The 57,671-nt window shown below is 53.7% G+C and carries 47 protein-coding genes (1 of these 47 running past the window's edge); 41 read left to right on the top strand and 6 right to left on the bottom strand.

Annotation, left to right across the window (positions count from 1 at the left end):
• Nucleotides 1-2,975 carry the 3' portion of an NEL-type E3 ubiquitin ligase domain-containing protein gene (locus tag CJF39_RS05715; protein ID WP_094992556.1) on the top strand. The gene continues 1,825 nt to the left of window position 1, outside the view, so 2,975 of the gene's 4,800 nt are visible here — the last part of the coding sequence; its start codon lies off the left edge, out of view; it ends in the stop codon at nt 2,973-2,975.
• Nucleotides 2,976-2,985: 10 nt separating this feature from the next.
• On the opposite strand, the gene mnmC is transcribed toward CJF39_RS05715, so the two are convergent.
• Complete coding sequence (gene mnmC, locus CJF39_RS05710; RefSeq protein ID WP_094992555.1) at nt 2,986-4,965, bottom strand: bifunctional tRNA (5-methylaminomethyl-2-thiouridine)(34)-methyltransferase MnmD/FAD-dependent 5-carboxymethylaminomethyl-2-thiouridine(34) oxidoreductase MnmC; 1,980 nt, start codon at nt 4,963-4,965, stop codon at nt 2,986-2,988.
• Nucleotides 4,966-5,106: 141 nt separating this feature from the next.
• On the opposite strand from mnmC, the gene pap reads away from it, so the two are divergent.
• Entirely contained in the window at nt 5,107-6,621 is a 1,515-nt protein-coding gene (gene pap / locus CJF39_RS05705) for a polyphosphate:AMP phosphotransferase (RefSeq protein WP_094992554.1), read from the top strand.
• Between the two features lie 69 nt (nt 6,622-6,690).
• Here pap and CJF39_RS05700 read toward each other — a convergent pair whose 3' ends face one another.
• Nucleotides 6,691-8,082, bottom strand: a complete 1,392-nt coding sequence (locus tag CJF39_RS05700) for a class II fumarate hydratase (RefSeq protein WP_094992553.1) — start codon at nt 8,080-8,082, stop codon at nt 6,691-6,693.
• Nucleotides 8,083-8,278: 196 nt separating this feature from the next.
• Here CJF39_RS05700 and CJF39_RS05695 point away from each other — a divergent pair, with 196 nt between their 5' ends.
• From CJF39_RS05695 to CJF39_RS05665, 7 genes are all read left to right on the top strand, one after another.
• Nucleotides 8,279-8,794: a DUF2059 domain-containing protein gene (locus CJF39_RS05695; protein ID WP_047277713.1), complete on the top strand. Its 516-nt coding sequence runs from the start codon at nt 8,279-8,281 to the stop codon at nt 8,792-8,794.
• A gap of 11 nt (nt 8,795-8,805) precedes the next feature.
• Entirely contained in the window at nt 8,806-9,111 is a 306-nt protein-coding gene (locus tag CJF39_RS05690; protein ID WP_094992552.1) for a BolA family protein, read from the top strand.
• 102 nt (nt 9,112-9,213) lie between these two features.
• Nucleotides 9,214-10,152 (top strand): rhodanese-related sulfurtransferase, encoded by a 939-nt coding sequence (locus CJF39_RS05685; protein ID WP_094992551.1) that lies wholly within the window; start codon nt 9,214-9,216, stop codon nt 10,150-10,152.
• Between the two features lie 3 nt (nt 10,153-10,155).
• A complete protein-coding gene (locus tag CJF39_RS05680) occupies nt 10,156-10,791 on the top strand; it encodes a DsbA family protein (protein WP_094992550.1) in 636 nt (211 codons plus the stop codon).
• On the top strand, nt 10,721-12,601 hold the full coding sequence (locus tag CJF39_RS05675; RefSeq protein ID WP_249275323.1) for an ABC transporter ATP-binding protein: 1,881 nt from the start codon (nt 10,721-10,723) through the stop codon (nt 12,599-12,601). The genes CJF39_RS05680 and CJF39_RS05675 overlap by 71 nt, the downstream gene beginning before the upstream one ends.
• Nucleotides 12,602-12,803: 202 nt before the next feature.
• Nucleotides 12,804-15,260 carry an EAL domain-containing protein gene (locus CJF39_RS05670; protein WP_094992549.1) on the top strand — a complete coding sequence of 819 codons (2,457 nt, stop codon included), beginning with the start codon at nt 12,804-12,806 and terminating at the stop codon, nt 15,258-15,260.
• Nucleotides 15,261-15,305: 45 nt separating this feature from the next.
• Entirely contained in the window at nt 15,306-16,094 is a 789-nt protein-coding gene (locus tag CJF39_RS05665) for a TenA family transcriptional regulator (protein WP_094992548.1), read from the top strand.
• A 77-nt stretch (nt 16,095-16,171) separates the two neighbouring features.
• On the opposite strand, the gene CJF39_RS05660 is transcribed toward CJF39_RS05665, so the two are convergent.
• The 4 genes from CJF39_RS05660 to CJF39_RS05645 form a co-directional block, all read right to left on the bottom strand.
• Entirely contained in the window at nt 16,172-16,912 is a 741-nt protein-coding gene (locus tag CJF39_RS05660) for a YciK family oxidoreductase (RefSeq protein WP_094992547.1), read from the bottom strand.
• Between the two features lie 45 nt (nt 16,913-16,957).
• Nucleotides 16,958-17,629: an N-acetylmuramic acid 6-phosphate phosphatase MupP gene (gene mupP / locus CJF39_RS05655; protein WP_094992546.1), complete on the bottom strand. Its 672-nt coding sequence runs from the start codon at nt 17,627-17,629 to the stop codon at nt 16,958-16,960.
• Between the two features lie 3 nt (nt 17,630-17,632).
• A complete protein-coding gene (gene ubiG, locus CJF39_RS05650; RefSeq protein ID WP_094992545.1) occupies nt 17,633-18,331 on the bottom strand; it encodes a bifunctional 2-polyprenyl-6-hydroxyphenol methylase/3-demethylubiquinol 3-O-methyltransferase UbiG in 699 nt (232 codons plus the stop codon).
• Nucleotides 18,332-18,394: 63 nt separating this feature from the next.
• The gene (locus CJF39_RS05645; RefSeq protein WP_094992544.1) at nt 18,395-19,726 is read right to left on the bottom strand and encodes a TRZ/ATZ family hydrolase; all 1,332 of its coding nucleotides are present in this window, start codon (nt 19,724-19,726) and stop codon (nt 18,395-18,397) included.
• A 108-nt stretch (nt 19,727-19,834) separates the two neighbouring features.
• On the opposite strand from CJF39_RS05645, the gene mtnA reads away from it, so the two are divergent.
• The 32 genes from mtnA to CJF39_RS05485 all read left to right on the top strand — a co-directional run bounded on the left by mtnA (nt 19,835) and on the right by CJF39_RS05485 (nt 57,548).
• On the top strand, nt 19,835-20,911 hold the full coding sequence (gene mtnA, locus CJF39_RS05640; RefSeq protein WP_094992631.1) for an S-methyl-5-thioribose-1-phosphate isomerase: 1,077 nt from the start codon (nt 19,835-19,837) through the stop codon (nt 20,909-20,911).
• Between the two features lie 273 nt (nt 20,912-21,184).
• On the top strand, nt 21,185-23,848 hold the full coding sequence (gyrA, locus tag CJF39_RS05635; RefSeq protein WP_094992543.1) for a DNA gyrase subunit A: 2,664 nt from the start codon (nt 21,185-21,187) through the stop codon (nt 23,846-23,848).
• A 149-nt stretch (nt 23,849-23,997) separates the two neighbouring features.
• Nucleotides 23,998-25,083, top strand: coding sequence for a 3-phosphoserine/phosphohydroxythreonine transaminase (serC, locus tag CJF39_RS05630; RefSeq protein ID WP_094992630.1), 1,086 nt, complete (start codon nt 23,998-24,000; stop codon nt 25,081-25,083).
• Nucleotides 25,083-26,177, top strand: coding sequence for a prephenate dehydratase (gene pheA, locus CJF39_RS05625; protein WP_047275333.1), 1,095 nt, complete (start codon nt 25,083-25,085; stop codon nt 26,175-26,177). The genes serC and pheA overlap by 1 nt, the downstream gene beginning before the upstream one ends.
• A gap of 11 nt (nt 26,178-26,188) precedes the next feature.
• On the top strand, nt 26,189-27,301 hold the full coding sequence (gene hisC, locus CJF39_RS05620; protein ID WP_094992542.1) for a histidinol-phosphate transaminase: 1,113 nt from the start codon (nt 26,189-26,191) through the stop codon (nt 27,299-27,301).
• A gap of 4 nt (nt 27,302-27,305) precedes the next feature.
• Nucleotides 27,306-29,540, top strand: a complete 2,235-nt coding sequence (locus CJF39_RS05615; protein WP_094992629.1) for a bifunctional prephenate dehydrogenase/3-phosphoshikimate 1-carboxyvinyltransferase — start codon at nt 27,306-27,308, stop codon at nt 29,538-29,540.
• Nucleotides 29,537-30,223 carry a (d)CMP kinase gene (gene cmk / locus CJF39_RS05610; protein ID WP_094992541.1) on the top strand — a complete coding sequence of 229 codons (687 nt, stop codon included), beginning with the start codon at nt 29,537-29,539 and terminating at the stop codon, nt 30,221-30,223. Before CJF39_RS05615 ends, cmk begins: the two co-directional genes overlap by 4 nt.
• 126 nt (nt 30,224-30,349) lie before the next feature.
• Nucleotides 30,350-32,044, top strand: a complete 1,695-nt coding sequence (rpsA, locus tag CJF39_RS05605) for a 30S ribosomal protein S1 (protein WP_016780248.1) — start codon at nt 30,350-30,352, stop codon at nt 32,042-32,044.
• Between the two features lie 341 nt (nt 32,045-32,385).
• Nucleotides 32,386-32,694: an integration host factor subunit beta gene (gene ihfB / locus CJF39_RS05600; protein ID WP_094992540.1), complete on the top strand. Its 309-nt coding sequence runs from the start codon at nt 32,386-32,388 to the stop codon at nt 32,692-32,694.
• A gap of 11 nt (nt 32,695-32,705) precedes the next feature.
• Nucleotides 32,706-32,954 (top strand): lipopolysaccharide assembly protein LapA domain-containing protein, encoded by a 249-nt coding sequence (locus tag CJF39_RS05595; RefSeq protein ID WP_094992539.1) that lies wholly within the window; start codon nt 32,706-32,708, stop codon nt 32,952-32,954.
• 308 nt (nt 32,955-33,262) lie between these two features.
• The gene (locus CJF39_RS05590; RefSeq protein ID WP_249275322.1) at nt 33,263-34,633 is read left to right on the top strand and encodes a Wzz/FepE/Etk N-terminal domain-containing protein; all 1,371 of its coding nucleotides are present in this window, start codon (nt 33,263-33,265) and stop codon (nt 34,631-34,633) included.
• An 80-nt stretch (nt 34,634-34,713) separates the two neighbouring features.
• On the top strand, nt 34,714-36,165 hold the full coding sequence (locus CJF39_RS05585) for an MBL fold metallo-hydrolase RNA specificity domain-containing protein (protein ID WP_094992538.1): 1,452 nt from the start codon (nt 34,714-34,716) through the stop codon (nt 36,163-36,165).
• Between the two features lie 88 nt (nt 36,166-36,253).
• Nucleotides 36,254-36,769 carry a transcription/translation regulatory transformer protein RfaH gene (rfaH, locus tag CJF39_RS05580; protein WP_094992537.1) on the top strand — a complete coding sequence of 172 codons (516 nt, stop codon included), beginning with the start codon at nt 36,254-36,256 and terminating at the stop codon, nt 36,767-36,769.
• Between the two features lie 166 nt (nt 36,770-36,935).
• A complete protein-coding gene (gene rfbA, locus CJF39_RS05575; RefSeq protein WP_094992536.1) occupies nt 36,936-37,829 on the top strand; it encodes a glucose-1-phosphate thymidylyltransferase RfbA in 894 nt (297 codons plus the stop codon).
• Nucleotides 37,826-38,392, top strand: a complete 567-nt coding sequence (gene rfbC, locus CJF39_RS05570; protein WP_094992535.1) for a dTDP-4-dehydrorhamnose 3,5-epimerase — start codon at nt 37,826-37,828, stop codon at nt 38,390-38,392. The genes rfbA and rfbC overlap by 4 nt, the downstream gene beginning before the upstream one ends.
• 47 nt (nt 38,393-38,439) lie before the next feature.
• The gene (gene tviB / locus CJF39_RS05565) at nt 38,440-39,717 is read left to right on the top strand and encodes a Vi polysaccharide biosynthesis UDP-N-acetylglucosamine C-6 dehydrogenase TviB (protein ID WP_094992534.1); all 1,278 of its coding nucleotides are present in this window, start codon (nt 38,440-38,442) and stop codon (nt 39,715-39,717) included.
• Between the two features lie 50 nt (nt 39,718-39,767).
• Nucleotides 39,768-40,805 carry an NAD-dependent epimerase/dehydratase family protein gene (locus CJF39_RS05560; RefSeq protein ID WP_094992533.1) on the top strand — a complete coding sequence of 346 codons (1,038 nt, stop codon included), beginning with the start codon at nt 39,768-39,770 and terminating at the stop codon, nt 40,803-40,805.
• Between the two features lie 87 nt (nt 40,806-40,892).
• Complete coding sequence (locus CJF39_RS05555) at nt 40,893-42,173, top strand: flippase (RefSeq protein ID WP_094992532.1); 1,281 nt, start codon at nt 40,893-40,895, stop codon at nt 42,171-42,173.
• Between the two features lie 14 nt (nt 42,174-42,187).
• Entirely contained in the window at nt 42,188-43,372 is a 1,185-nt protein-coding gene (locus tag CJF39_RS05550) for an O-antigen ligase family protein (RefSeq protein ID WP_141232164.1), read from the top strand.
• On the top strand, nt 43,373-44,308 hold the full coding sequence (locus CJF39_RS05545) for a glycosyltransferase family 2 protein (protein WP_094992530.1): 936 nt from the start codon (nt 43,373-43,375) through the stop codon (nt 44,306-44,308).
• 90 nt (nt 44,309-44,398) lie between these two features.
• Nucleotides 44,399-45,421 (top strand): glycosyltransferase family 4 protein, encoded by a 1,023-nt coding sequence (locus CJF39_RS05540; protein WP_249275321.1) that lies wholly within the window; start codon nt 44,399-44,401, stop codon nt 45,419-45,421.
• A 77-nt stretch (nt 45,422-45,498) separates the two neighbouring features.
• Nucleotides 45,499-47,454 (top strand): asparagine synthase (glutamine-hydrolyzing), encoded by a 1,956-nt coding sequence (gene asnB / locus CJF39_RS05535; RefSeq protein WP_094992528.1) that lies wholly within the window; start codon nt 45,499-45,501, stop codon nt 47,452-47,454.
• 4 nt (nt 47,455-47,458) lie between these two features.
• Nucleotides 47,459-48,598: a glycosyltransferase family 4 protein gene (locus tag CJF39_RS05530; RefSeq protein ID WP_094992527.1), complete on the top strand. Its 1,140-nt coding sequence runs from the start codon at nt 47,459-47,461 to the stop codon at nt 48,596-48,598.
• Between the two features lie 39 nt (nt 48,599-48,637).
• Entirely contained in the window at nt 48,638-49,264 is a 627-nt protein-coding gene (locus tag CJF39_RS05525; protein ID WP_094992526.1) for a sugar transferase, read from the top strand.
• A gap of 2 nt (nt 49,265-49,266) precedes the next feature.
• Complete coding sequence (locus tag CJF39_RS05520; RefSeq protein ID WP_094992525.1) at nt 49,267-49,473, top strand: phosphopantetheine-binding protein; 207 nt, start codon at nt 49,267-49,269, stop codon at nt 49,471-49,473.
• 163 nt (nt 49,474-49,636) lie between these two features.
• Nucleotides 49,637-50,668, top strand: a complete 1,032-nt coding sequence (locus CJF39_RS05515; protein WP_094992524.1) for an aromatic ring-hydroxylating oxygenase subunit alpha — start codon at nt 49,637-49,639, stop codon at nt 50,666-50,668.
• A 48-nt stretch (nt 50,669-50,716) separates the two neighbouring features.
• Nucleotides 50,717-51,799, top strand: a complete 1,083-nt coding sequence (locus CJF39_RS05510) for a ketoacyl-ACP synthase III (RefSeq protein WP_094992523.1) — start codon at nt 50,717-50,719, stop codon at nt 51,797-51,799.
• Entirely contained in the window at nt 51,799-52,557 is a 759-nt protein-coding gene (locus tag CJF39_RS05505) for an SDR family NAD(P)-dependent oxidoreductase (protein WP_094992522.1), read from the top strand. Before CJF39_RS05510 ends, CJF39_RS05505 begins: the two co-directional genes overlap by 1 nt.
• Complete coding sequence (locus CJF39_RS05500) at nt 52,554-53,219, top strand: acetyltransferase (RefSeq protein WP_094992521.1); 666 nt, start codon at nt 52,554-52,556, stop codon at nt 53,217-53,219. The genes CJF39_RS05505 and CJF39_RS05500 overlap by 4 nt, the downstream gene beginning before the upstream one ends.
• A gap of 5 nt (nt 53,220-53,224) precedes the next feature.
• Complete coding sequence (locus CJF39_RS05495; RefSeq protein ID WP_094992520.1) at nt 53,225-54,241, top strand: ketoacyl-ACP synthase III; 1,017 nt, start codon at nt 53,225-53,227, stop codon at nt 54,239-54,241.
• Between the two features lie 46 nt (nt 54,242-54,287).
• Nucleotides 54,288-55,466 (top strand): DegT/DnrJ/EryC1/StrS family aminotransferase, encoded by a 1,179-nt coding sequence (locus tag CJF39_RS05490; protein ID WP_094992519.1) that lies wholly within the window; start codon nt 54,288-54,290, stop codon nt 55,464-55,466.
• Nucleotides 55,467-55,550: 84 nt separating this feature from the next.
• The gene (locus CJF39_RS05485) at nt 55,551-57,548 is read left to right on the top strand and encodes a polysaccharide biosynthesis protein (protein ID WP_094992627.1); all 1,998 of its coding nucleotides are present in this window, start codon (nt 55,551-55,553) and stop codon (nt 57,546-57,548) included.
• The last annotated feature ends 123 nt before the right edge of the window (nt 57,549-57,671 follow it).

The following is a 57,671-nucleotide window of genomic DNA, read 5'->3' as shown; positions in this document are numbered from 1 at the left end:
CGCTGGCGCGAGTGATGGCATTGACGGGCACCGAGCCAGACGTCATGCGCAGGGTTCATCTGGAGAATCTGATGCCACCCCCGCTATTGAGTGTGAGCCTGAAACGCTTTGAGATAGACCGTCAAATCAGCGATTTCATTGAACACATGCAGACGGGTGACTACACCCATGCTAAATGGGCTGACCTGCAATTGAGCCTGCTGCCGGATTTGCCGGGGTGGCCTGCAGGTAAGGGGCTGACGCTGATCAACGGGGCCGGGGGCCGCGACCTTGAGTATGGTGTTGCGCAGGGCGCGAACCGGATCAGTATCACCCACCCAATCCTTGAGCAAGGCAAGGTGCTTGAAGCGGTTCTGACGGCGTTGTCCGTAGAGCAAATGCAGGGACTACTGGGTCGCGAAATCCCCGTGTCACCGTTGCCCGTTGCATCCTTGGCCAACGCGTTGAGCGGGTATGCCCGTGATCATCGCGGGGCGCTGTTCGAGCGTCTGTACGGGCGCTTCAATGTGTCGGACTCCCCCCGGGTCAAGACCATTGAGGCGGTGTTCCCCGGTCTGCCGCAACCCGTTGCGCAGTCGTTGGTGGCGTCGGCCACCGATGTGCAACGCGCCAACTTGAGCGCGGGTAAGGTGCCATTACCCTTGGCGGAACATGCGCGTGCGTACTTATACGATGGACGCTTGAACCGCGCCTTTGAAGGCTTTTACCTGACCTCGCACACGCCTGCGGCAGCGGATACCGAGCGACTGATCAGGCACTTTCTCGATCAATTGCCCCATTGGCCGGCCAGCGTTTCATGTGAGCTGCGGGACGGCTCGACCTTTGGCGCATCCTTGCAACGCTGGGGCCGCGACCCCCACCCGGCGCGATTAATTGTCAAAACTGGGCAGGGTTATCAGCGCTACGTGCTTGAACGCGGACGTTATGCGCTGCAACCCGGTGAAGATGCCCTGTTGTCGAGCGCCGTTTTTAAACTGTTGAGTAAGGCCGAGCGTGAAACGTTGGGGTTTTCGACGGCTAATGAAGAGGCTCGCTTTAACGCTGCCTTGGGTTCCATGGCGGCCAGTCAGCGTGAAGCGTGCGCACAGGCCTTGGGCATGCAATCGATCAAGCCGCGCTTTAAAGCGCCTACGCGCATGGCCAATGGCCAATTGGGGTATCCGTTGTGCGGGCTGGATCAAGGACGCTACTCCCGTGCTTTACGCCGTCGAGTGCGCGACCTGTATCCCGAGTTCTACGATGATTACGTGCAGGCGTATCTGGACTCAATCACGGAGAGTCAACAAGACCCGCTGCTGTATGTGCGCGCCCGCAAACGTCAACGAAACCTGTTGCGTGAAACCCTTCAGGAATGGATTAACGTTGCCCCTTCAGAAATGTCCGGCGCACCCGCGCTGCATGACTACCCGGAAAGCCGATACCAGGCGGCGGGACTGATAGAGCGCAGTTGGCGTAAAGATCCGGCACACATGCCCTGGGTCAGTCAAAGTCAGACCTACGAGTTGAACCTCAATGGCTTGCGTGTAGGCAATCTGCCTCGGCTCGCGGCGCAGATCGACTTCAGTCATGTCACCGACTTGAACCTGAACCACATGGATTGCCGTGACACCGCGGCTTCGTTTCTGGAGCATTTCACCGGCTTGACGTCGTTGCAGATGGACCACAACCGAATGGTTTACCTGCCGCCGCAATTGGCCAGGATGCCCCGACTGCGTCATTTGTCATTGGCGCACAACCTGCTGTACCTCTCGTCAGCGGATGCGGCGGTTATGAGGTCAATGCACCGGCTTGAAACGTTGGATTTGAATGACAACTTGCTCGGGCCGTTGCTGGATTTTAGCGGACTTCCCTACCTGCGCCGTGTGTACTTGCGTCGCACCTGGATTCAACAATGGCCTGAGGGGCTGATTTCGCGACCGCTGCTAGAAGCGGCCGATCTGCGGGAAAACCAGTTGGTCGACATCCCCGAGCTGGTGTACCAGACGTCGCCCACCCTCACGCGCAATATCTCCCTGTCGGGTAATCCTCTATCACCCGCCGCCCGTCTGCGTCTGGCGCGCTTTGTGTCTCAGGGCGGTAGCAGCCTGGGGATCAACACCGAGGATTTGATGAGCGAAGCGGCCGCCTTTGAGTTCTGGACCTCGGGGATTACCAATCATGAACGTGTGCAGCGTGAACGGTTGTGGGCCGAGCTGAAGGCCGAACCGGCGTCTGAAGACTTCTTCACGGTGATCAGCCGCTTGACCACCACCGCTGACGCCCAGACTGTGCGTCAGGATTTAAGCCGTCGAGTGTGGGAAATGATTGAAGCGGCGAGCGAAAGCTCCACGCTGCGCCGAGATTTGCTGAGCATCGCCGCAGCCCCGCGCAGTTGCACAGACAGTGTCGCCATGACCTTCAGTGCATTAGAGATAACCTTGCACCTGGCCAGGCTTGAAGCGCAGGGCCCGGCACAGGAGTCCGAGCTGCTGAGCTTTGCCACGGGTCTGTTCAGGTTGGATCAGGTGGGTAAAGTGGCCAGCGAAGTGTGCGAAGCCCGTGTGGCAGCAGGTGGGCCGGCACCTGATGACGTCGAAGTGCATTTGGCTTACAGAACCGGTCTGGCTCAGGTGCTGGGTTTGCCGGATCAACCGCGCAGCATGACGTTCAAGGAGATTGCCGGGGTGACCCAAGCCGATCTGGAGGATGCCCGTGCGCGGGTTGAGGTAGCCGAAAAAACCGCTGCGCTGGCCAACTTTATCAGCCGAACAGAGTTCTGGCGGGCGCAGCTGATCCGCAACCATCAGGCGGAGTTTTCGCACCTGACCGCGCCTTATTTTGAACAGTTGAGCGAATTGCTGCGCAAATCCCCTGAGATGAACAGTGAGCGTTATTTACGGCTTGTCAGCGAGGTACGCGCTGCCATGGAAGCGGCAGTGGATGCCTGGAGTTTGAGTAAAACCCTGGCAGTGCTGCCTGCAGCACTGCCAGGTTGAGGGTGAGCGCTTATAGCCTGCGCACCAATGCGCGTACCGCAAAGCGATTGGGGTGACAGGCGTGGGCCACGGCCCTTGGCATGGGCAACGGTTCATTATTGATCCATGCAGCCAACAACTCGCCCGACAGCGGGGCGGTAATCAGGCCGCGCGAACCATGGCCGCTGTTCACATACAGGCCATCCAGCCAAGGGCACGGGATGTCGGGCACCTGCCGGGCGTCCTTGCCCAGCACGGCATAGGCTTGGGCGAACGCTTCAGGTTCGGCCAGCGGGCCGACGATGGGCAGGTAATCGGGGCTGGTGCAACGGAAGGCCGCCCAACCCTGTAACGTCGCAGGGTCCAGGTTGCCCTTGCCGAGGCGTTGTACCAAGTCCGGCGAAATTTCTTCCAGCAAATCCAGATTGCCCTGATGGCCTTCAGGCGTGGTGGTTAAATCGTCGTTGTGAAAATCGAAGCTGGCACCCACCGTGTGCTCGCCAAGTCGGCCGGGGGCCACATACCCCTCGGCACAGACGACTGTTTTCAGTGCCGCACTGTCAGCCGTTTCGACCAACTGAGTGATCTGCCCGCGAATGCGTTTGAGCGGCAAGCCGCTGCTGGCCGGGAAGCGTTTGACCTCGGCGGCACCTGCCAATACCACCACCGACGCACTGGCCAGAACGCGGTCGTCCTGCAGCGCTTGCCACTGGCCATCCACGTTGTTGAGTTGCAACACGTCATGGTGGATCAAGACCTTCACGTTGGGGTGCAAGGTCTGAAACTGGCATAACGCAGGCGGGTGCACCCAGCCACCTTCGGGATAGAACAGACCGCCATGGGCTAACGCAACACCGGCCTTTGCTTGCGCCTGCGCCTGATCCAGCCAATGGACTAAAGCAGGAGAAAAGGCGTCGGCCAGTTGCGCCTGACGGTCTGCTTCCTTGGCATTAAAGCCCAGTTGCAGTACGCCACAGTCATCCCAGTCGCGGCCGCGCTGCAACTGCTCAAGCACGCGACGGGTGTAACCGAAACCACACACGATCATCTGCGACAGTGCGGTGCCGTGGGCGGAAAGCTTGAGGTACAACACGCCCTGTGGGTTGCCCGATGCTTCTTTGGCGAGCCGTTCGTGACGCTCCAGTACAGTCACCTTCCAACCGCGCCTGGCCAGGCTATTGGCACTGGCGCAGCCTGACAGTCCACCACCGATCACCAGTGCAGTGCGGGGCCCCTGGGGCTTAGGCGGGCGTGCGAACCAGGGTTTTTCGCCCGCGACTGGCACGGCTGTTTGTGGCGCGCCCAGGAACACGCCCCGCAGAATCTCCCACTTGTGCCCGATGCCGGGCGTGCGGCGCATCTTGAAGCCGGCCTCGTTCAAGGCGCGGCGCACCCAGCCGGTGCTGGTGAACGTGCTGATGGTGGCGTCGGGTGCGGCCAGGCGTGCCAACTGCGCAAACAGTTCGGGCGTCCACATGTCCGGGTTTTTCGCCGGGGCAAAGCCGTCCAGAAACCAGGCGTCGACCTGTGCATCCAGCTGCGGCAGCTGTTCCAGCACGTCACCGATCAACAAGGTCAGGGTGACCCGGCCATTGGCCAGGCTGAGGGTTTGAAACCCCGGATGAATGGCGAAATAGCTGGCCAGCAACTGTTCGCTGTAAGTCGCCAGTTCAGGCCATAGCCCAAGGGCGCGTTGCAAGTCCTCGCGGGTCAACGGGTATTTTTCGACACTGATGAAATGCAGGCGAGCGTCGGGCGGCGCGGTTTCGTCAAACAGCTGCCATGCGCACAGAAAATTAAGCCCGGTGCCGAAGCCGGTTTCACCAATCACAAATGGCGCGTTGGCGGGCAGGGCGGCAAAACGCTCTCTGAGGGCATTCTGTTCGATAAAGACATAACGGGTTTCCTCCAGACCCGATTTGTCCGAAAAGTACACGTCGTCAAACAGTCGCGAATGGGGGCGACCCTGGTCATCCCAGTCGAGCTGGGCATTGGGCATTTCAATTGTCATAGGGGGCTCGGCATCGGCAAGGCGGTCATTCTAGCGGATTGGCAGAAGCGGGAATTATCCCTGACAGGTGTGTGAGCATTCTTTCCTACGCATGACAGATCATTCCGCTAGTCTTGTGGGCATCTTGCCAGGGAGCTTTCCATGTTCGAATCCGCTGAAATCGGCCACTTCATCGACAAAGAAACGTACGACAACGAAGTGCCTGCGCTGCGCGAAGCCTTGCTTGAGGCCCAGTACGAACTGCACCAGCAGAAACGCTCTGCGGTGATTGTGTTGATCAATGGCATCGAAGGCGCTGGCAAGGGCGAAACGGTCAAGTTGCTTAATGAATGGATGGACCCGCGCCTGATCGAAGTGCGCACCTTCGATACCCAGACCGATGAAGAGCTGGCGCACCCTCCGGCGTGGCGTTACTGGCGTCAACTGCCGGCCAAAGGGCGGATGGGGGTGTTCTTTGGCAACTGGTACAGCCAGATGCTGCAAGGGCGGGTGCATGGCCATTTCAAGGATGCGGTGCTTGATCAGGCGATCAACGGTGCCGAGCGCCTGGAAAAACTGCTGTGCAATGAAGGCGCAGTGATTTTGAAGTTCTGGTTTCACCTGTCCAAAAAGCAAATGAAAGCTCGGCTCAAAGCCTTGAAAGACGACCCGCTGCACAGTTGGCGCATCAGCCCGCTGGACTGGCAACAGTCTGAAACTTACGACAAAGTGGTGCATTTCGGTGAGCGCATGATCCGTCGCACCAGTCGCGACTATGCGCCGTGGAACATCGTGGAAGGGGTGGATCCGTACTACCGCAGCCTGACTGTGGGCAAGATCCTGCTGGAAGGTTTGCAGGCGGCCATCAACACGCCCAAAGCCCGGGTGCGCTCGATCAGCGTGCCGCCATTGCCGGCGCATATTGATGGCAAGAGCCTGCTCGATTGTCTGGACATGACCCACCGTCTGGACAAGGACGACTATCAAGAACAGTTGATTACCGAGCAAGCGCGCCTGTCCGGTCTGATGCGTGACAAGCGTATGCGTCGTCACGCGCTGGTCGCGGTATTTGAAGGCAACGATGCGGCGGGCAAGGGCGGCTCGATTCGTCGCGTGGCGGCGGCGCTTGACCCTCGTCAATACAGCATCGTGCCAATTGCGGCCCCTTCGGAAGATGAGCGTGCTCAGCCTTACCTGTGGCGCTTTTGGCGGCAGATCCCGGCACGGGGCAAGTTCACCATCTTTGACCGCTCCTGGTACGGACGCGTATTGGTGGAGCGCATTGAAGGCTTTTGCCCGCCGCAGGACTGGTTGCGTGCATATGGCGAGATCAACGACTTCGAAGAGCAGCTCAGCAATGCGGGCGTCATCGTGGTCAAGTTTTGGCTGGCGATTGACAAAGACACCCAGCTGGAACGTTTTCAGGAGCGCGAAACGATCCCGTTCAAACGTTTCAAAATTACCGAAGAAGACTGGCGCAACCGCGAAAAGTGGGACGAGTACCGCACCGCCGTGTGCGACATGGTGGACCGCACCAGCACCGAGATTTCGCCTTGGACCCTGGTGGAAGCCAACGACAAGCGCTGGGCGCGGGTCAAGGTGCTACGCACAATCAATGACGCGCTGGAAGCCGCGTTCGAGAAGCGTGACAAGCACGATAAAAAGCGCAAGAAGTAAGGGCGGCAGAGGCGGCGCCTGACCTCGCAGCCACGCGCTGCGCAGCTGTGAGGGCAGGTGGGGCGGATGTCAGTGTTTGCCTGTTCCCAGCATGTTCTCGGGCCGTACCCACTGGTCGAACTCTTCGTCCGTCAAATAACCCAGCGCCAGTGCGGCCTCGCGCAGGGTCAGGCCCTCGGCATAGGCTTTTTTGGCAATTTCTGCCGATTTGTCATAACCGATATGCGGGTTGAGCGCGGTCACCAGCATCAGGCCGCGTTCCAAGTGTTCGGCCATTTTTGCCGCATCGACTTCCAGCCCTGCGACGCAATGCTTCTGGAAGTTGCTGCAGCCGTCTGCCAGCAATTGGATCGACTGCAGCAGGTTGTGGATGATGACCGGTTTGTACACGTTGAGTTGCAAATGACCCTGGCTGGCAGCAAAGCCGATCGTCACATCATTGCCCATGACCTGGCAGGCCAGCATTGACAGCGCCTCGCACTGGGTCGGGTTGACCTTGCCCGGCATGATTGAGCTGCCCGGCTCATTGGCCGGAAGTTTTATTTCGGCCAAGCCCGCGCGTGGCCCCGAACCCAGCAGGCGGAAGTCGTTGGCCAATTTCATCAACATGACGGCGAGGGTTTTGAGAGCCCCCGACAGGTTGGTTAATGGCTCATGACCCGACAGTGCAGCGAATTTGTTGGGGGCCGTGACGAACGGCAAGCCGGACAGCGCCGCCAATTCCGCAGCAATGGCCTCGGCAAAACCGTGGGGCGCGTTCAAACCCGTCCCGACAGCGGTGCCTCCCTGGGCCAATTCATAGACAGCGGGCATTGCCGCGTAGATGCCGCGTTCGGCGTAATCCAATTGCGCTATAAACGCAGACACTTCCTGACCAAAGGTGATCGGCGTGGCATCCATCATGTGGGTGCGTCCGGTTTTCACCTGTTTCATGTGGCGCGCCGACAGTTCTGCCAGGCCGCCGGTCAGTTCGCTGATCGCGGGCAGTAAGTGTTCATGCACGGCTTTGGCCACGGCGATATGCATGGCCGTGGGAAAGCAGTCGTTGGAGCTTTGGGAGCGGTTGACGTGGTCATTGGGGTGCACGGGCGACTTGCCGCCCCGGCCCTTGCCGGCCAGCTCGTTGGCGCGCCCAGCCAGCACTTCGTTGGCGTTCATGTTGCTTTGGGTGCCGCTGCCGGTCTGCCAAACGGCCAGCGGGAACTGGTCATCGTGTTCTCCGGCCAGCACTTCATCGGCGGCCTGTTCGATCAGGCGTGCAATGTCAGCAGGCAAGTCGCCATTGCGGTCATTGACCCGGGCCGCAGCTTTTTTGATCAGTACCAGTGCATGCAACACCGGCAGCGGCATTTTCTCGTTGCCGATGGCAAAGTTGATCAGCGAACGTTGGGTCTGCGCGCCCCAATAGGCCTCTTCCGGCACATTCACTTCACCCAGGCTGTCGGTTTCGATACGGCTCATCAGGCTGCTTCCTCTCAGAATGTGATCACTGAGCTTAGGCGTGTATCGGGGAAAGGGGTTCAATCTTTGGTTCTATCGACTTTTGTCGACAGGATGAACCTCCCCCTCTCAGCGCCGGGGTTGAGTGACACACTTTGTTAGGCGCAGAATGGGCGTCCTTGGGGTTCGACCTCGCTTGCTAGATAAAGGAAACTCGATGACCCGTCTTCGCGCCATCTGTACAGCAGTTGCTCTGGTATGCGCCAGCGGCCAGGTTTTTGCCGATGCTGCCAGCCACGCTGCCAGTGCTGAAACCTTCCTGAAGCTGGCCCATGCCGACAAGCTGGGTACCCCGGTATACATGCAAGTGCAGCAAATGTTCGCTCAGCGTTTTGAGCAGACCAAAGCACCTGCCTCCAAGAAAGCCCTGCTGGAAACCTACCAGGCCAAGGCCAACACCGCGCTGGACCAGGCCATTGGCTGGGACAAGCTGAAGCCGGACATGGTCAAGCTGTACACCACCAACTTCAGCGAACCCGAGCTCAAGGAACTGGTTGCGTTCTACCAGTCGCCACTGGGTAAAAAAGTGCTGGAAAAAATGCCTCAGCTGACGCAGCAATCGGCGCAAATGACCCAGGCCAAACTGGAGAGCGCCGTACCGGTGGTCAACAAGCTGCTGGCGGACATGACCGCTGAGCTGGAGCCAAAAGCGGCCCCGGCCAAAAAGAAGTAAGCGGAGCCTGAATGAACATGCAACAACGTATTGAATCGGCGCTGAGTGCGTTGCAGCCCGTGCACCTGAGCGTGCTGGATGAAAGCCACATGCACAGCCGCGGTTTGCAGACGCACTTCAAGGCCGTGGTGGTCAGCGAGCAGTTTGCCGGGCTCAACAGCGTCAAGCGTCACCAAAAGGTATACGCCACCCTGGGTGACTTGATGGGCGAGTTCCATGCGTTGGCCTTGCACACGTACACGCCTGAAGAATGGGCGAAAATCGGCACAGCCCCGGCATCGCCGACCTGTGCCGGCGGTGATCGCCCGTTGGCTTAATCTGCTGGCTTTTTGCTAGAATCCGCAGCGCGCCGCTTAGCCGGCGCGTTTTTTTTGGATCCGGTTCACCCCTTACGAGGGTAGCCACCTGGAGAGCGTCCCATGACTGCGCCAATCGTTGTCGCTGCACTGTATAAATTCGTCACCCTTGAAGACTACGTTGAACTGCGTGAGCCCTTGCTCAACGCCATGGTCGAAAACGGTATCAAAGGCACCCTGTTGATCGCTGAAGAAGGCATCAACGGCACGGTTTCCGGCAGCCGTGAAGGCATCGACGGGCTGATGGCCTGGCTCAAGAATGACCCGCGGATGGTCGATATCGACCACAAAGAATCCTATTGCGACGACCAGCCGTTCTACCGGACCAAGGTCAAGCTGAAGAAAGAAATCGTCACCCTCGGCGTTGAAGGCGTAGACCCGAACAAGAAAGTCGGTACCTACGTCGACCCCGAGAACTGGAACGCGCTGATTAGCGATCCAGAGGTGTTGCTGATCGACACGCGCAATGACTACGAAGTGTCTATCGGTACATTTGAAGGCGCTATCGACCCTAAAACCACCAGCTTCCGTGAGTTCCCGGACTACATCAAAGCCAACTTCGACCCGGCCAGGCACAAGAAAATCGCCATGTTCTGTACGGGCGGCATTCGTTGCGAAAAAGCCTCGAGCTACATGCTCAGTCAGGGCTTTGACGAGGTCTATCACCTCAAGGGCGGGATCCTGAAGTACCTCGAAGAGGTCCCTCAGGAAGAAACCAAATGGCAGGGCGACTGCTTCGTGTTCGACAACCGTGTCACCGTGCGCCACGACCTGACCGAAGGCGAATACGATCAGTGCCACGCCTGCCGCACGCCGATCAGCGCGGCAGACCGTGAGTCCGAGCATTATCAGCCGGGTATCAGTTGCCCGCATTGCTGGGACAAGCTGAGCGAGAAAACCCGTCGCAGCGCCATCGACCGCCAAAAGCAGATCGAACTGGCCAAGGCCCGTAACCTGCCACACCCGATTGGCCACAACTACCGTAAACCTGCCGAGGCCTGAGCCATGTCAGCGCGCCTGCTTTATGTGATGGACCCCATGTGTTCGTGGTGCTGGGGGTTTGCGCCCACCGCCCGGGCCTTGGTCGAGCAGGCGCAGGCGGCCGGTGTTGAGCTGCATCTGGTGGTTGGCGGGTTGCGTACAGGCAGCGGCTCTGCGCTCGAACCCGGCACCCGTCGCTACATTCTGGAGCATTGGCAGGCGGTCACTGAGGCCACCGGGCAGCCGTTCACCTTTGACGGGGCCTTGCCCGAGGGTTTTGTGTACGACACCGAGCCTGCCTGCCGGGCTATCGTCGCGGCGCGCAGCCTGGCCCCCGATTGTGCGTGGACCCTGCTGGGTTTGATCCAGCAGGCGTTCTACGTGCAGGGCCGAGATGTGACCCAGGCCAGCGTGCTGGTGGAGCTGGCCGAAACAGCGGGTGTGCCACGCATCGAATTTGCGGCGGCTTTCGACAGTGTGCAACAACATGCCGCAACGGCGGCTGATTTTACCTGGGTGCAGGATTTGGGCATCGCCGGGTTCCCGACGCTGTTGGCTGAACGCAATGGCCAGTTGGCCTTGCTAACCAATGGCTATCAAGCACTCGAGCCTTTGTCCGATCTGCTCGGACGCTGGCTGGATCGTGCCGCGCGTGCCTGACGCCAAGGAATCCCCTCTGACAACTTCCCAACCGGATCGCCTGACCTGGGCCGAAATCCGTCGACTGGCCCTGCGTCATAAAAAAGCGCTGTGGATCGCCAATGGCGTCGCAGTACTGGCCACCCTGTGCAGTGTGCCGATTCCCTTGTTGCTGCCCTTGCTGGTGGACGAGGTGTTGCTGGGCAATGGCGATGCCGCGCTCAAAGTGATGAATCAGTTTTTGCCGACCACATTGCAGTCTTCAGTGGGGTATATCGGACTGATGCTGCTGGTGACATTGATGCTGCGTTGTGGCGCATTGTTGTTCAACGTGCTCCAGGCGCGGCTGTTTTCGCGGTTGGCCAAGGACATCGTGTTTCGCATCCGCCTGCGATTGATCGAGCGCCTCAAGCGCATCTCGCTGGCGGAATACGAGAGCCTGGGCAGCGGGACCGTGACCACGCACCTGGTGACCGACCTGGACACCCTGGACAAGTTCGTGGGCGAGACCTTGAGCCGGTTTCTGGTGGCGATGCTCACGCTGGTGGGCACGTCGGCGATTTTGTTGTGGATGCACTGGCAGTTGGCGCTGTTGATCTTGCTGTTCAATCCGTTAGTGATCTACGCCACGGTGCAGTTGGGTAAACGGGTCAAACACCTTAAAAAGCTTGAAAACGACAGCACGGCGCGGTTTACCCAGGCGCTGACTGAAACGCTGGATTCGATCCAGGAAGTGCGTGCCGGCAATCGTCAGGGCTATTTCCTCGGGCGCCTTGGGCACCGTGCCAAGGAAGTACGCGATTTCGCCGTGGCCTCGCAATGGAAAAGCGACGCGTCCAACCGTGCCAGTGGGTTGTTGTTCCAGTTCGGGATCGATATTTTCCGTGCCGCTGCGATGTTAACGGTGTTGTTTTCGGATTTGTCGATCGGCCAGATGCTGGCGGTCTTCAGCTACCTGTGGTTCATGATCGGCCCCGTTGAGCAACTGCTGAACTTGCAATATGCGTTTTATGCGGCGGGCGGGGCAGTGACACGTATCAACCAACTGCTGGCCCGCGCTGACGAGCCGCAGTATCCCGGCGGTGCCGACCCCTTCACGGGGCGACAGACCGTCGGGGTGCAGGTACGTGATCTGTGTTTCAGCTATGGCGAAGAGCGGGTGCTGGATCACCTCAACCTGACCATCGCACCGGGCGAAAAGGTGGCCATCGTCGGTGCCAGCGGTGGCGGCAAAAGTACCCTTGTTCAGTTGCTGCTGGGGCTTTACACGCCTCAGTCCGGCAGCATCTTCTTTGCCGGCGACAGCCAGCCGGCCATCGGTCTCGATACCATTCGTGAGCATGTGGCCGTGGTCTTGCAACACCCGGCGCTGTTCAACGATACGGTGCGCGCCAACCTGACCATGGGCCGCGAGCGCACCGACGAGGCTTGCTGGCGGGCGCTGGAAATCGCCCAACTCGACGGCACCATTGCTACCTTGCCCCAAGGACTGGACAGTATTGTCGGGCGCTCCGGTGTGCGCTTGTCCGGCGGTCAGCGGCAACGTTTGGCCATTGCGCGCATGGTGTTGGCCGATCCCAAAGTGGTGATCCTTGATGAGGCGACCAGTGCGCTGGACGCTGCCACGGAATACAACCTGCATCACGCTTTGGGAAAATTCTTGAGCGGACGCACGACTTTGATCATTGCCCACCGCCTATCTGCGGTAAAACAGGCGGATCGGGTATTGGTGTTTGATGGCGGTCGCATTGCCGAGCAGGGCGATCACCAACAGCTCATGGCTGAAGGCGGCCTCTACGCCAAGTTATACGGGCACTTGCAGCAAAGTTGACCCGGTGGCGACGTTGCGTTTTCCCTGTTGAGTGCTTGAATCCCCAACATCAATCTCTTTTATGTGCCTGATTGCCTGCCCGTCGCGTTTAGAGAGGGTCAGCACGTCTGGTTGTTTTGGTTGTCAGAAATTGGCCTAGTCTCAAGTACCTGTGAGGCATTTTCTCTGGTTTTCATCCAGCAGTCTGAATGAAAGGGAACTCATGAAGCGTAAACGTGAACTTGGTACACCGCGGTTGCTGGGCATTGTCTGGCCGTTTATTGCGGTGGTTTTATTCCAGGCGTTATTAGGCTGCGTAAGCCTTTATATGCTTTCGGCAGTTCGGGGCTATGTAGCGGGCGAAAGCCTGTGGTCCAAGGGTCAAAAAGATGCCATTTACTACCTCAACCTGTACGCGGACAGCCGCGACCAGGCCATTTTTGATAAGTACCAGCAAGCCATCAGGGTGCCGCAAGGAGGCCACAATCTGCGCCTGGCGCTGGATCAGTCCCCCCCCGATCTGAATGCCGCCCGCGAAGGCATCTTGCAGGGAGGCAACAGCCCGGATGATGTGACGAGCATCATTTGGTTCTATCGCAATTTTCGACATTTCAGTTACCTGGATACCGCTATCCAAAAGTGGACGGTGGGTGACGATTACCTGATCCAGCTCGATAACCTGGCGCAGGAAATGCACCAAAAAATCAGTGCTAACCAGGCCAGCGATGCGGACGTGCAGCGCTGGAAGCGGCGGATTTTCGAGATCAACGAAGGCGTGACCCCGGCCGCCAAAGCCTTCAGTGACGCGCTGGGTGAAGGTTCGCGCTTTATTCAACAGCTGCTGATTGTCGTTAACCTGGCCACGGCCCTGATGCTGATTATGCTGGCCCTGTTGCGCACCCATAAAATCCTGGCGCAGCGCCGGGCCTTTGCCGAGGCGTTGCAGGTGGAGAAAGAGCGCGCGCTGGTGACGTTGGAGTCGATTGGCGACGGGGTGATTACCACTGATGTGAACGGTGCCATCGATTACATGAACCCGGCTGCCGAACAGCTCACCCACTGGAACTCCAGGCAGGCGCAGGGCGTGCCCTTGGCGGCGTTGTTCAGGTTGTTGGATGAAAATGCGCCTGATGATGGTTTTAAGCTGATCGACCATATTTTGAGTGGGCAGTTGGGCAATAGCAGCGATCACTCCAAGCTGATCCAGCGCATGGATGGCACCACCGTCGCCGTGACGCTGGTTGGCGCGCCTATTTTCAGTGCAGGCAAAGTCAGCGGCGCCGTGCTGGTGCTGCATGATATGACCCAGGAGCGGCAATACATCGCTAATCTGTCCTGGCAGGCCACCCACGATGCATTGACCGGATTGGCCAATCGCCGCGAATTTGAGTACCGACTGGATCTGGTGCTGCAAAACCTGGGGCGTCAACACGGGCGGCATGCGTTGATGTTTCTCGACCTTGATCAGTTCAAATTGGTCAATGACACCTGTGGCCATGCAGCGGGTGATGAGTTACTGCGCCATATCTGCGCGCTGCTGCAATCAGGCTTGCGCGAGGGCGATACGCTGGCCCGTCTGGGGGGCGATGAGTTTGGCATTCTGCTGGAGAATTGCCCGCCGGACATGGCGGAAAAAATTGCCGAGGGCTTGCGTCAGACCGTACAAAGTTTGCATTTTGCGTGGAAGGGTCGCCCCTTTCTCAACACCATCAGCATCGGTCTGGTGCACATCCATCAAGCCCCTGTGACGCTGGAAGGTTCGCTGCGCGCAGCGGACATGGCCTGTTACATGGCCAAGGAAAAAGGCCGCAATCGGGTGCAGGTCTACCACGCCGACGACTCCGAACTGTCCTTGCGTTTTGGCGAAATGGCATGGGTGCAACGCCTGCACGTGGCATTGGAAGAGAACCGGTTTTGCCTGTATTCACAGGAGATTACGCCGCTGGGGCAGGGCGTCGAAGGCGGGCACGTCGAGATTTTGCTGCGCCTGCACGACGAGTCGGGGCACATCATTCTGCCCGACAGTTTTATCCCGGCAGCAGAGCGCTATGGCCTGATGACATCCATCGACCGATGGGTGGTCGAAAACGTGTTCAAGGTGATTTCTGAATGTGCCGCGCAGGGGTCGGATCAACCGATGGCCATGTGCGCGATCAATCTGTCGGGCTCAACCATTGGTGATGAGGACTTCCTGCAGTTCCTGCACGAACAATTCGAGTGTTACGGGGTGGCGCCGGAGCGGGTGTGTTTCGAAATAACCGAAACCAGCGCCATTTCAAATCTGGGCAGTGCGATTCGCTTTATCAACGACCTCAAAGGGTTGGGTTGCCACTTTTCGCTGGATGACTTTTGCGCTGGCATGTCATCGTTCGCGTACCTGAAACATCTGCCCGTCGATTTTTTGAAGATCGACGGCAGTTTTGTGAAGGATATGCTGGACGACCCCATTAACCGCGCTATGGTTGAGGTTATTAATCATATCGGGCATGTTATGGGCAAACGCACTATTGCAGAGTTCGTTGAATCGCCGCAGATTGAGCAGGCATTGATCGAGATTGGTGTCGATTATGCTCAAGGCTACATCATTGAACGACCGCGATTGTTCACCTGTGACAGCCTGTTGTCCCGCCCCAAGCGCTCATGGCCATTGGCTTTAAAGGCGCCGGGTTCGTTGCGTTGACGTTGTGCAGGTATGTCTTAATCACCTCTCAAAAGGAACCCGATTGTGATCGATACATTTGTTCGTACTGGCCCGCTCATGGAAGCCACCAGTTATCCGCAATGGGCTCAGCAGCTGATTCGTGACTGCGCGCCGAGCAAGCGCCGGGTCGTAGAGCATGAAATCTACAAACGCATGCGCGACAACACGATCAACCCCAAAACCATGCGCATGTACCTGATTGGTGGCTGGCCAGTGGTCGAGCAATTTTCGTTGTACATGGGGCACAACCTCGGCAAAACCCGCTATGGCCGCCACCCCGGCGAAGACATGGCCCGTCGTTGGCTGATTCGCAACATTCGCGTTGAACTCAACCATGCCGATTACTGGGTGCATTGGGCGCGGGCCCATGATGTGAGCCTGGACGACATGATTGCCCAGGATATTCCGGCAGAGTTTCAGGCATTGAACGACTGGTGCTGGCACACCTGCACGGCGGACTCGTTGGCGGTGTCGATGGCAGCGACCAACTACGCCATTGAAGGTGCTGTGGGTGAGTGGTCGGCCGTGGTCTGTTCGAGCACGGTGTATGAAGAGTCATTTCCGCAAGAAGGGCGCAAGCGCGCCATGAAGTGGCTAAAAATGCATGCTCAGTACGATGACGAGCATCCATGGGAAGCTCTGGAGATTATTTGCACGCTGGCAGGCTTGAACCCGAGCGAAGCGCTGCAAACTGAGTTGCGCAAAGCGATTTGCAAAAGCTACGACTACAAATACTTGTTTCTGCAAAGCTGCCTGCAATACGAGAAGGCACCTGTGGTGCGCGAGCGGCTGGAGATGGTCGAGGCCACCTAAAGCCCTTTTCCCCGCTTTTAAGGCGTAAAAAAACCGCAAGCTGCATCACGTGCAGCCTGCGGTTTTTTTGTAGGCGCTTACTGCGCGTCGAACGCCTGGCCGTTGATCCCGGTGCTGTCCGGGCCCATCAAGTACAGGTAAACAGGCATGATCGCTTGCGGCAGCGGGTTGTTTTCCGGGTTTTCGCCCGGATACGCCAATGCCCTCATGCTGGTGCGGGTTGCGCCGGGGTTGATGCTGTTGGCGCGAACTGGCGCTACGCCGTCCACTTCGTCGGCCAAGGTCTGCATCAAGCCTTCGGTCGCGAACTTCGACACGCCATAGGCGCCCCAGTAAGCTCGGCCTTTGCGGCCCACACTGCTTGAGGTGAAGATCACCGATGCGTCCTGCGACAGCTTGAGCAGCGGCAGCAGGGTGCTAGTGAGCATGAACATGGCATTGACGTTGACCTGCATGACACGCATGAAGTTCTCGCCCGAGAGCTGTTCCAGCGGCGTACGCGGGCCGATGATTGAGGCGTTGTGCAGCAGGCCGTCGAGGTGGCCGAATTCGTTTTCGATCATGGCCGCCAGTTCGTCGTACTGGTGCGGCAGTGCGGTTTCCAGATTGAACGGGATGACCACGGGTTGCGGATGACCTGCGGCCTCAATCTCGTCGTAAACCTGACTCAGATTGGCCTCGGTTTTACCCAGCAGCAGTACCGTTGCACCATGGGCTGCGTAGGTTTTGGCGGCGGCAGCGCCGATGCCCCGGCCTGCGCCAGTCACCAGAATGACGCGGCCCTGAAGCAGGTCAGGGCGGGCGGAATAATCAAACATAAAAAGCCTCTACGAGAAGATAGGGTCCAAGGCGGCGCTTGCTGCTTAGCAACTGCACATCGCGTTATCCAATACTTTGCGCAAATCGCAGGGGTGATCGACCACGACGTCGGCGCCCCAGTGATCCGGGTTGTCGTCGGGATTGATATAGCCAAAGCGCACAGCGGCGGTCTTGGTGCCTGCATCACGGCCCGACTCGATATCGCGCAGGTCATCACCCACGTACAGAACGCTTGCAGGGTCGAGGCCAAGCATGTTGCAGGCCAGTAATACTGGCTCCGGATCGGGCTTGCTGTTTGTCACGTGGTCGGGGCAGATCAAGACTGCCGAGCGCTCAGCCAGCCCCAGGCGCTTCATGATCGGTTCTGCGAAGCGCACCGGCTTGTTGGTGACGACGCCCCAGACCAGGTGCGCTTTTTCGATATCGGCCAGGAGCTCGGCCATGCCATCGAACAGCCGGGTGTGAACGGCGCACTCTTGCTGATAGCGTTCGAGGAACTCCAGGCGCAGGGCTTCGAACCCCGGGGACTCCGGGTCCATGCTAAACGTCACGGCCACCATGGCGCGTGCGCCCCCGGAGATTTCGTCGCGGATCAGCTTGTCAGCGATAGGTGGCAGGTCACGTTCAGCACGCATTGCCTGACAGATGGCAATAAAATCCGGCGCGGTATCGAGCAGGGTGCCGTCCATGTCAAAAAGAACTGCTCTTAAACGCATGGGTTACTCCTCGCGCAGGGTCTGGATCATGTAGTTGACGTCGACGTCCGATTCCAGCTTGTAGTGCTTGGTCAGCGGGTTGTAGGTCAGGCCGATGATGTCTTTGACGCTCAGTCCGGCTTGACGGCTCCATGCACCCAGCTCGGAAGGGCGGATGAACTTCTTGAAGTCGTGGGTCCCGCGCGGGATCAGCTTCATGATGTATTCGGCGCCAATGATCGCGAACAGGTAGGCTTTAGGGTTGCGGTTGATGGTGGAGAAGAACACTTGGCCGCCGGGTTTGACCAAGCGATGGCAGGCGCGGATGACCGACGCAGGATCTGGCACGTGCTCAAGCATTTCAAGGCAGGTCACCACGTCGAATTGCCCCGGCATTTCTTCAGCCAGTGCTTCAGCGGTGATCTGGCGGTAATCCACTTCCACACCGGATTCCAGTTGATGCAGGCGGGCAACGGCCAGTGGCGCTTCGCCCATGTCGATGCCCGTCACCTGTGCCCCGCGTTGGGCCATGGATTCGCTGAGAATGCCGCCGCCGCAGCCGACGTCGAGCACTTTTTTGCCGGCCAGTTGCACCCGTTCGTCAATCCAGTTGACGCGCAGCGGATTGATGTCATGCAGCGGCTTGAATTCGCTTTCGCGGTCCCACCAGCGATGGGCAAGCGCTTCGAATTTGGCGATCTCGGCGTGGTCAACGTTGCTCATGGGTAAATCCTCTAAAACTGAAAAATCCGGGTAATGCGGCGGGCTTGCGCCCACGCGTTGGAATCAATGGGCCTGGCTGGCGATGCGCTCGCCCCAGGCTTTGGCGGTGCTGACCAACTGTTGCTCGTCCAGGCGGGTCAGGCGTCGGTCTTCGACCAGCTGTTTACCGCCTACCCACAGGTGTTGCACGCAATCACGGCCTGTGGCGTAGATCAGTTGCGACACGGGATCGTAGACCGGCTGCTGGGCGAGCCCGCTCAGGTCAAAGGCCACTATGTCTGCATATTTACCGATTTCAATGGAGCCGATATCGCTTTCCAGGCCCAAGGCGCGGGCGCCGTTGAGGGTGGCCATGCGCAAGGCGCGGTGGGCGTCCAGCGCCGTGGCCGAACCTGCAACTGCCTTGGCCAATAAGGCGGCAGTACGGGTTTCGCCCAATACGTCGAGGTCATTGTTGCTGGCTGCGCCATCCGTGCCAACGGCCACATTCACCCCGGCCTGCCATAAGCGCTCGACCGGGCAGAAGCCGCTGGCCAGTTTCAGGTTTGACTCGGGGCAGTGAATCACGCTGGAGTTGCTTTCTACCAGCATCGCCAGGTCGTCATCGCTGATCTGGGTCATGTGAACGGCCTGGAAGCGCGGGCCCAGCAGGCCCAGTCGGGACAAGCGGGCCAGTGGGCGCTCGCCGTTATGCTCAAGCGCCTGATGCACTTCAAATGCCGTTTCGTGCAGGTGCATATGAATCGCCGCGTCCAGCTCATCGGCCACAACGCGGATTTTTTCCAGGTTCTCGTCGCTGACCGTGTAGGGCGCATGGGGCCCAAAAGCGATCTTGATGCGCGGATGAAATTTAAGGTCGCCAAACAGCTCGACCGCCTGGCGCAACGATTCATCCGCCGTGCTGGCGCCGGGGATCGGGAAATCGAGGATTGGAATGGCCACCTGCGCCCGAATACCGCTTTCGTGAACCCGGTCGCACGCGATCTTGGGGTAAAAGTACATGTCACTGAAGCAGGTGATGCCGCCTTTTAGCTGCTCGGCAATCGCAAGGTCGGTGCCGTCGCGCACGAAGGCTTCGTCGACCCATTTGCCTTCTGCGGGCCAGATATGGTCTTGCAGCCAGGTCATGAGAGGCAGGTCATCGGACATGCCGCGAAACAGCGTCATCGCCGCATGCCCGTGCGCGTTAATCAGCCCCGGGCAGAGCAGCATGTCTGGCAGCTCGCGGGTTTCATGCGCGGTGTGTTTCAAGGCCGCGGCGCGCGGGCCAATGAACACGATGCGTCCGTCACGGATCCCCACGCCGTGGTCCTTGAGTACGACGCCGGCGGGTTCGACAGGCACCAACCAGGTTGGCAACAGTAATAAGTCGAGGGGCGCAGTAGCAATCGGCATCGAAAAGGGTGTCCAGTGCTTTATAAAAAGGAGGCGAAGTATACCCGAGCGTCTTGCAAGAGGGCTCGCTATAATCGGCGGCTTTGTTTCTGGGTGATGGGGGAAGGCATGCGCGATCGACTGCTGGCGGCGGAAAAGGTGAAGGCCATCGACTGGCGGGGCGAGGCCCTGTATCTGCTGGATCAGCGCATTTTGCCGTTTGAGGAAAGCTGGCTGGCCTACACCAGCGCCGAAGGTGTCGCACAGGCCATTCGTGACATGGTGGTGCGTGGTGCGCCGGCGATTGGTATTGCGGCAGGTTACGGCGTGGTGCTCGCTGCACGCACGCGCAAGGCCGCTGGCGGTGACTGGGTGGCAGCACTGGAGGCCGATTTTATGCTGCTGGCCGATTCGCGGCCGACGGCGGTCAACTTATTCTGGGCGCTCAACCGCATGCGCGAGCGTCTGGCCCGTGTGCAGCATCGCGAGAATGCCCTGCAGGCCCTCGAAGATGAAGCCCTGGCCATTCATGAGAGTGATCGCGAAGCCAACCTGACGATGGCGCAGCTGGGTGTTGATGTGATTCGTCGTCATCAAGGCAACGCCCAGGCAGTGTTGACTCACTGCAATACCGGTGCGCTGGCGACCGGTGGGTTTGGGACGGCGCTGGGCGTGATTCGTGCTGCGTTCCTGGAAGGCATGATTGAACAGGTCTATGCCGATGAAACCCGGCCGTGGCTGCAAGGTTCACGCCTGACCGCCTGGGAATTGGCCAATGAAGGTATTCCAGTGACGCTGAATGCGGATTCGGCTGCGGCTCACATCATGAAAACCAAAGGGGTGACCTGGGTGATTGTGGGTGCAGATCGCATTACGGCCAATGGCGATGTGGCGAACAAAATCGGTACTTACCAGTTGGCAGTCAATGCCATGCACCATGGTGTGCGGTTTATGGTGGTCGCGCCCAGCTCGACCATTGACATGGAAATGGACAGCGGCGAGGCCATTCCGATCGAAGAGCGTGAGGGGGATGAACTGCTGAGTGTGGGCGGTAAGCGGGTTGGTGCCCACGTCCAGGCGTTCAATCCGGTATTTGACGTTACCCCTGCGGACCTGATCGATGTGATCGTGACTGAAAAGGGCATTGTCGAACGTCCGGATGCCGCCAAAATGGCTCAGCTAATGTGCCGCAAGCGGCTGCATTAAGACGCTCTCGGCTCCCCAGAGCGCGTTTGAGCCGATAATTGGTGCACTTACTGTGTGGCATGCGCATCTGGGGGATAGGTGCGTGGCGGCGATTGTGATAACATCCGGCGGTTTCCAGGGTGCCCCGCAGGGGTTGCCCTTAATGCGCAAATCCGTGTCATAACTCGTTGATTTGTCGTAAGTCGTTGCTTGGCACGTGGCCAGCATCGGCGAGCTTCGTTCGTCCCGAATGGATGTGGCGAAGTTTCACCCGAAAAAGGAATCAGGCTTCTCATGGGCGAACTGGCCAAAGAAATCCTCCCGGTCAATATCGAAGACGAGCTGAAACAGTCCTACCTCGACTACGCAATGAGCGTAATTGTCGGGCGGGCACTGCCTGATGCACGCGATGGCTTGAAGCCCGTGCACCGGCGTGTGCTGTTTGCAATGAGCGAACTGAACAACGACTGGAACAAGCCGTACAAGAAATCTGCCCGTGTGGTCGGTGACGTAATCGGTAAGTATCACCCGCATGGTGATACTGCGGTTTACGACACCATCGTTCGAATGGCTCAGCCATTCTCCCTGCGCTACCTGCTGGTAGACGGTCAGGGTAACTTCGGTTCGGTCGACGGCGATAACGCTGCGGCCATGCGATACACCGAAGTGCGCATGACCAAGTTGGCCCACGAGCTGCTGGCCGACTTGCACAAAGAGACCGTGGACTGGGTGCCGAACTACGACGGCACGGAAATGATCCCGGCGGTCATGCCCACCCGTATTCCGAACTTGCTGGTCAACGGCTCCAGCGGTATTGCCGTGGGCATGGCCACCAACATTCCGCCGCACAACCTGGGTGAAGTAATCGACGGCTGCCTGGCGCTGATCGATAACCCTGAGCTGAGCGTCGATGAGTTGATGCAGTTCATTCCGGGCCCGGACTTCCCGACAGCGGCCATCATTAACGGTCGTGCCGGCATCATCGAAGCCTATCGCACCGGTCGTGGCCGTATTTATATGCGTGCCCGCTCGATCATCGAAGACATCGACAAGGTCGGTGGTCGTCAGCAGATCGTGATCACCGAGCTGCCTTACCAGTTGAACAAGGCGCGTCTGATCGAAAAGATCGCCGAACTGGTCAAAGAGAAAAAGCTCGAAGGCATCACCGAGCTGCGCGACGAGTCCGACAAAGACGGTATGCGTGTCGTGATCGAGCTGCGTCGCGGTGAGGTTCCGGAAGTCATCCTCAACAACCTGTATGCCCAGACTCAGCTGCAAAGCGTGTTCGGCATCAACATCGTGGCCCTGATCGACGGTCGTCCGCGCATCCTGAACCTCAAGGATCTGCTGGAAGCCTTCGTGCGTCACCGCCGCGAAGTCGTCACTCGCCGCACCGTATTCGAGCTGCGTAAAGCCCGCGAACGCGGTCACATCCTTGAAGGCCAGGCGGTAGCACTGTCCAACATCGATCCTGTGATTGCCCTGATCAAGGCCTCGCCAACGCCGTCGGAAGCCAAGGAAGCGCTGATCAGCACCCCTTGGGAGTCCACCGCTGTGGTGGCCATGGTCGAGCGCGCCGGTGCCGACTCCTGCCGTCCAGAGAACCTGGACCCGCAATACGGTCTGCGTGATGGCAAGTACTTCCTGTCGCCAGAGCAGGCTCAGGCCATTCTTGAATTGCGCCTGCACCGCCTGACCGGCCTTGAGCACGAGAAGCTGCTGGCCGAATATCAGGAAATCCTGAACCAGATCGGCGAGCTGATCCGTATCCTCAACAGCGCTGTGCGATTGATGGAAGTGATTCGCGAAGAGCTGGAAGTGATCCGCGCCGAATACGGTGATGTGCGCCGTACCGAAATCCTCGATGCCCGCCTCGACCTGACGCTGGGTGACATGATTCCGGAAGAAGAGCGCGTGGTGACCATTTCCCATGGTGGTTACGCCAAGACCCAACCACTGGCTGCGTACCAGGCTCAGCGCCGTGGCGGCAAGGGTAAGTCGGCTACTGGCGTCAAGGATGAGGACTATATCGCTCACCTGCTGGTAGCCAACAGCCACACAACGTTGTTGCTGTTCTCCAGCAAAGGCAAGGTGTACTGGCTCAAGACTTATGAAATTCCTGAGGCTTCCCGCGCAGCCCGTGGTCGTCCGCTGGTTAATCTGTTGCCGCTGGATGATGGCGAATACATCACCACCATGCTGCCGGTCGAGCAATACACGGAAGGTCACTTCATCTTCATGGCCACTGCCAACGGCACTGTGAAGAAAACCCCTCTGGAAGCCTTCAGCCGCCAGCGCAGCGTCGGCTTGATCGCCCTGGAACTGGATGAAGGCGATGTGCTGATCAGTGCTGCGATCACGGATGGCGAGCGCGAAGTCATGCTGTTCTCCGATGGCGGCAAGGTCACGCGCTTCAAAGAGTCTGACGTGCGCGCCATGGGCCGTACGGCACGCGGTGTTCGCGGCATGCGTCTGCCAGAAGGTCAAAAGCTGATTTCGATGCTGATTCCTGAAGAAGGCAGCCAGATCCTCACCGCTTCGGCGCGTGGTTATGGCAAGCGCACGCCGATCAGCGAGTTCCCTGAATACAAGCGTGGCGGACAGGGTGTAATTGCCATGGTCAGCAATGAGCGTAATGGCCGTTTGGTCGGTGCGGTTCAGGTGCTGGATGGTGAAGAGATCATGCTGATTTCCGATCAGGGCACGCTGGTGCGCACCCGTGTCGATGAAGTATCGAGCTTGGGGCGTAACACACAGGGCGTTACCTTGATCAAGCTGGCAAGCGATGAAACGCTGGTTGGGCTTGAGCGGGTTCAGGAGCCTTCTGAAGTTGAAGGCGAAGAGCTCGAAGGTGAGGGCGAAGGCGGTCTCGAGGCCGAAGGCGAGGTCCTGCGCGATGGCGCTGACGACGAGCAACCGCTAGAGGCTGCCGCTGACGAAGAAGCACCGCAAGAATAAGCGGACACACAGGGGGCGGATGAGAATTCGCCCCCTTGTTGTTTGTCCCGTATGAAAAATCGGCACCCCCGTGGGCGCGGTCTCGCGTTTAACCGCAGTGCCGAGTACCGATTTATTGCATGACCCACCAAATCAGAGCGAGAGTGGATGTGAGCAAACGAGCCTATAACTTCTGCGCAGGACCCGCTGCGCTTCCTGAAGCTGTCCTGTTGCGTGCCCAGTCCGAGTTGCTCGACTGGCATGGCAAAGGCCTGTCAGTTATGGAAATGAGCCATCGCAGCGATGAGTTCGTGTCCATTGCCACCAAGGCTGAGCAGGACCTGCGTGACCTGCTGTCTATTCCCTCGGACTACAAAGTGTTGTTTCTGCAGGGTGGCGCGAGTCAGCAATTTGCTCAGATCCCGCTTAACCTGCTGCCGGAAAATGGCAAGGCCGATTACATCGACACGGGTATCTGGTCCCAAAAAGCCATTGAAGAAGCATCGCGCTTTGGTGCGGTCAATGTGGCTGCCACGGCCAAGCCGTACGACTACTTTGCGATTCCGGGTCAGAACGAATGGAATCTGAACAAAGACGCGGCCTATGTGCATTACGCGCCGAACGAGACGATTGGTGGCCTGGAGTTTGACTGGATTCCGGAAACGGGTGACGTGCCGCTGGTGGCCGACATGTCCTCTGACATCCTGTCGCGTCCGGTGGACGTGTCGCGTTTCGGCATGATTTACGCAGGGGCACAGAAAAACATCGGGCCGAGCGGTATCGTGGTCAACATCATTCGGGAAGATTTGCTGGGGCGTGCACGCTCAATCTGCCCGACCATGCTCGATTACAAGGTCGCGGCCGACAATGGCTCGATGTACAACACGCCACCGACGCTGGCATGGTACTTGTCCGGCCTGGTGTTCGAGTGGCTGAAAGAGCAGGGCGGGGTGGAAGCCATTGGCAAGCGTAATGAAGTGAAAAAACGTACGCTTTACGACTTCATTGATGCCAGCGGTCTGTACAGCAACCCGATCAACAAAACCGACCGCTCCTGGATGAACGTTCCGTTCCGTCTGGCCGATGACCGTCTCGACAAGCCGTTCCTGGCGGGTGCCGAGGCGCGTGGCCTGTTGAACCTCAAGGGGCATCGTTCGGTGGGGGGGATGCGGGCTTCGATCTACAACGCAGTGGACATCAACGCCGTCAATGCGCTGGTGGACTACATGGCAGCGTTCGAAAAGGAACACGGCTAATGTCCGAACAGGAACTCAAAGCCTTGCGTTTGCGCATTGATAGCCTGGACGAAAAGGTCCTGGAGTTGATCAGTGAGCGCGCGCGCTGCGCACAAGAGGTCGCGCGGGTAAAAATGGGCTCGCTGGCGGAGGGCGAGGTGCCGGTGTTTTATCGGCCCGAGCGCGAGGCTCAGGTGCTCAAGCGGGTGATGGAGCGCAACAAGGGGCCGCTGGGTAACGAAGAGATGGCGCGCTTGTTCCGCGAAATCATGTCGTCGTGCCTGGCGTTGGAGCAGCCTCTGAAGGTGGCTTATCTGGGGCCGGAAGGCACCTTTACGCAAGCTGCCGCGATGAAGCACTTCGGTCATGCCGTCATCAGCAAGCCAATGGCTGCAATCGATGAGGTGTTTCGTGAAGTGGCGGCCGGAGCAGTGAATTTTGGTGTGGTGCCGGTGGAAAACTCCACCGAAGGTGCTGTTAACCACACGCTCGACAGCTTCCTTGAGCACGATATGGTGATTTGCGGCGAGGTCGAGTTGCGCATTCACCATCACTTGCTGGTGGGCGAGAACACCAAGACCGATAGCATCAGCCGCATTTATTCCCACGCCCAGTCGCTGGCCCAGTGCCGCAAGTGGCTGGACGCGCATTACCCGAATGTCGAGCGTATTGCCGTATCGAGCAACGCCGAAGCGGCCAAGCGTGTGAAAGGTGAGTGGAACTCGGCAGCCATTGCTGGTGATATGGCAGCGGGCCTCTATGGCCTGACGCGACTGGCCGAAAAGATTGAAGACCGTCCGGACAACTCCACGCGGTTCTTGATGATCGGTAATCAGGAAGTGCCGCCGACCGGTGATGATAAAACATCGATCATTGTGTCCATGAGTAACCGTCCGGGTGCGCTGCATGAGTTGCTGGTGCCGTTCCATGAAAACGGCATCGACCTCACGCGCATCGAGACGCGTCCTTCGCGCAGTGGTAAATGGACTTACGTTTTCTTCATTGATTTTGCGGGTCACCACCGAGATCCGCTGGTCAAAAGTGTGCTGGAACAGATCAGTCAGGAAGCAGTTGCACTCAAAGTGTTGGGTTCCTACCCGAAAGCGGTTCTTTAAGGCGATTTCTCATGAGTGGTGATTTTCTCGCCCTGGCATTGCCGGGCGTGCAACAACTTTCGCCTTACGTCCCGGGCAAGCCTGTGGATGAGCTGGCGCGTGAGCTGGGGATTAATCCGGACACGATCGTCAAGTTGGCGAGTAACGAAAACCCGTTGGGTCCGAGCCCTAAAGCGTTGGCGGCTATTGGCGATGCGCTGGCAGAGCTGACGCGTTATCCCGATGGCAACGGTTTTGCCTTAAAGACCCTGCTGGCAGAGCAATGTGGCGTCGAGCTGGATCAGGTGACGCTGGGTAACGGTTCCAATGACATTCTGGAGCTGGTAGCGCGCGCCTATCTGGCGCCGGGCCTGAATGCCGTCTTCAGTGAGCATGCGTTTGCGGTGTATCCGATTGTCACGCAGGCTGTGGGTGCACAAGCCCGTGTGGTGCCTGCAAAAGCGTGGGGTCATGATCTGCCTGCCATGTTGGCTGCCATAGATGAATCCACGCGAGTGGTGTTTATCGCCAACCCGAACAACCCGACTGGAACCTGGTTCGATGCAAATGCGTTGAATGAGTTTTTGCAGGATGTTCCGCAGCGTGTGCTGGTTGTGCTGGATGAGGCCTACATCGAATACGCGGATGGTGGCGATTTGCCGGATGGCCTGGAGTTTCTGTCTGCTTATCCGAATCTGCTGGTATCGCGTACCTTCTCCAAAGCTTACGGTCTGGCAGCATTGCGTGTGGGCTACAGCCTGTCGGCGGCAGTCGTGGCAGATGTGCTGAACCGCGTGCGGCAGCCATTCAATGTCAACAGCCTGGCGTTGGCGGCTGCTTGTGCTGCGCTCAAAGATATCGAGTATCTGGCACAAAGCCGGCGTCTGAACGAGGCCGGTATGCAGCAGTTGCAAGAGGGTTTTAGTGCGCTCGGCCTGAGCTGGATCCCGTCCAAAGGCAATTTCATTGCGCTGGATGTAGGGCAGGAAGCTGCCCCTGTGTATCAAGGCCTGCTGCAGGAGGGGGTGATTGTGCGTCCCGTCGCCAATTACGGCATGCCGAACCACCTGCGCATCACCGTGGGGCTACCCACTGAAAACGCCCGCTTGCTTGAAGCATTGTGCAGGGTTCTTGCTCGTGGTTGATGTCATGTCCAGGCATTCTGTCAAGCCGTTAGTGGGCCGATTGGTGGTCGTCGGGTTGGGGCTCATCGGTGGTTCATTTGCCAAGGGGCTGCGTGAAAGCGGGTTGTGCGCGGAAGTGGTGGGCGTCGATCTTGATGCTGCATCCCGTGCCCTGGCTGTCGATCTGGGCGTGGTGGACCGCTGCGAGGCGGATCTGGCAGTAGCATGCCGCGGGGCTGATGTGATTCAGTTGGCGGTGCCGATCCTGGCCATGGAGAAAATGCTCGTTCAGTTGGCGGGCATGGAACTGGGGCAGGCCATCCTGACGGACGTCGGCAGCGCCAAAGGCAACGTAGTGCGCGCAGCAGCTCAAGCGTTTGGTGGTGTGCCGCCACGCTTTGTGCCCGGGCATCCGATTGCGGGCTCCGAACAAAGCGGGGTAGAGGCATCAAATGCCCGTCTGTTCGAGCGGCACAAAGTCATTTTGACGCCGTTAACCGACACGGACCCCGACGCGCTCAGGGTGGTGGATGCGATGTGGCGTGCCCTCGGGGCTGACGTCGAGCACATGCAGGTTGAGCGTCACGATGAAGTCCTCGCGGCGACGAGTCATTTGCCACACTTGCTGGCATTTGGTTTGGTGGATTCACTGGCCAAACGCAACGAGAATCTGGATATTTTTCGCTACGCTGCGGGTGGCTTTCGCGATTTCACAAGGATCGCGGGCAGCGACCCGGTGATGTGGCATGACATTTTCCTCGCCAATCGCGAGGCGGTTCTGCGCACATTGGATACATTTCGCACAGACCTCGACGCCTTGCGCGACGCGGTCGATGCAGGGGACGGGCATCAGTTATTGGGCGTGTTCACGCGCGCCCGTGTTGCTCGCGAGCATTTCGGTAAAATCCTGGCCCGCCGGGCATATGTGGACCCTATGAATACGAATGATCTGATTTTCCTGGCAAAACCTGGTGGACACGCAACTGGCCGCATCCGTGTGCCGGGCGACAAGTCCATTTCTCACCGCTCGATCATGCTCGGCTCGTTGGCTGAAGGCACGACCGAGGTAGAGGGATTCCTTGAAGGCGAAGATGCGCTGGCAACGTTGCAGGCTTTTCGTGACATGGGTGTGGTCATTGAGGGGCCGCATCAGGGGCGCGTGACGATTCACGGTGTTGGCCTGCACGGCCTGAAAGCGCCTCCGGGGCCGATTTATCTGGGCAATTCCGGGACATCCATGCGCTTGTTGTCGGGTTTGTTGGCAGCGCAACCGTTTGATACCACCCTGACCGGTGATGCCTCGCTGACCAAGCGCCCAATGAATCGTGTGGCCAATCCATTGCGTGAAATGGGTGCCGTCATTGAAACCGCCGCCGAAGGACGTCCTCCGATGACCATTCGAGGCGGCCATGCGCTAAAAGGCATGAATTACACCCTGCCGATGGCAAGTGCACAGGTTAAATCCTGCCTGCTGCTGGCTGGTTTGTACGCTGAAGGCAAGACCTCGGTGACTGAGCCTGCGCCAACCCGTGACCATACCGAGCGCATGCTGCGTGGCTTCGGCTATCCGGTCACTGTCAACGGTGCCACTGCTTCTGTTGAGTCGGGCCATAAGCTGACTGCGACACACATTGAAGTGCCGGGTGATATCTCGTCCTCTGCGTTTTTTCTGGTTGCTGCTTCGATTGCTGAAGGTTCCGACCTGGTGCTGGAACATGTCGGAATCAACCCGACCCGTACCGGTGTCATCGACATTCTGCGTTTGATGGGGGCCGATATTACCCTTGAAAACCAGCGTGAAGTCGGAGGCGAGCCCGTTGCAGATCTGCATGTGCGTGCCGCGAAGCTTAAAGGTATCGACATTCCGCAAGCGCTGGTGCCGCTGGCAATTGACGAGTTCCCGGTGTTGTTTGTGGCGGCTGCGGTAGCTGAAGGTCGTACGGTGTTGCGTGGCGCGGAAGAGTTGCGCGTCAAGGAGTCAGACCGTATTCAGGTGATGGCAGATGGCTTGCTGGCACTGGGCGTGAAATGCGAGACGACCCCGGACGGCATCATTATCGACGGTGGCTCGATAGGCGGTGGCGAAGTCCATGGCCATGGTGATCATCGTATTTCGATGGCGTTCAGCGTGGCGTCCTTGCGTGCCTCTGCGCCGATTCGCATCCATGACTGTGCAAACGTTGCGACGTCGTTCCCCAACTTCCTTGCGCTGTGCAAGCAGGTCGGTATGAATGTCGCAGTAGAAGAGGCAGTGTCGTGAACCAATCGCCCCCGGTTATCACCATTGACGGTCCTAGCGGTTCGGGTAAGGGCACGGTAGCAGGGCGTCTGGCCAGAGAGTTGGGCTGGAAACTGCTGGATTCCGGTGCCTTGTATCGTCTGTTGGCGCTTGCGGCCCGCAATCATGCTGTCAAGCTGGATGACGAAAAGTTGCTGAAAATGTTGGCGACACATTTGGATGTGCAGTTCGTCGGAGCGACAGAAGGTAGTCTGGCCAGGATTATTCTGGAAGGCACTGATGTCACTGGGGATATTCGCGATGAGTACGTAGCGGCAGATGCGTCGACTGTCGCGGCGTTGCCCGCTGTTCGTGAAGCTTTGCTGCAACGTCAGCGAGATTTTCAGGAATTTCCCGGGCTGGTTGCGGACGGCCGTGACATGGGAACGGTCGTTTTTCCGGGCGCTCCGCTGAAGATTTTCCTCACCGCCAGCGCTGAAGAGAGAGCCCGGCGGCGCTACTTGCAGTTGAAGGCAAAGGGCGATGATGTTAGTCTCCCGGGTCTGCTTGCCGAGATACGTGCGCGCGATGAGCGCGATACGCAGCGTGCAATAGCCCCGCTCAAGCCGGCGGCTGATGCCATACAGCTTGACTCTACGGAGTTGTCTGTTGAGCAGGTGCTTGACCGCATCAAAAGTGAAATCGCACTGCGCGGTATCGCTTGATGACCAAGAAAGCATGCAGGAGACCAGAAATAGTCCTGCATGCCTTCTTTTATATGAACGTAACCCACATTGTCTGGAATGTGGCAGATGGGCGTATTCCTTCGCCCTTATTCAACAGGAATTAAAATGAGCGAAAGCTTTGCAGAACTCTTTGAAGAAAGCCTAAAAACCCTGAATCTTCAGGCTGGCTCGATCATCACCGCGATCATCGTTGATATCGACTACCAAGCTGGTTGGGTTACCGTTCACGCTGGTTTGAAGTCTGAAGGCCTCATCCCGCTGGAGCAGTTCCACAACGACGCTGGCGAACTGAACATCAACATCGGTGATGAAGTTCACGTTGCGCTGGACGCGGTAGAAGACGGCTTTGGCGAAACCAAACTGTCCCGTGAAAAAGCCAAGCGCGCTGAATGCTGGATCGTTCTGGAAGCAGCCTTCGCAGCAGAAGAAGTGGTCAAGGGCGTTATCAACGGTAAGGTTAAAGGCGGCTTCACTGTCGACGTTAACGGCATCCGTGCGTTCCTGCCAGGTTCTCTGGTTGACGTTCGTCCAGTGCGCGACACCACGCACCTGGAAGGTAAAGAACTGGAATTCAAGGTCATCAAACTTGACCAGAAGCGCAACAACGTTGTTGTTTCGCGTCGCAGCGTACTGGAAGCAGAGAACTCGGCAGAGCGTGAAGCGCTGCTGGAATCCCTGCAAGAAGGTCAGCAAGTTAAAGGTATCGTTAAAAACCTCACCGACTACGGCGCATTCGTGGATCTGGGTGGCGTTGACGGCCTGCTGCACATCACCGACATGGCGTGGAAGCGTATCAAGCATCCTTCCGAAATCGTCAATGTTGGCGACGAGATCGACGTCAAGGTTCTGAAGTACGATCGCGAACGCAATCGTGTTTCCCTGGGCCTCAAGCAACTGGGCGAAGATCCATGGGTTGCTATCAAAGCCCGTTACCCAGAAAGCACTCGCGTTACCGCTCGTGTAACCAACCTGACCGACTACGGCTGCTTCGCTGAGCTGGAAGAGGGCGTTGAAGGTCTGGTACACGTTTCCGAAATGGACTGGACCAACAAAAACATCCACCCTTCGAAAGTCGTACAAGTCGGCGACGAAGTGGAAGTTATGGTCCTGGACATCGACGAAGAGCGTCGTCGTATCTCCCTGGGCATCAAGCAGTGCAAATCTAACCCATGGGAAGATTTCTCTGGCCAGTTCAACAAGGGCGATAAAATCTCCGGCACCATCAAGTCGATCACCGATTTCGGTATCTTCATTGGTCTGGACGGCGGCATCGACGGTCTGGTTCACCTGTCCGACATCTCCTGGAACGAAGTTGGCGAAGAAGCCGTACGTCGTTTCAAGAAGGGCGACGAGCTGGACACCGTTATCCTGTCTGTTGATCCAGAGCGTGAGCGCATCTCCCTGGGTATCAAGCAGCTGGAAAGCGATCCGTTCTCCGAGTACGTACAAGAGAACGACAAAGGCGCAATCGTTAAGGGCATCGTGAAAGAAGTTGACGCTAAAGGCGCCATCATCACTCTGGCCAACGATATCGAAGCGACTCTGAAAGCCTCCGAAATCAGCCGTGACCGCGTTGAAGACGCGCGCAACGTTCTGAAAGAAGGCGAAGAAGTAGAAGCCAAGATCATCAGCGTTGATCGTAAGAGCCGCGTAATCCAACTCTCCATCAAGTCGAAAGATGATGCTGAAGAGAAAGAAGCAATCCAGAGCCTGCGCGACAAGCCAGCGACCTCTGACATTGCTGCTGGTCCGACCACTCTGGGCGACCTGCTGCGTGCACAAATGGAAAAGCAGAACTAAGTTCTGATTGACCATTAAAAAGGGCGACTTCGGTCGCCCTTTTTTGTGCGCGATGGAGTCTCTTGGCTTTACAGCCTCAATCCCTTGCTCTTGTAGTCACTCATGCGCTCGAGCGTGACTGGGTGGGGCTCTGCGTGCCCATGCAAATCCCACCCCTGCGGGCCTGCTGATCATCGAGTTACTTGCAGCGTACTTGCGTCTATCTTTATGAGTCGCGTGTGCCTAAAAGTTCCCCTTCAATATTTCTTTCGATAAGTCAATCCCTGGGCTGTTCAAAGTCACTTGATCATGCTAAAACCTTTCAAGCGCTGATCTAGCTGCTTGAAAAAGAAGGGAAAAATATGACGAAGTCGGAGTTGATCGAACGAATTGTCACCCATCAAGGGCTACTCTCATCCAAAGATGTGGAGCTGGCCATCAAGACCATGCTTGAACAAATGTCACAGTCCCTGGCGACCGGAGATCGAATAGAGATCCGAGGTTTTGGCAGTTTTTCGCTGCACTATCGTGCACCGCGTGTTGGCCGAAACCCAAAAACCGGGCAGTCCGTCAGCCTTGACGGCAAATTCGTACCTCACTTCAAGCCGGGCAAGGAATTGCGTGATCGGGTCAATGAGGACGAGGAAGATGGCTTTAACCCTGAAGAGTAAAGGAGCTGCTCATGCGTGCTATTAAGCGCACAGCCGTCGTGGTGGTGTCTCTGCTGATTTTCTTTGGCGTGATTATTTTCATCCTTGAAAACCAAGAGGCGACATCGCTGACGTTTTTGGGCTGGCATACACCATCATTGCCAGCCTCTGTGTTTTTCGTAGGGGCATTACTGGTGGGTTTAGCAATTGGGCCGCTATTAGGGTTGCTTGCCTACTGGCGAAAATCGGCTGGTTTGAAGCGTCGTATGCATATTGGCTGACGGCGGATGTAGGGGCGAATGCAAGAATTAAGTGTTCGCGCCCAACGAGAGTGAGTTTGCAGTATGCGTGAGGTCAGGCCTTGCTGCGTAGGTTCTGTCTCAGGAAAAGTCCTGCACACCGTCAACCCTTGTATTGTTTGGTAATACTGGCAGAATGCGTTCTGTTCTCGGTTGCCAGCTATTTTTTGTGCTTCATCAGGCGCGCAGTGATGCCACTGCCTGATTGAAAATAAATATCCATTACAAGCACGCAAGAAAAATTTCTGCATGACGAGCCCGCAGTTTCTTTTTGAAGGCAGGCCTTTGTTGTGACAAGTATTTCTCGGATTTCCCGTGGTTCTTCGGTTGATGAAATTGATCTGTTTGCTTTGATCCAGGCGATCTGGAAGCAAAAGGCAATTATCATCGCGACCACTGTCGTCAGTGGACTCGTTGCACTGGGCTATGCTTACCTGGTAACGCCTGAATACCAAGTCACCAGCGTATTGCGTCCAGCAGCCATCAACGAACTTGATGCCTTAAATCGTTCTGGCGTATACACGCTCCCGCCTAATGAGGCCCTGGTCAAAGTCGGCGCGAGTCTTGAGTCGTATGATTCGCGTTTGGGGTTCTTCCGTGACAATCAGGAGCTTTTCAGCCAATTCAAGCGACCTGGGCGTACCCTTGAGCAAAGTTTTGAAGAGTTCAATCGTGACTCATTGCGCCTGATGCAACCGGATCCAAAAAAAGCAGATTCGCTGACTTCCTTTATCAGCCTTGAGCTCAACTACCCGAAAGGTGTGGATGGCGTCCAAATTCTGAACGGCTTTGTTGATTATGCGATCAATGCAGAGCGTGAGCAGATCGCTGCTGACCTCAAAGTTATCGTCAATAATCGGTTGACGGAGCTCCAAGGCAAGATCAATGCGGCGCGCTCCAGTTATGAAAATGACAAAGAGGCCCGCATTGCTGCACTTGAAGAGTCAGACAATCTCAAGCGTGCGCAATTGCAAGATGAGTTAAAAGCATTGCGCCAGCAGCTCAAAGTGCGCCGCACCGACAGAATGGCTCAGTTGACCGAAGCCATCGCTATCGCCAAATCGTTAGGTATTCAAAAGCCAACCACACCTTCGTCATTGGCCGACTCGGCGCGTTCGGGTGACACCAGTGTTATGCGAACTGAAATCAATAATCAGCAAATCCCACTCTATTTCATGGGCGTGGAAGCTTTGGAGGCTGAGCGCGCAGCGTTGCAGCAGCGCAAAACGGATGATTTCACAGAAAGTCGTATTGCTCAGATAGCCAAGGAATTGCAACTGCTGCAAAGTAACCGACAAGTTGAAGTGCTTAAGCAGCGTCAAAACGAAGATGTGTTCCTCAAAGGCGTAGAGCCACTCCGAGCAGAAGTTGTCCGGCTGGGTAATTTGAGTAACCTGGACATCTCTACGTTGAAACTGGTTTCGGTAGATCGCAAAGCGCTGGAGCCGATCTCGCCAATTAAGCCAAGGAAAGCAATCATCTTGCTGCTCGGCCTGGTGCTGGGAGGGCTTTTAGGTGTGCTTATAGCGCTTGTAAGGCACTTTGTGCTCGCCCGCGGTACGGAGTTACGAACATCAACGCCGCCGGCCTTGTCTGCAACCTTGAGCAACACGATCTCAGCTGATCAAAGCGGAAAAGTTTTGCAAAAGGATCACCCTTGAAAGGCACCAAGGTCGGGTGAAATACCTGACCTTTTTGTGGACTAATTGCCTCTTCATGGAGCTGTATCGAGAGCAAGCTTATGTCGTATCCGCAGATCATTCATCATGGCGCCATTCATGGCGTCACGGGTTCATGCCACCAATTGCAAATGACTGCTCAGCATAGTCTGCTGATTGACTATGGGTTGTTTCAAGGCGCTGAGTCTTTGGGCAATTCGGGGGAGGCGCAAAAAAACCAGGATATAAGCTTTTCTGTCGACGAGATCCAAGCGTTAATCGTAACCCACGTTCACGCGGATCATGTGGGGCGTATTCCCTTGTTGCTGGCAGCTGGCTTTAAAGGGCCGATCATCTGCATTGAGCCTTCCGCCAAGCTTTTACCACTGGTCCTGGAAGATGCCTTCCGCCTCACATTCAATCGCGATACTCGCAATGTCGAACGTTACTTACAGTGCGTACATACACAGATAATTGCTTTGCCCTTCGCAGAGTGGTACACGGTGTCTGGCACGCAAACGCTGCATGCCCGAATACGTTTGCAAAGAGCAGGGCATATCTTGGGTTCTGCCTATGTCGAATGTGAAGTGACTTATCAAGGGTCCACTCATCGCATCGTATTTTCCGGTGATCTTGGAGCGCCGTTTACACCTTTTTTGTCGCCGCCGAAGTCCCCGGAACGCGCCGATATTCTAGTACTTGAAAGCACCTATGGGGACCGGACTCACGAAGACCGAAGTACGCGGCAAACACGACTCGAATTGGCCATTGATAAGGCTTTAGCTGATCATGGAACGCTTATGATCCCTGCGTTCAGCATTGGCCGCACCCAAGAATTGCTGTACGAAATAGAAGATATACTCCATCGCAAATCTCTATCGGTACACGAGAGTCTAAACGTAGGTGAAGATTCGGCTTTACCTATGAATTGGCCCGAACTCCCTGTCATTATCGATTCGCCTTTGGCCAAGCGCTTGACGGCTGTATACCGTGAGTTACAGGCCGACTGGAATGACGCTGCGCAGCAGCGGCTTAGTGCTGCTCGCAAACCCTTGCACTTCCAACAGCTCATCACCATCGACACTCATGAGCAACATATGCAAACCGTCAACTATTTACGCCGCACCGGCCGTCCGGCGATTGTAATTGCTGCAAATGGCATGTGCTCAAATGGCCGGATTGTAAATTACCTAAAGGCCATGCTGGGTGACCCAAGGCATAACGTGCTGTTCACGGGTTATCAGGCGCAGGGAACACCTGGCGCCGCAATACAGAAATACGGGCCCCGCGGGGGGTATGTTGAGCTTGATGGTGAGCGCTGCAGTATTCGAGCAGGTATCACGACCCTTGGTGGATACTCTGCGCATGCCGATCAGGTCGATCTGCTGAACTTCGTGTCGGGGATGGCCCAGTGGCCTGAGCAAATCAGATTGGTTCATGGAGAATTACGCGCCAAACAGGCCCTTGCGCGGGAACTGTCGACGCTGTACAGCACTCGAAACCATTCACTCGACCTGCAGATACCTGTGAGCTAATCTCGCGGGCACAGAAAATAAACCAGTAGCTTGTAATGGTTCAGGCAAGCGCGAGAGCTAACTACGGAAAATGTTGAATGAATGGTCAATGGACATAACCACTGCACCCAAGCCGGGCTCAAAACAAGGTGACTGGTATCTGGTGCAATGCAAGCCGAGACAGGACGAACGCGCCGAACAAAATCTCGTGCGCCAAGGCTATAGCTGTTCACGTCCGGTCTGCCGGCGAGAACGTCTTGTGCGCGGTAAATGCCAATTTATTCAGGAGTCATTGTTCCCGGGTTACCTCTTTATTCATATGCCGGACGGTGCAAACTGGGCACCATTGCGCTCCAGTCGTGGCGTTACTCGTGTTGTGGCATTTGGTGGTCAGCCATTGCCCGTCAGCCAGAAGTTGGTGGAGCAACTGCAGGCACGCGCACAGACCTGTATTATTTCCACGTTTAATCCCGGGGATAAAGTGTCTCTCTTAGAGGAAGGGTATGCCGGTCTGGAATCAATATTCATGGCAATGGATGGTGAAGAGCGCGTCATTCTCTTGATCAATTTAATGAACCGTCAGCAACAGATCAGCATGCCCTTGGCCTCTGTCGTTAGCCGTTAAGCAGCACTCAGGTGATGAGCCTGGGCAATGATGAAACCCATAAACGTTCTCAGGAAATTGACGATCAATCCTGGGGCGGTAGCGTGTTTGTTTAAAAACAGAATTCAACCATTCACCTGAACTCGATACAGGTGCTGTACAGAATAGATAAGGAAGTGCTCTAGAGATGACTACCCTCAACCGAAAAGGCATCATTCTCGCTGGAGGTTCAGGTACGCGCTTGCACCCACTGACTCTGGGCGTGTCCAAACAGATGTTGCCGATTTACGACAAGCCCATGATCTTCTATCCATTATCAGTATTGATGCTGGCTGGCATGCGGGAAATTTTAATCATTTCCACACCTGAAGACTTGCCGTGCTTTAAGAAATTGCTGGGGGATGGAAGTCAATACGGTATCGAACTTAGTTATGCGGAACAGCCAAGCCCTGACGGGTTGGCTCAGGCATTTATCATTGGCGAAGAATTTATTGGCGAGGCTTCAGTTTGCCTCATTCTTGGCGACAACATTTTTTATGGACAGCACTTCTCAGATAATTTGCGTTCAGCGATGAACCAGGGCTCTGGGGCCACAGTGTTTGGTTATCACGTATCTGACCCGGAGCGCTTTGGCGTTGTGGAGTTTGACAGTACGGGTAGAGCGCTGAGCATCGAAGAGAAACCGTCAGTGCCGAAATCAAATTACGCAGTGACGGGGTTGTATTTTTACGACAATAAAGTGGTTGAGATAGCTAAAAATATCAAACCTTCCCCGCGGGGCGAGCTCGAAATTACTGATGTCAATAAAGCGTATCTTGAACAAAAAAGCTTGACCGTCGAGATGTTAGGCCGTGGATTTGCATGGCTTGATACCGGAACACATGAGTCGTTACTTGAAGCGAGCCACTTTGTTCACACCATCGAGCAACGTCAAGGCTTGAAAGTTGCTTGCCTGGAAGAAATTGCATTCAACAGTGGCTGGATACCGTTGGAAAAACTGGCTGATCAGGCAAGTAAACTGAGTAAAACCGGGTATGGTCAGTACTTGAAGAAAATCCACGATGAGAATAAAACCTCATGAAAATGGTTCCAACAGATATTCCCGAAGTCGTGATTATTGAACCCACCGTCTTCAGCGATGACCGTGGTTGGTTTATGGAAAGCTTCAATGAAAAAGGCTTCATGGAGGGGCTTAAGGGCTTGAATCTTCCGGCGCCAGAAGCCTTCGTTCAGGACAATCATTCGTGCTCAAAAAAAGGCGTACTACGAGGCCTACACTATCAAGCGTCGCCTTTTGAGCAAGGGAAATTGGTTCGCGTGGTTCAAGGCACAGCTTTTGATGTCGCGGTTGACATCCGCCCGGACTCTGCAACCTATCTTAAATGGGTCGGTGTTGAGCTGAGTAGTTCTAATCATAGAATGCTATGGATACCTACAGGTTTTGCCCATGGCTTTGTTTCTTTAGAAGACGATACTCATTTTCTGTATAAAACGACTGACTATTTTAATAAAGACTCTGAACGCTCTTTGGCGTGGAATGATGAAATGTTAAATATTCAGTGGCCTCAGTGTGAAGAGTATATTATTAGCGTTAAGGATCGCGAAGCGCCAAGCGTAATTGACGCCTTGCTGAAAACATATTGAGCGACTGTGAGTTTTTGTCTGCCGACCGCTATTAACTGGATTGAATTATGCATTTGCTAGAAAATTTGAAACTTGCTGTCATTGGCTTGGGTTATGTCGGCTTACCGTTGGCAGTGGAGTTTGGCAAGCAACAATCAGTTGTAGGTTTTGACATAAACCAGCAGCGGATTAACGCCTTGTCTTCTGGCCATGACTCGACACTTGAAGTCTCGGACGAAGAGCTTAAAGAAGCTACATTTTTAAAGTTTAGTGCTGATGTGTCAACATTGGCCGCTTGCAACACCTACATTGTTACGGTTCCAACGCCGATTGATCAATACAATCAACCTGATTTGACACCCTTGATCAAAGCTTCCGAGAGCATTGGGAAAGTGCTTAAAAGAGGCGATATTGTTATTTATGAGTCCACCGTGTACCCAGGCGCAACGGAAGAAGAATGCGTACCTGTACTCGAGAAGTACTCTGGCTTGGTATTCAATGTCGATTTTTATGCAGGTTACAGCCCTGAGCGTATCAATCCGGGGGACAAAGAGCACCGAGTGACAACGATTAAGAAAGTCACTTCTGGATCGACTCCCGATGTGGCTGACTTGGTGGACGCGCTCTATAATAAAATTATTGTGGCTGGCACGCACAAAGCGAGCAGCATCAAAGTAGCGGAAGCTGCCAAGGTCATTGAGAATACTCAGCGCGATCTCAATATCGCTTTAATCAATGAACTGTCCATTATTTTCAATAAGTTAGGTATCGATACCGAATCAGTATTGGAGGCAGCGGGCACAAAATGGAATTTTCTGCCTTTTCGACCGGGCCTAGTAGGTGGCCATTGTATTGGTGTTGATCCTTACTATTTGACACATAAAGCTCAATCTATTGGTTATCACCCTGAAATAATCCTGGCCGGTCGTCGCTTAAATGACGGGATGGGCGCCTATGTCGTTTCTCAACTAATTAAGGCAATGCTTAAACAGCGTATTCACGTGGATGGCGCACGTGTTTTGGTTATGGGTTTGGCATTTAAAGAGAATTGCCCGGATCTGCGCAATACGCGCGTAGTTGATATTGTGCGGGAGTTGGCGGAATACAATATCACTGTTGATGTCTTTGACCCTTGGGTCAGTAGTGAAGAAGCGTGTCATGAATACGGTATTGTGCCAGTCAATCAGCCCGACAAAGAGTCTTACGATGCCATAGTGGTAGCCGTGGCACACAATGAGTTTCGTTCTTTAGGGGCACAGGCTATACGCAGCTATGGAAAACCAAATCACATCCTGTATGACTTGAAATATCTTTTAAGTCGCGAAGAGTCAGATATACGTTTGTAAGCCTGTCCTGAGCGGATGCTTAGCTAATTAAACGATTTAGGTTAAATACCATGACTGCGTACGAAGATATTTTAAAGAAACTTCCTGTTGATCCCAAGACATGGTTGATCACTGGGGTGGCTGGATTCATCGGCTCTAACCTGCTAGAAAAACTGTTGTTGCTGGATCAGTTCGTTGTTGGGCTTGATAACTTTGCAACCGGTCATCCACATAACCTTGATGAGGTCAGAAGTTCAGTGTCGGCTGTCCAGTGGGCACGTTTCAAGATGATTAAGGGCGATATACGTAACTTGGAAGACTGTCGTGACGCCTGCACGGATGTGCATTACGTCTTGCATCAAGCCGCCTTAGGTTCCGTGCCTCGTTCTCTCATCGACCCCGTCACGACAAATGCAACAAACATAGACGGATTTCTGAACATGCTAGTGGCCGCCAAAGAGTCCAATGTTCAGAGCTTTACTTATGCTGCAAGTAGCTCAACCTATGGCGATCATCCGGGCTTGCCCAAAGTAGAAGATGTTATCGGGAAGCCCTTGTCGCCCTATGCAGTAACAAAGTATGTAAATGAATTATATGCAGACGTTTTCGCACGCTCCTACGGATTTAAAACAATAGGTTTGCGATATTTTAATGTTTTCGGTAAGCGTCAAGACCCGGACGGGGCATATGCGGCAGTAATTCCACGCTGGATTGCGACCATGGTCAAGAACGAACCTGTTTATATAAACGGGGATGGTACAACCAGTCGAGATTTTTGCTTTATCGAAAATACTGTTCAAGCCAATATTCTTGCTGCCACTACCTCCAATGAGTCAGCGCGCAATCAAGTCTATAACATCGCGCTGGGCGGACGAACCGACCTTAACGATTTGTTCGCTGCGATTAAATCTGGCTTGCGAGCAAACGGTGTCACGTACGGCATGGAGCCTAATTACCGGGACTTCAGAGCTGGAGATGTGCTTCATTCACAGGCCGATATAACTAAAGCAAAAACGCTTTTGGGCTACGCACCTGAACATGAGTTTTCAACGGGTATTGCGTTGGCACTACCGTGGTACTTGAACTTTTTAAAAAAGGCGAACGCCTGAAACTATGCAGGCCATGGCATACCATGGCCTGAACTGTCTGTATGGGATGAAGCTGAATTAGCGGATTCATGAAGTCGTGAGGATGTCGTGCACGTTAGAAATATATTCTGGAACCTGCTCGGACTGGGACTGCCACTGTTAATCGCCGTTGTAACCGTTCCGAATTTAATTGCCAGAATCGGAACCGAGCGTTTTGGCTTCCTTGCACTGGCCTGGGGTTTGATTGGCTATGCAGGTGCTCTAGACCTAGGGGTTGGTCGAGCAGTTACCCAACGAGTTTCCGCCATACGTGGCTATGCACAAGAAAGTGACATCCCGGACGTTATTGCCACAGCAGTCAAGATTACAGCGACGATAGGGCTGGCTGGTTTGGTGCTTATCGCTTTGGGTGGAGTATTCGGGGGATACGACTTAATATCTCGAAATACTGTCAGTAAAAATGAAGTTATTGTCTCAATTCTTCTTTTAGCCGTTGCGATTCCGATGCAAGCCATCAGTGCTACCTACCGAGGGGTAAACGAAGCCTATCTTAATTTCAAAAGCATAAGTATTCTGCGTGTGTTCCTGGGAGCTGCCAATTTCGGTGGGCCTTTTTTGGTCGCGCTATATACAGATAAGCTGTATTGGGTTGTAGCGACGCTCGTGCTCTCAAGGTCAATAGCACTTATTGCATACAGGCACTTTGCTTATAAATGTTTGCCGGAACGGCTGCTGGTTCAACCTGGCCAGTACAAGAAGGAACAAGCAAAGAAGCTCTTAGAATTTGGGGGTTGGGTAACAGTCAGTAGCATCGTAAGCCCATTTTTAGTGCAAGCGGACCGTTTTTTTGTAGGGGCTTTGATTACCGCTGCAGCTGTGACCACTTACGTTATTCCATATGAAATAACCGTGCAATCAATGATATTAGTTGGGGCGATAACAACGGTTGCCTTTCCGATGATATCGAATTTAATAAACTCCGATCCGGAGAAAGCCAAGTCAGTATTTGATAAGTGGCTTGTGCGCGTTGTAATTGTCATGTTTTGTGCAATGTGTGTATTAGCATTTATTATGCCATTTATTTTGAATCTTTGGGTGAAGGATTATGTGGCACCAGAGTCGGTGATGGTAGGGCGTATATTGTGTCTCGGTGTGTTCTTCAATGCAATTGGGGCAATGTATTACTCTTATCTTCATGCCCATGGCAGGACAAAAATAACCGCTATATTTCATGTGGTTGAATTGCCAATTTTTGTAGGGCTGCTGTATGTTTTTATTGGTGAATTCGGTGTTGTGGGTGCTGCAGTTGCATGGAGTTTGAGGGTGTGTTTGGACGCTGTTCTTCTAGCGCTAGCCTCTTGCTCTCGGCTTACAAGTAATTATTTTTAACTTTGCCTAGATGCGTGCCAATTAAAGAGAATGTAAGTGGTGAATATGTGACTATTCCTAGAGTGCCTAACTACTATATTTTTTTCACGCTAGGGATGATGTTTCTTAGTTTTAGCAGTTCACCAGACTCTGGAGGTGTGATCACTTTTGGAGTGCCTTTCTTTTTGATGTCGATTTTTTTGTTTGTTCCGGTATTTACAAAGGCAATTAACAATTTTAGTTATAATTTTTTGCTTTGGCCAACACTCTTTGTGGCTCTCATATTCACAACAAGTTTGTTAGCTGTAGCGCCTTTAGCATCAATGGTTAGAGCGGCAGCCAATTTAATAGGCTATATGTTGTTTTTGGGCTTGGTAGCTGCCTCTATAAGGCGAAAAATACCTGCGGTGTTAATTGCGCGCACATTGCTGAGTGCGGGGGCAGTGCTGGCTATATATTTCATTATTAACTTTGTTTATAAATCTTACCTGTTTGGTTTTCAAAGTGTCATTTTGGAACGCTATGTGGGTGGGGCGATGTCTTTGCCGTGGGGGGCGAGTAATACAGTCGCCCAAGTTTTACTCCTGTCTGTAGGTGCGTACCTGGTTATCGAGAAAAAAAATAAGCGGGATATACTGTTTTTATTCTTAATATGTGCTGCGATATTGTTGACTTTCTCACGATCGGTGAGTTTTTTACTTATTTGTATGCTATATATTATTGTGGGTTTTCGGTATTTTTTGAGCTTATCTATAGTTGCAGCTGTTATTTTTTTAAGTCATTCTATGGTTACCAGCAGCGGCATAGAAGGTTATGATACTTTTTTGTCTTCACGATTAAGTGTTGAGAATATGCAGAGTGGTAACGGTCGACTCGATAGCGCGCTTGAAAAATTAAATTATTTTATTGATCACCCCTTCGAACCTATCGGTTATTATTCCTCTATATATAAGTTTGCTCTTTCAGCTCATAATTATTGGGTGACAACGCTGGTTGAGCAATCAATTCTTGGTGTTCTAATATCTGTATTTCTCTTTTGTGCGGTAGGCCGAATGGCCTACCTAAGTTCACGTAAAGTATTTTACGGTTATCTGATTGTTATGATGGGGTTGATGGTAGAAGATCCTAATTTTGTTCAGCCTTATATAATAAGTTTTTGGGTGTATCTAGCGATGCTTGTTTCGCGCGGTTTAGAGCAGAAAGCTCTTAGGGTTAAGTAAATGAATAGTCAAGTAGATGTGGTTATTGTTAATTGGAATTCTGGTGTTCAGCTAAAAGAGTGCATTGCTTCGCTTGAAAAGTATGCGTCGAAAGATATTGCCAGTGTAGTTGTTGTTGATAATGGTTCTGTAGATGGGTCGATCGAAAAACTAAAAGATTTTCATCGGCTTAATGTTGATATTATTGAGGCAGGCTCTAATTTAGGTTTTGGTAAAGCGTGCAATATCGGTGCGGCTAAAGGAAATAGTCCATATATTTTGTTTCTTAATCCAGATGCTGCTGTTTATGAGGCCACAATAGTTGAAACAACTAACTATATGGCACGCAGCGAGAATCAGCGTGTTGGCGTTTGTGGTGTTCAGCTAAAAGATGACGATAACAATGTCTCTAGAAGCTGTACTCGCCTACCTACTGTGAATAGTTTTTTAGCACATGCCATAGGTTTGGATCGTTTTCTTCCTAAGCTGGGTCACTTCATGGGTGAATGGGATCATGAATCATCTCGTTCTGTAGATCATGTTATTGGTGCTTTTTATTTTATTAGACGGAATTTGTTTGAAGAGTTACAGGGGTTTGATGAGCGCTTTTTTGTATATCTCGAAGACTTAGATCTCTCGAATAGAGTGAAGGCTAAAGATTGGAGTATTAAGTTTTTGTCCAATGTACAAGCATTTCATAAAGGAGGTGGGACATCAGATCAAGTTAAGGCGTACCGCTTATTTTATTCACTTCGAAGTCGATTAATATATTCATATAAGCACTTTAGCTTTGTTGGGGCTACTTTGGTTTTTCTCGCAACGTTGTTGATTGAGCCAGTATGTCGCGTTATACAGTCAATATTGCGTGGTTCATTATCTTCCGTTAAAGAGACAATCATTGCTTATAAATATCTATTTACTTGGTTGCCTAGTTGGATTTTTAAAAGAAATACTTGATCTTATATTTTTTATGCTTCGACGACCCTTAAGGCTGTTATGAAGATACTACTCCTTTCAAAGTATTCGCGGCTAGGCGCTAGTAGCCGTTTGCGTGCACTGCAATTTATCCCTTATCTTCAACGCTGTGGTCATGTAGTGACTGTGGATTGCCTTTTCGATGAGGCGTATCTTACAATGCTTTATATGTCGAAAAAACGCTCTTTTTGGTCGATTATTAAACTTTATTTACGGCGTATTTATGTTTTGCTCAATGCGCGACGATATGATGTAGTATGGATTGAAAAGGAAGTATTGCCCTATTTTCCGGCTGTGTTTGAGTGGTTGTTCAAAAAGTTCAACATTCCATATGTCGTTGACTATGATGATGCGATATTTCATAACTATGATTTATCGCCCTATGCTCCAGTGCGAAGGTTGTTAGGCCGCAAAATAGACAGTGTAATGCTTAACGCTAGAAGTGTTGTGGCGGGCAATGAGTACCTTGCCAACAGAGCTATTCAAGCGGGTGCTCAGTCCGTTCACGTAGTGCCTACTGTTGTTGATAGTCAGCGCTATCAAGCCCATGCCTGTGCCGCGGATAAATTACTTACCGTTGGTTGGATCGGCTCGCCTTCAACAGAAAAATATGTAGTCGGCATACGTGAAGCCTTGCGTAATGTTAACAAGAGGTTCCCTTTTCATTTGGTTTTGATGGGGGCGAGCACACATGTATCGCAGGAGCTTGCTGGACTGGATGTTGAAGTGAAAGCATGGTCTGAAGACAGCGAAAACGCTTTTATTCAAGGTTTGGATGTCGGGATCATGCCATTAGTCGATGGGCCTTGGGAGAAAGGTAAGTGCGGTTACAAGCTCATTCAGTACATGGCTTGCGCTGTCCCAGTGGTTGCTACCCCCGTCGGTGTGAATGTAAAAATCGTGTCGGATAATAAGTGTGGGTTGTTGGCCGCTGATCTCCAGGAATGGGAAGCGGCGCTTAACAGTTTATTATCTGACGCTCAAAGTCGATCCGTCTTTGGTGCTGCAGGAAGAGAGGCGGTGAATAATGAGTATTGTCTGGCGGTTCAAGCCCCGCGGCTTCGTCATATACTGGAGCATGCTGCAAGTCGCTGATTGAGCAATAAGGCATGGTGATTAATTAATTCGATGTCAGTAGTTTCATCAAACACCTTCACTGAGGTAACGAATAGATGTGTGGTTTTAGTGGTGTATTCAATCATCGCGAAAGCGGTAACATAGTTGAAGCTATCCATCGAATGAATGACTCAATCACTCATCGTGGGCCTGATGATTCAGGGGTATGGGTCGATCAAAATGCCAGATTGGCACTTGGGCATCGGCGGCTTTCTGTTGTGGATTTGTCCCAGGCAGGGGCACAACCCATGCACAGTATTGATGGGCGTTATGTTATTGTTTTTAATGGTGAAATTTATAATTACAACGACCTGCGCAATCAACTTGAGTCGCAAGGCTTGGCTCCGCAATGGAAAGGGCACTCTGACACGGAAATTCTTTTAGCTTGTCTTTCTGTCTGGGGGGTTGAAACTACCGTTGAGCGAGCGGTGGGCATGTTTGCCTTTGCATTGTGGGACCGTAATGATCATGTTTTAACCCTCGTGCGTGACCGTGTAGGTGAGAAACCACTTTATTGGGGGTGGCAGGGTGACATGTTGGTATTTGGCTCAGAGCTGAAAGCAATAAAAGCCTGCCCCGGGTTTGTGGGTGACATCGATCGGGATGCACTAACGCTGTTGCTGAGGCATAACTGCATACCGGCGCCTTATAGTATTTACAAAGGGATTCAAAAACTTTGCCCTGGGCATATTATCTCTTTGCCGCTTAAGGATTTACCTGCGGCAAAGAATACATCATCAACTGCGTATTGGTCGGTCAATCAAGTTGTTGCTAAAGGCATCTCGGCCCCTTTTACCGGTTCGCCCGACCAGGCAGTGGATGCCATAGAGGGTCAGTTATCAGACAGCATTAAGCAGCAAATGATATCTGATGTACCTCTGGGTGCTTTTTTGAGCGGCGGTATTGACAGCAGTACTGTCGTTGCACTTATGCAGGCTCAAAGTACCAAGCCTGTGCGCACATTTACGATTGGCTTTGATGAATCCGGGTACGATGAGGCTGTACATGCCAAAGCGATCGCCCAACATTTAGGAACCGATCATACGGAATTGTATGTACAGCCTTCGGATGCGCTCGATGTGATTCCGAAACTAGCATCCATGTACTGCGAGCCTTTCAGTGACAGTTCTCAAATACCCACTTTTTTAGTCGCTCAGATGGCAAGAGAGCAAGTGACGGTTGCACTTAGCGGCGACGGAGGTGACGAGATATTCGGGGGCTACAACCGATATCTTACGGCAAAAAAAGTATGGTCCAGAATGCAACCTGTCCCCCATGCGGCCCGTAAACTTATTTCTCGAAGCTTGCATGCAATTTCTCCGGCTCGGCTCGACTCTCTTTTTGAACTGGTAAAACCTGTCTTGCCCAAGAGCATGCATTTGATGGGGGCTGGTGATAAAGCGCATAAGCTGGCTGATGTTTTGGCCTTGTCCGACGGACAGGCGTTTTATCATCGTCTCAACAGTCACTGGGAAGATCCTGCAAGTGTTGTTATTGGTGGTCATGAGCCCGCCACGATTTTCACAACTGTGCAAGCATGGCCAAAAACTGACTCATTCGAACACTGGATGATGGCTATGGATACTCAAACCTATATGACGGACGACATTTTGGTGAAGGTGGACCGTGCGTCCATGGCAGCCAGTTTGGAAGCCAGGGTACCCCTTCTTGACCATCGATTGATCGAGTTGGCGTGGTCAATGCCGCTTGAGTATAAAATCAGGAATGGCGAGGGAAAATGGTTATTGCGTCAAGTTTTGGATCGGCACGTGCCTAAAGCGTTAATTGATCGTCCTAAACAAGGTTTTGGAATTCCGCTTGACAGTTGGTTGAGGGGGCCGCTTCGTGGGTGGGCAGAAGCGTTACTGGACGAAAATCGGTTACGCCAAGAAGGTTACTTTCACCCCGAACCTATTCGAAAAAAATGGTTGGAGCATTTAAGTGGTCGGCGTAATTGGCAACATCATTTATGGGACATCCTTATGTTTCAATCCTGGTTAAGTGAGCAGTGAGGCTATGAAGTTTTTATTAATCGCCAGCGATGCAGATTCGTTAATCAACTTCAGAGGTGCCTTGCTTGATGCGCTTGTTGAGCAGGGTGCCGAGGTGCATGTCGCGGCTCCTGGTTTGTCTGCTAATAGCCCTGCCAGAGCACGCCTGGAGGGGAAAAACTTGCAGGTGCATGATATTGAGTTGCGCCGGGTAGGAATGAATCCGCTGGCGGATTTGAAAACGTGTTTTTCATTGTGGCGGCTAATGCGTGATATTCGACCGCAATGGGTCCTTAGCTACACCGTTAAACCAGTTATTTATGGAATGTTCGCAGCGCGTGCGGCGGGGGTGCCGAATCGCTTCGCCCTGATCACCGGTTTAGGGTACGCCTTTCAAGGGCAAGACGAAGGTGGCTTCACCCGCAAGACCATCCACTTTATTGTTAAAAGCCTCTATCGCCTTTCACTCGCCGGCAGCCACAAAGTTTTTTTTCAAAATCCGGACGATGAATCTCTTTTCAAACAACTAAAACTGGTCAATGCGACTACACCGACAGTGGCTGTTAACGGTTCTGGTGTGGATATTTCCCAGTTTTCGGTACATGACATTCCTCAACCCGTTAGCTTTTTGTTGATAGCCCGCTTATTAGGCGATAAAGGTGTGCGTGAATATGCCGCGGCTGCACGCGAAGTGAAACGTCGTTATCCGCAGGTTGTATTCAATATGGTCGGCTGGATTGACGATAACCCTGATGCGATTAACCAAGTTGAACTGGATGAATGGCAATCCAGCGGGGTTATCAATTTTATGGGCCGGTTAACCGATGTTCGACCTGCCATTATCAATTCCAGTGTCTATGTATTGCCCTCCTATAGAGAAGGCACGCCTCGCACTGTACTGGAAGCCATGGCGATGGGGCGCCCGATTATCACCACGGATGCTCCAGGTTGCCGAGAGACGGTCCAGGATGGTGTAAATGGTCTTCTGGTGCCTGTGAAAAGCGTCGAAAAACTTGCAGAAGCCATGCTTTTCTTTGTTTCGCAACCAGAGGCCATGGACGCGATGGGGGCGGCATCTCGTGAGATTGCCGAAAAAAAATATGATGTTCACAGCGTTAACAAAGTGATGCTAGAGGAAATGAAGGTGGTGAGTCGTGCTAGTTAATGTTGGGGTGGTGATCTTATGGTTAGGTGGTGTTAACTGATGCTGAAACGATCGTTCGACATCGTGTGTTCTTTTTTCGGACTATTATTGCTTTCTCCGTTGATCCTGATTCTTGCGTGGATGATCCGCCGTAAACTTGGCGGCCCTGTCCTCTTCAGGCAGTTGCGGCCAGGCAAGAATGGTGCTCCTTTTCAGATGATCAAATTTCGCACAATGCGTGAGGCTACAGACGGTAGCGGTCGACCCTTGCCAGACAGTGAGCGAATGACACCATTTGGCAGCTTTCTGCGTGCCAGCAGTCTGGATGAACTTCCGGAGCTGTGGAATGTCCTGAAAGGTGAGATGAGCCTGGTTGGACCAAGACCTTTGTTAATGCAGTACCTTCCGCTTTATACTGCCGCTCAAAATCGGCGTCATGAGGTCAGGCCAGGTGTGACGGGCTGGGCGCAAGTGAATGGTCGTAATAGCCTGAGCTGGGATGAAAAATTCAAGCTTGACGTCTGGTACGTCGATAACAGGTCATTGTGGTTGGATGTGAAAATTCTCTTCCTGACGGTGCGAAAAGTGCTCATCAAGGAAGGTATATCACAAGAGAATAATGCGACGATGGAGCCGTTTACAGGCTCGGTGGTTGAAAAAGATAAATCGTTTAGTGAGAGGCGTTAATTATGAGCAATGAAATTTTACGTTTGATTGAAGAATCGATGGAAGCTGACGAAAATACTATTGCTCTGGGTCAGGCGTTAGATTGGGATTCGATTGCCGTTGTCACGTTCATGGCGCTTGTCGATGAACGCTTGAACAAAACTATATCTGCCGATCGCCTCAATAAGTGTGAAACGGTTGATCAGGTGGTTGAACTGGTAGCTGCTTGAATAAGCACAGTTCGGGGTCCTAGTCATTTTAATGCTCAGCTGAATATTCAGTTGAGCATTTGCTTTTTTTATCGAGGGTGAATCGGTTCGTGCCTAGTGTGTTATCAGGTCTGACGGTTCAGTGAATGTATCGGTGCATTGTTCCAGGAGGGGCAGGTTTGATATGAGTGTTTTGGAATCTACAAAAATATCGGATGACTTGATACGGTCGTATTGGCATCCCATTGCGCACACATCTGAACTTGCAAATGACAGGGATTTCATCCGTTTTGATATTAAAGATTTCGAAGTTCTCGTTATTAATGATAAGGGTAATTACGTCGCCTTCGACAACCTTTGTCCTCACCGCGGTGCGAGATTTTTCACTGAGGATTATGGCAACAAGATTGTAAAGTGCTTATACCATGGTTGGAGTTACTCGCGCGGCAAGGTTAATGTTGCGGGCGTAAAAACATTCCAAGGATGCACTATCGAACATGCCGCCTTGAATGAATTTAAAATCGAAGCCTGTGGTGAGTTTCTGTTTTTTGCGATCGACCCTAAAACAACGCTGCACGCTCAATTAGGTCCTGAGATCACCGCTCTCTTGCTGAAGGTCGGCGAGGACATTGCAGAGCGCGCCGATTTTAATCGTTATGCGTTTGAGTGCGATTGGCCCATTGCCCTCGAAAATGCTCTGGAGCCTTACCATATTCCCTTGATTCATACAGAAACGCTCGCAACGCTTGAGTTGGGTGTTGGGACGAATGAGTTTTATGGCGAGAACTCTATTTGGTATTCGCCGGTTGAGAATGAGAAAGTTGCCAGGCGTCTTAGAAGCTTGAATCGTTTTTATGCGGCCACGGACGCTTTTCAAGGATACATGAGCATTTTTCTTTTTCCGTTCTCTATGATTTCTTCTACGTTCGGTTTTTCATATTCCGTACAGAATTTCTTTCCCGCGGCGTCCACAGAATCCGCTTTTTTCACCAGCCGTCTTTATCCGGTCAAAAACAGTGAGCCTCGCTACAAGGACATGACGTCAGGTTTTGTGCAGTCGAGTGCAGAAGTAAACAGAAAGATATTTGATGAAGACCACCAGATTTGCAAGCGCATCGCCAGTAAGTCATGGTCGACGTCGCCCCCTCGTTTCACCAGCACTTTGGAACAAAAGCTTCTTCACTTTCGCAAGTCTTGCGCGAAGTGGAACATCTAGTCGAATTTGATTAACTATGAATCTGCAGTGTTTGAATGGGAGAGTAGGATGACCGCCAATAATCAAGTTCGATTAGTCAAGAATGTACGTATTAAAGGTATTGCCTGTGCCCTGCCGGAAAAGGTAGAGGAGGTAACGTCCTTGTACGACTCTTTTGGCGCCGACAGTGTCAATAAAATTATTGGTAGTACCGGGGTCGAACGCCGCCATGTCGTCACGCAAGAATGCTCTTCTGATTTGTGTGTTTCTGCTGCAGAGCGTCTCATTGCAGATTTAGGCGTAGATAAAAGTTCTATCGATACCCTGATTTTTGTCTCACAGACCCACGATTACACACTTCCTGCAACCGCGTGTGTATTGCAGGAGCGTCTGGGCTTGCCTATGCAAACCGCGGCGTTTGATGTCGCGATGGGGTGCTCGGGTTATGTGTATGGGTTGTGGATGGCATCCTCCCTGTTATCTGGTGGAGGAAGCAGGCGTGCACTGTTACTGGTAGGCGATACCATCAGCAAAATAGTCTCACCTGCAGACCGTTCTGTGGCTGCTCTTTTTGGTGATGCCGGGACAGCAACGCTGCTGGACTTTGATCCCTCTGCCTCAGATATTCCGTTTGTCTTGGGGACGGATGGCCGCGGTGCACTGAATCTGGTTGTCCCGGCAGGTGGTTATAGAGACAGGAACGGTAGCTCGACACATACGGTCGAAGAAGGCGTGCGTGGGCCTTACGATCTTTACATGAACGGGGCTGAAATCTTTGCCTTCACCCTGGCTCGCGTTCCAGCATTAGTGACTGCTTTGCATGAAGCGAATGCAGCGACCGGAAAAGACATTGATAAATATGTGTTCCACCAGGCCAATCGATTTATGCTCGATCATTTGGTTAAACGAATGAAGTTGGATCGAGAGAAAGTTGTGCTGGATGTCACGGATGTAGGTAATACCAGTTGTGCATCGATTCCACTTGCCATCAGCTTGCACACAGGTAAAGCAGGTGGGAACCTCTCTGGCCGATTAATGTTGGCGGGCTTTGGTGTTGGCTACTCTTGGGCTGGCTGTATTGCTGAGTTCGATAACGTTTGGATCAGCCCTTTGACGATCACTTCAGCCTCTGATGCGGAGATTTTATCTTGATGCCTTTTAATCCTTTTTCCTTGGCAGGCAAGCATATTCTTGTCACGGGTGCGTCCTCGGGTATTGGCCGCCAAGTGGCTATATGGCTCAGCAAACAAGGGGCAAGGGTGACCTTGGCGGCGCGTGATATCGGTCGTCTTGAGCATACACTCAGCATGATGGAAGGCCTCGATCACGCAGTTGAAACCGTTGATTTCCTTGATGGTTCTGACATTTCGCAGTGGATGAAATCTGTTGCGAAAGCGTCCTCTCCCTTTGATGGGCTGGTTCATGCTGCAGGTGTGCAATTGCCAATGCCAATACGGGCAACCAGCCTCGCGCATTGGGAAAAGATTATGTCCACCAATGTGACGTCAGGCTTTTCTCTTATTAAAGCCTTCCGCCAGAAAGGTGTTTGCAATACCGACTCCAGTATCGTCCTGGTGTCTTCTGTTATGGCCAAGGCGGGCGAACCGGCATTGATGGGGTATTGCGCCAGTAAGGGCGCTGTTGAATCGATGGTGCGTGCTGCTGCAGTTGAATTAGCTCGCGAGGGGATCCGTGTCAATGCCATTGCCCCAGGCGTGGTGCAGACTGAACTGGTGGACACCCTAGAGAGTCTGGTAGGCGCTGACTCCATGAAGGCCATTGAGCAGCGCCACCCATTGGGATTCGGTAATCCGCTAGACGTTGCCTATGCTGCCAACTATTTGTTGTCTCCCGCCGCTCGCTGGGTAACGGGGACTGCGTTGGTTGTGGATGGAGGATACCTGGCATGAGCGTAACCAAAAAGCTAGTCATTATGGGTGCGGGGGGCTTTGGACGTGAGGTAAACGCTTGGCTCATTGACGCGATTAAACAGGGCATGTGCCAACCGACAATTGACGCTGTCTGGGAAATCGCCGGGTTTATTGATGACACTGCTGACTCATTAAACGCATTTCCAGGCGTTGCACCTATTTTGTCCACTATCGAGGATTATCAACCTCAACCCAACACGTATGTAGTGTGCGCAATTGCCAATCCGGTGGTCAAAAAACGCCTGACTGAAAAGTTGCTTGCAAGAGGTGTTGAGTTCTTTACGCTTATTCATCCCAGTGTTGTTATCGGCACGAATGTCGTAGTCGGTAAGGGCACAGTAATTTGCCCATTTACCGTACTTTCCACTGATCTGGAGGTGGGTGAGTTCGTGACGATTAACTCAGCGTGCACCATCGGGCATGATTCGTCGATTGCGAATTTTTGCACACTTAGCGGTCATTGCGATGTCACAGGCGGTGTCAAACTTCGCGAGGGTGCTTTTCTGGGTTCCCATGCTGTAGTTGTGCCAAATGTGATCATCGGCGAGTACGCGGTTGTCGGTGCGGGAAGTGTGGCGATTAGAAAGGTTGCCCCCGGTGTCACTGTTTTCGGTGTTCCAGCCAAGCGTATTTCGGGATAAGTAAAATGAGCCAGTTCGCTAAAATTGCAGCCATTGAGTATGTCCTTCCCGCACAAACGCTTTCGAATGAAGATTTGTCGCGTGATTTTCCGGAGTGGAACGTAGACAAAATTTTCGGTAAAACAGGCATCAATAACCGCCAGATTGTTGGTGTGGATGAGTGCGCATCTGATCTGGCTTTTCAGGCCTGCGAAAAGCTCCTGAATGCCATTGATCTTGATCGGTCAGCCATTGACTTCATCATTCTGTGCACACAAAGCCCGGATTATTTTTTGCCAGCGACGGCTTGTATTCTTCAAGACCGTTTACGTCTATCCACTCAATGTGGCGCGTTTGATTACAACCAGGGCTGTTCAGGATTTATCTATGGGCTAGGCCTGGCCAAAGGTTTAATTGAAACCGGGCAGGCTAAAAATGTTGTCCTGGTTACGGCTGAAACCTACAGTAAATATATTCACCCGGCAGATAAAAGTGTCCGCACTTTATTTGGTGATGCCGCTGCAGCGACGTTAATACAGGCCACAGAAGGCGGACCATATATTGACCGCTTCCGTTATGGGACTGATGGTGCAGGTGCTAAAAATCTGATCGTACCCATCGGCGGTGCGCGCCACCCTTCTGCATTGAATGAAGCTCCTGAGCTTTATACGGATGACAGCGGTAATGCGCGCACTGACGCTAATTTATATATGAATGGCTCCGCTATATTCGAATTTTCCATGACGCGTATTCCTCAGCTTTTTGCGTCGCTATTTGATGAGTCTTTTACCCTGGAAGAGGTGGATTTATTCGCCTTTCACCAAGCAAACAAATTCATGCTTGACTCTTTGCGTCGGCGCTTGAAGCTACCAGCGGATAAATTTATAGCTGAATTTGAGCACTGCGGAAATACCGTGTCGTCCAGTATTCCCATCGCGTTAAAAGAGTTGATGGTTAAAGGCGTTTTGACGCCGGGTAAAACTGTAGTGGGTGTGGGTTTTGGCGTGGGTTATTCGTGGGCAGGTTGCGTAATCAAATGGTAAGCCCGCAGGGCGAACTATCTACTTTCAGCGTTTTTTCGAGGTTTCCGTGCTGAATACCAAATTTTCTCCTTGGCCCTCTTTTACTGAAGAAGAGGCCAATGCTGTTCGTGATGTCATCCTGTCCAACAAGGTTAATTATTGGACAGGCCAGGAAACACGCACCTTTGAGAAGGAATTCGCTGCCTGGTCAGGTACTGAGTATGCGGTCGCACTGGCTAATGGCACGGTGGCATTGGATTTGGCCTTAAAAGCTCTGGGCATAGGCGCGGGCGACGAAGTCATCGTCACATCTCGTACTTTTCTCGCTTCGGTGTCCAGTATCGTTAATGCCGGAGCGGTTCCGGTTTTTGCGGATGTTGATCTTGACTCGCAAAATTTCACGGCGCAAACCATCAAGTCTGTCATGACACCCCGTACCAAGGCATTGATCTGTGTGCATTTGGCGGGTTGGCCCTGCGACATGGATCCGATCATGGAATTGGCCAATGAACATGGATTAAAAGTCATCGAAGACTGCGCCCAAGCGCACGGCGCCCGTTACAAGGGGCGTCCGGTTGGCTCAATAGGTCACATTGGCGCTTGGTCTTTCTGTCAGGACAAGATCATGACGACGGGAGGTGAGGGCGGTATGGTCACCACCAATGATCGTCAACTGTGGGCCGATATGTGGGCTTACAAGGATCATGGTAAGAGCTGGGAGGCGGTGTACGAACGCGAGCATGCACCGGGTTTCCGATGGCTGCATGAGAGTTTCGGGACTAACTGGCGGATGCTTGAAGTTCAAGCTGTCATAGGGCGCATACAACTGCGTCGTATGCATGAATGGCAAGCAGCCCGTATCAAAAATGCTACCCGCATTTGGGAGGCAGCCGGGCACTTGCCGGCCTTGCGCGTTCCTGTCATACCGAATGAGGATGTGCACGCGGCGTATAAGGCTTATGTGTTTATACGGCCTGAATGTCTGAAAGCAGATTGGTCGCGTGATCGCATCCTGAATGAAATTGCGGCGCGCGGGGTTCCGGCTTTCTCAGGTTCCTGCTCAGAAGTTTATTTGGAGAAAGCTTTTGATAACACGGGCTGGAGACCTTCGCAGCGTCTTGCCAATGCCAAGGAATTGGGCGAAACGAGCATGATGTTTTTGGTTCATCCAACGTTGACTGAACAAGAAATCGAGCTGACCTGCAAAGTGATGAGCGACGTCGTTCAGCAGGCTACCGAGGTTTAAAGCATCAGTTATTGAAGTAGTGTGTGGCGCAGGTTTGTATACTGCGGGCAGTATTTTGGAGCGGCATAGGTGTTCAAAGGGGTTATGGATAAAATTCGAGCGTATTTACTCAACCTCTCGCGGCGTCAAAAGCGGGTTTTGCAAGTCGTCACTGACGTTGTTTTGGTCTGGTTAGCACTGTGGCTCGCTTTTGTCGTGCGTCTGGGCGTTGACGAAATGATCAACCCCGTCTCGATGCATGCATGGTTATTCCTGTGCGCTCCAATTATCGCCATTCCCCTGTTCATACGTTTCGGTATGTACCGAGCGGTGATGCGTTATTTCGGCAACGATGCGCTTATTGCGATTATCAAAGCTGTCAGTCTATCTGCGCTGGTCCTGGCGGTTGTCGTGTATTGGTACAGCAATCACGACAACGTTGTCCCGCGCTCGATCATTTTCAACTACTGGTGGTTGAGTCTTATCATGCTCGGTGGCCTGCGCTTGGGCATGCGTCAGTATTTCCTTGGTGACTGGTTTGCCGCCGCTCAGCATGTGCCGTTTACCAGCCGTGATGACGGCCTGCCGCGTGTTGCCATTTATGGCGCCGGTGCTGCCGGTAATCAGTTGGTGGCGGCCCTGCGCATGGGGCGGGTCATGCGGCCTGTGGCGTTCATCGATGATGACGAGAGCATTGCCGATCGGGTGATTTCAGGGTTGCAGGTGTTTAAGCCCGACAATATTCAGCAAATGATTGATCGCACTGGCGCACAAGAGTTGCTGTTGGCGATTCCGTCTTCTTCCCGGGGACGACGCCGCGAGATTCTCGGCTTGCTTGAAGGGTTCCCGCTGCACGTACGCAGTGTTCCCGGCTTCATGGATTTGGCCAGTGGCCGGGTGAAGGTTGACGATATTCAGGAAGTGGATATCGCTGACTTGCTTGGCAGGGACGCAGTACCAGCCCAGGGCGAACTGCTTGAGCATTGCATCAAGGGTCAGAGCGTTCTGGTTACGGGTGCGGGCGGTTCCATCGGTTCCGAGCTCTGCCGTCAGATTCTGGCTTTGCGTCCGACCACGTTGCTGTTGTTCGAACACAGTGAGTTCAACCTTTACAGCATCTTGTCGGAGCTTGAGCAGCGGGTTAATCGAGAGTCGCTTTCGGTCAGGGTGTTGCCGATTCTGGGGTCTGTGCGCAACCAGCCGAAGTTGCTGGATGTGATGCGGACCTGGAGTGTGGATACGGTTTATCACGCGGCTGCGTATAAGCATGTGCCGATGGTTGAGCACAATATCGCTGAAGGTGTGCTCAACAATGTCATCGGAACGCTAAACACGGCTCAGGCAGCGTTGCAGGCTGGCGTCGCTAACTTTGTGTTGATCTCGACCGATAAAGCCGTACGGCCAACCAATGTGATGGGTAGCACCAAGCGTCTGGCGGAAATGACCTTGCAAGCGTTAAGCCGGGAAGTGGCTCCGGTGTTGTTCGGGGACAAGGCCAATGTCTCTCACGTCAATAAAACCCGCTTCACGATGGTGCGCTTCGGCAATGTACTGGGCTCTTCGGGGTCTGTAATTCCGTTGTTTCACAAGCAGATCAAAGCTGGCGGCCCGTTGACCGTGACACACCCGAAAATCACCCGTTACTTCATGACCATTCCCGAAGCCGCGCAGTTGGTCATTCAGGCAGGGTCCATGGGGCAGGGGGGTGATGTGTTTGTGCTGGATATGGGCGAGCCGGTACGCATCGTTGAACTGGCCGAGAAAATGATTCATTTGTCGGGCCTTAGCATCCGTTCCGATAAAAACCTGCATGGCGATATCGAGATTGAATTCACCGGCCTGCGCCCCGGTGAAAAGCTTTACGAGGAGTTGCTGATTGGTGACAACGTGGTCGCGACTCAGCACCCGATGATCATGAGTGCTAACGAAGACATGTTGTCGTGGGAAGAGTTGAAGAAACGTTTGTCCAGTTTGCTGGACGCAGTCGATAACGACGACTACACCCGTGTTCGTCAGTTGTTGCGCGATACCGTCAGCGGCTATGCGCCAGAGGGTGAAATCGTTGACTGGATCTACCAGCAGCGTCGCTCGGAACCCTCCTAGGACATACTCTGCAATTGACACATTTTTGACACTCACAAGCCATCGTCTAGGGAATCTCCGAACAAGTTTTCAAATGTGCTGAAATACGCCTGACCACCTGATCCGAGCCGCCTATGAGCCAGA

Origin of the sequence: Pseudomonas lundensis, from assembly GCF_002269125.1 — a bacterium.
Lineage (GTDB): Bacteria > Pseudomonadota > Gammaproteobacteria > Pseudomonadales > Pseudomonadaceae > Aquipseudomonas > Aquipseudomonas lundensis_A.
Note: the sequence above shows the minus strand (reverse complement) of the source record. Positions and strands in the feature narration are given on the sequence as shown.

Bases quoted from the DNA above. Each gene is read 5' to 3' on its own strand.
- mnmC (WP_094992555.1), bottom strand. From the start codon at position 4,965: ATGACAATTGAAATGCCCAATGCCCAGCTCGACTGGGATGACCAGGGT.
- pap (WP_094992554.1), top strand. From the start codon at position 5,107: ATGTTCGAATCCGCTGAAATCGGCCACTTCATCGACAAAGAAACGTAC.
- CJF39_RS05700 (WP_094992553.1), bottom strand. From the start codon at position 8,082: ATGAGCCGTATCGAAACCGACAGCCTGGGTGAAGTGAATGTGCCGGAA.
- CJF39_RS05695 (WP_047277713.1), top strand. From the start codon at position 8,279: ATGACCCGTCTTCGCGCCATCTGTACAGCAGTTGCTCTGGTATGCGCC.
- CJF39_RS05690 (WP_094992552.1), top strand. From the start codon at position 8,806: ATGAACATGCAACAACGTATTGAATCGGCGCTGAGTGCGTTGCAGCCC.
- CJF39_RS05685 (WP_094992551.1), top strand. From the start codon at position 9,214: ATGACTGCGCCAATCGTTGTCGCTGCACTGTATAAATTCGTCACCCTT.
- CJF39_RS05680 (WP_094992550.1), top strand. From the start codon at position 10,156: ATGTCAGCGCGCCTGCTTTATGTGATGGACCCCATGTGTTCGTGGTGC.
- CJF39_RS05675 (WP_249275323.1), top strand. From the start codon at position 10,721: ATGGCTATCAAGCACTCGAGCCTTTGTCCGATCTGCTCGGACGCTGGC.
- CJF39_RS05670 (WP_094992549.1), top strand. From the start codon at position 12,804: ATGAAGCGTAAACGTGAACTTGGTACACCGCGGTTGCTGGGCATTGTC.
- CJF39_RS05660 (WP_094992547.1), bottom strand. From the start codon at position 16,912: ATGTTTGATTATTCCGCCCGCCCTGACCTGCTTCAGGGCCGCGTCATT.
- mupP (WP_094992546.1), bottom strand. From the start codon at position 17,629: ATGCGTTTAAGAGCAGTTCTTTTTGACATGGACGGCACCCTGCTCGAT.
- ubiG (WP_094992545.1), bottom strand. From the start codon at position 18,331: ATGAGCAACGTTGACCACGCCGAGATCGCCAAATTCGAAGCGCTTGCC.
- CJF39_RS05645 (WP_094992544.1), bottom strand. From the start codon at position 19,726: ATGCCGATTGCTACTGCGCCCCTCGACTTATTACTGTTGCCAACCTGG.
- mtnA (WP_094992631.1), top strand. From the start codon at position 19,835: ATGCGCGATCGACTGCTGGCGGCGGAAAAGGTGAAGGCCATCGACTGG.
- gyrA (WP_094992543.1), top strand. From the start codon at position 21,185: ATGGGCGAACTGGCCAAAGAAATCCTCCCGGTCAATATCGAAGACGAG.
- pheA (WP_047275333.1), top strand. From the start codon at position 25,083: ATGTCCGAACAGGAACTCAAAGCCTTGCGTTTGCGCATTGATAGCCTG.
- hisC (WP_094992542.1), top strand. From the start codon at position 26,189: ATGAGTGGTGATTTTCTCGCCCTGGCATTGCCGGGCGTGCAACAACTT.
- CJF39_RS05615 (WP_094992629.1), top strand. From the start codon at position 27,306: ATGTCCAGGCATTCTGTCAAGCCGTTAGTGGGCCGATTGGTGGTCGTC.
- rpsA (WP_016780248.1), top strand. From the start codon at position 30,350: ATGAGCGAAAGCTTTGCAGAACTCTTTGAAGAAAGCCTAAAAACCCTG.
- ihfB (WP_094992540.1), top strand. From the start codon at position 32,386: ATGACGAAGTCGGAGTTGATCGAACGAATTGTCACCCATCAAGGGCTA.
- CJF39_RS05595 (WP_094992539.1), top strand. From the start codon at position 32,706: ATGCGTGCTATTAAGCGCACAGCCGTCGTGGTGGTGTCTCTGCTGATT.
- CJF39_RS05585 (WP_094992538.1), top strand. From the start codon at position 34,714: ATGTCGTATCCGCAGATCATTCATCATGGCGCCATTCATGGCGTCACG.
- rfaH (WP_094992537.1), top strand. From the start codon at position 36,254: ATGGACATAACCACTGCACCCAAGCCGGGCTCAAAACAAGGTGACTGG.
- rfbA (WP_094992536.1), top strand. From the start codon at position 36,936: ATGACTACCCTCAACCGAAAAGGCATCATTCTCGCTGGAGGTTCAGGT.
- rfbC (WP_094992535.1), top strand. From the start codon at position 37,826: ATGAAAATGGTTCCAACAGATATTCCCGAAGTCGTGATTATTGAACCC.
- tviB (WP_094992534.1), top strand. From the start codon at position 38,440: ATGCATTTGCTAGAAAATTTGAAACTTGCTGTCATTGGCTTGGGTTAT.
- CJF39_RS05560 (WP_094992533.1), top strand. From the start codon at position 39,768: ATGACTGCGTACGAAGATATTTTAAAGAAACTTCCTGTTGATCCCAAG.
- CJF39_RS05545 (WP_094992530.1), top strand. From the start codon at position 43,373: ATGAATAGTCAAGTAGATGTGGTTATTGTTAATTGGAATTCTGGTGTT.
- asnB (WP_094992528.1), top strand. From the start codon at position 45,499: ATGTGTGGTTTTAGTGGTGTATTCAATCATCGCGAAAGCGGTAACATA.
- CJF39_RS05530 (WP_094992527.1), top strand. From the start codon at position 47,459: ATGAAGTTTTTATTAATCGCCAGCGATGCAGATTCGTTAATCAACTTC.
- CJF39_RS05525 (WP_094992526.1), top strand. From the start codon at position 48,638: ATGCTGAAACGATCGTTCGACATCGTGTGTTCTTTTTTCGGACTATTA.
- CJF39_RS05520 (WP_094992525.1), top strand. From the start codon at position 49,267: ATGAGCAATGAAATTTTACGTTTGATTGAAGAATCGATGGAAGCTGAC.
- CJF39_RS05515 (WP_094992524.1), top strand. From the start codon at position 49,637: ATGAGTGTTTTGGAATCTACAAAAATATCGGATGACTTGATACGGTCG.
- CJF39_RS05510 (WP_094992523.1), top strand. From the start codon at position 50,717: ATGACCGCCAATAATCAAGTTCGATTAGTCAAGAATGTACGTATTAAA.
- CJF39_RS05505 (WP_094992522.1), top strand. From the start codon at position 51,799: ATGCCTTTTAATCCTTTTTCCTTGGCAGGCAAGCATATTCTTGTCACG.
- CJF39_RS05500 (WP_094992521.1), top strand. From the start codon at position 52,554: ATGAGCGTAACCAAAAAGCTAGTCATTATGGGTGCGGGGGGCTTTGGA.
- CJF39_RS05495 (WP_094992520.1), top strand. From the start codon at position 53,225: ATGAGCCAGTTCGCTAAAATTGCAGCCATTGAGTATGTCCTTCCCGCA.
- CJF39_RS05485 (WP_094992627.1), top strand. From the start codon at position 55,551: ATGGATAAAATTCGAGCGTATTTACTCAACCTCTCGCGGCGTCAAAAG.